This is a genomic window from Streptacidiphilus sp. ASG 303 (genome assembly GCF_020991365.1).
Lineage (GTDB): Bacteria > Actinomycetota > Actinomycetes > Streptomycetales > Streptomycetaceae > Peterkaempfera.
In genome coordinates this window covers 112,700-170,370 of the sequence record NZ_JAJLRA010000006.1, presented here as the reverse complement: position 1 = coordinate 170,370, position 57,671 = coordinate 112,700, and the positions used below count along the sequence as shown (strand labels likewise).

Below are 57,671 nucleotides of genomic sequence, written 5' to 3'. Positions count from 1 at the left end.
ACCGGGTGCGCCGGGCGCGTCGGGGGCGGCGCGGGCCGGCTCCGGGCGGTGCGCGGGCCGGTGGGTGCGGCCGGCGCCGGGGTGCGCCGTGGCGGCGGCCCGGGCCGGGGCCGTGCGGGCCGGCGACGGGTGCGCGGGGGACGGCCGCACGTGCGCGGAGGGCACGTGCGCGGGGGAGGCGTGCGAGGACGCACCGGGCGCCGACGGGGCGGCGGACGCGGGCCGCGGCACGGAGGTCGCCGGGTTGGCGGGCTGCCGCCGCAGCACCTCCGGCGGGATGGGCCGGTCGTCCTTGAGGGCCGCCCAGAGCCTCCCCGCCAGCGGCTCGTCCGCCACCACCCGGTTGGGGTCGGCGGGCGCGCGGCGGACCGGCATGGTGGCGAGGGAGAGGTCGCCGGGACCGAGGTGCCTGAGCGTCTGGGAGAGCCCGACCAGGGCGTTGACGGACGCCAGGTCGGTGTCGGCGGTGACGGACCGGGTGAGGGTGTCGGCGACCCGGTAGAGCCTGACCGGGTCGGTGAGCAGGCCGGCGCTCCTCGCCCGGGCCAGGATCGACCGCACCATCTGCTGCTGGAGCTCCATCCGGCCCAGGTCGCTGCCGTCGCCGACGCCGTGCCGGGTGCGGACGAAGGCCAGGGCCTGGTCGCCGCCCAGGTGGTGGGTGCCGCGGGGCAGGGTGAGGTGGCTCTGCCGGTCGCTGATGTCGACCGTGGTGGTGACGTCGACGCCTCCGATGGCGTCGACGAAGGCCGCGAAACCGGCGAAGTCGATCTCCACGAAGTGGTCCATCCGCAGCCCGGACAGGTCCTCCACCGTCTTCACCGCGCAGGCGGCGCCGCCGACCTCGAAGGCGCTGTTGAACATGGTGCGAGGGGCGGCCGGCACGACGGTGCCGTCGGGCCTGGTGCACGCGGGGCGGTCGACCAGGGCGTCGCGGGGCACGGACACCACGGAGGCGTGCCGGTGGTCGCGCTCGACGTGCACGACCATCGCCGTGTCCGAGCGGGCGGTGCCGTCGTCGGAGCCGCCGGCCTTGGCGTGGTTGGCCCCGGCGCGCGAGTCGGAGCCGAGCAGCAGGATGTTGAAGTCGCCGTTGGTGGACGCGGGCGGCCTGGCCCTGCCGAGGAGGGAGTCGACGTCGACACCGGTGATGTTGCGGTTGAGCTTCCAGTACGCGAAGCCGCCGAATCCGGCGCCGGCCAGGAGCACGGCGGCGAGCGCCAGGCCGGCCGTCCGCAGGCCGCGGCGGCCGGGTCTCCCGGAGGGGGTCGGCGGCTGGTCCTTCCGCTGCTCGGCCATGGTGCTGGGTCCGTCCTCGGTACGCCGCCCGCACGTGCGCGGGAGTGCTCGGGGGTGGGACGTCCTGCGCCTCCTCCGCGGTTCCCTTTTCGCCCGCAATGCACCCGATGGGTGGATATCGAGCATAAGGGGGGCGGCAGCGGAACGGCCGCCGACACGGCTGCCGGAGCAGTCGTGTCGGCAGCCGTCGCGGCCGTGCCGCGGGTCCCGGACCGGCCGGGGCCCGGATCAGCCGAGGAGGGTGTAGGAGCCGAAGCTGCCGGTGCCCATCTGGATCTTGGCGCCGAAGTACCCGTTGCCCTTGCCCGGGTACAGGTACAGGTATCCGCTGGTGAAGCGGATCAGCAGGTCGGCGTGGCCGTCGTTGTTGACGTCGCCCACCGCGGCCAGCGCGTTGGCGGACTTGAAGCCGCTGCTGCTCAGGGTCCTGCGGGCGCCGAACTTGCCGTTGCCGGCACCCGGCCACAGGTAGAGCGCGCCGGCGGAGGTGCGGCCCACCAGGTCGGCCTTCCCGTCGCCGGTGAAGTCGCCGTGGCCCACCAGCTGGCTCAGGCCCTGCAGGCCGGAGCCGACCTGGAAGCGGGAGCCGAAGGAGCCGTTGCCCTTGCCCGGGTACACCCAGACCTTGCCCGCGCTGTCGACGGTGAGCAGGTCCGGCAGGTAGTCGCCGGTCAGGTCGCCGGGCGTGACGATCTGGCGCACCGTGCCCCAGCCGGTGGCGAGCCTGGCCACGGTCCAGTCGCTGCCCGTCCAGTACTCGCGGTACAGGGAGCCGTTGGTGCCGCGCTCGATCAGGTCGTTGACGCCGTCCCGGTCGAGGTCGGTCTGCAGGACCTTGTTGAAGCTGTTCCAGCCGGTGCCCGTGGAGGCCCGGTAGCGCATCGTGGCGCCCTCGTAGACGTAGCCCTGGCCGCTGGAGGTGCGCACCAGCAGGTCGGCCTTGCCGTCGCCCGTGAAGTCGGTGTCGGTGATGCGCTCCAGCGCGGTGGCGGTGTAGGCGCTCAGCTTGGTGAAGACGCTGTACCCGCCCTTCTCCACGCAGTCCGGCGCGCCCCAGGAGACGATGCCGGCGATGCGGCCGTTGACCACCAGCGGACCGCCGGAGTCGCCGTGGCAGCTGCTGAGCGTGCCGGCGGTGGTGCCGCTGGCCGGCTTGCCCGCGCAGAACATCTTGCCCGCCGCGAAGTAGCCCTTGGTGTCCGGCAGGCTGTTCATGGCGGTGGCGCAGGCCGAGTCGGAGACGACCGGCAGGGTCGCCCGGCGCAGCTGCGGCGACAGGTCGGCGTTGGGGTCGTCGGCGCCCGTCGTCAGACCCCAGCCGTAGACGGTGCCCGTGGTGCCGGGCGCGTACGAGGCGGTGTCGCCGGCGGCGACCAGCTTGGTGGTCGGCATCCGGACCGGCTGGTCCAGGGTGAGGACCGCAACGTCGTTGCCGAGGTCGTCCTGGGTGTTGCCGTGGAAGGACGGGTGGCTCCACTGCCGCCACACGCCCACCGGGGTGGCGTTCGGGTCGGCGAGGGTGGAGGTGCCGTAGAACACGAGGCCGTTCGACTTCCAGTCGAGGCCGGCGACGCAGTGGGCGGCGGTGAGCACCTTGTCCGGCGCGACGAGCGTGCCGCCGCAGAACATCGCGGTGCCGTCGTCGAGCAGGTACCACAGCTGCACCATGGAGGGAGCGCTGCCGATGGAGATCGGGGTGCCGCCGATGATGCGGCTGATGCCCCCCGTCGGCAGCTTCGGGGCACCGGGGCGGCCGCTGCCGACGACGCCCTTGCGGGCGGCGGCGCGGAGGCGCGCGGCGAGCGAGGAGCCGTCGGTGCGGCTCTGCCCGGCCTTGGCCGGGGTTCCGAGGGTCCCCGTGGTGGACGCGTCCGCCGGGAGGGTGGTCCCGGCCCACGCGTCGCTGACGGCGGCAACGCCGCCGGTCGCCAGCGTCGTCGCGAGGGCGACGGTGGCGAGTCTGTTCCGGCGGGTCCGGCGCATGCCGGACCCGCGCTGAGCAGGATTCACTGATTCTCCTGTGGGAGAGAGGCGACGCCCTCCCCCTGAGGGCGTCCGCACGGATCAGTCGGCAGGCTGCCGATCGAAGGTTCGATCACGGCACTCACGTCCGACAGGCAGATGCTAGTGGTGCGTGGACGGACCATGGTCAACAGGCGGGCGGACTGTGACAGAATCCGGAAGTTTTCCGGGAACCTTCTCCCCCAAAAGCACACGACCGCGCCCCCGCCCGGTGGTTCCGGGCGGGGGCGCGGTCGCGCGGGGGCGGGGTCAGCCGAGGATGGCGGCGGAGCCGAAGCTGCCAGTGCCCATCTGGACCTTGGCGCCGAAGGTGCCGTTGCCGTTGCCCGGGTACAGGTAGAGGGAGCCGGTGGTGAAGCGGATCAGCAGGTCGGCCTTGCCGTCGCCGTTCACGTCGCCCACCGCGGCCAGCGCGTTGGCCGAGGCGAAGCCGCTGGTGCTCAGGGTCCTGCGGGCACCGAACTTGCCGCCGCCCGCGCCCGGGTACAGGTAGAGCGCGCCGGCGGAGGTGCGGCCCACCAGGTCGGGCCTGCCGTCGCCGGTGAAGTCGCCGTGGCCCACCAGCTGGCTCAGGCCCTGCAGGCCGGAGCCGACCTGGAAGCGGGAGCCGAAGGAGCCCGTCCCCTTGCCCGGGTACACCCAGACCGCGCCCGCGCTGTCCACGCTCAGCAGGTCGGGGTTGCCGTCACCGGTCAGGTCGCCGGGCGCCACGATCTGGCGCACCGTGCCCCAGCCGGAGGCGAGCTTGGTGTTGACCCACGCGTAGCTGTACAGGTCGTAGTGGCGCCAGTAGAGGCTGCCGTCGCTGGACTTGCGCATGACCAGGTCGGTGGCGCCGTCCCGGTCGAGATCGGTCTGGACGACCTTGTTGTAGTACTGCCAGCCGGTGCCGGCGGACCACCGGTACTTCATGGTCGCGCCGAGGTAGGCGTAGGACTGGCCGGTCGTCGAGGAGGTGCGGACCAGCAGGTCGGCCTTGCCGTCGCGGCTCCAGTCGTTCTGCTTCGGGGCGTCGGCGGCGGTGATCTGGGCCTGCGCGTCCGTCGCGTAGGTGGCCACCTTGGTGTACACGTCGTAGCCGCCCGCGGTGATGCAGTCGCCCGAGCCCCAGGAGACGATGCCCGCGATCCGGCCGTTGACCATCAGCGGGCCGCCGGAGTCGCCGTGGCAGCTCGCCACCGTGGTGGTCTCGCTGCCGGTGCCCGGCTTTCCGGCGCAGAACATCTTCCCCGGGACGAGGTAGGACTCCACGGCCGGCGTGGTCGGGTCGTCCGTGATCTTGTCCATCGCGGGCTTGCAGGTGCTGTCGTCGACGAGCGGCAGGTCGGCCTTGCGCAGGTCGGCCGAGATGCCCCCGGACGACGACGAGGTGGTCTGGCCCCAGCCGTAGACGGTGCCGGTGTTGGTCGTGGCGTAGGACGCGGTGTCGCCGGCGTCGACGAGCTTGGCGGTCGTGTACGGCAGCGGGGTGTCCAGGGTGAGGACGGCGATGTCGTTCTGCAGGGTGTCCATGCTGAAGGACGGGTGCTGCCACTGCTTCCAGACGCGCACGGCCTTGCCGTTGGTGCCGTTCCACTGCGCGGCGGTGCCGCCGACGACCACGCCGTTGTCGTGCCAGTCGAGGCCGTCGACGCAGTGGGCGGCGGTGAGGACCTTGGTGGGCGCCACCAGGGTGCCGCCGCAGAACCAGCCGTCGCCGGTGGACGCGTCGTAGTACCAGAGCTGGACCATCCACGGGGCGGTCGTGATGGTCGTGGAGGTGCCGCCGATGATGCGGGGGCTGAAACCGGTCGACCCCGGCGAGGGGGAGCCGGAGGGGCTCGCGGTCGGCGAGGGGAGGCCCTTGACCTTCCCGTGGTGGAGGGCCTTCATGACGCGCTCGCCGAGGTAGGACACGGGGCGCTGGGGGGCCGCGGCCGCATGGGCGACGGGTCGCCCGGTGGCGGCGTCCGAACCGGCCCAGGCCTGGGACGCGGCGAAGGCGCCGCCGCCCGCCAGGACCGTGGCGAGGGCGATGGCGGGGAGCTTGTGCCGGCGTATCCGGTGCTTCCCGGACGCGCGCTGAGCAGGGTTCACTCGGTCTCCCGGTGCAGAAGAGAGGCGCCCGTCGCAGGGGGCGCCAGAAGACGTGTGCCGGTGGGCGGCCCTGCGGGCGGCGCTCACTTCCGACGCGGTGATGCTAGTGGCATCCAAACCTGCCGTGACCGATGGGGTCGGTGTTGTGACAGACCCAAGACGTTCGCCGACCGGTTGCGAACGGTTACGACCGGATCGTCCGGTTGCGGCACGGCCGGCCCGCGGCACGGCCGGCCCGCGGCACGGCCGGCCGGTCCGGCGGCCTGCCGGTCCGACGCCCCCGGTCAGGCACGGCCCGTCCGGCGTCCGGCGCCCCCGTCGGCCGCACCCCGTCCGGGCGCGGCCCGCACACGCCGGAGCCCCCGGACCGCGGGTGCGGTCCGGGGGCTCCGGGGGGCGGCGGCGGGCGTCAGTCGGACGAGCCCGGCGTCGTCTTGGCGATCTGCATCAGGAACTCGCCGTTGCTGCCGGTCTTCTTCATCCGGTCCAGCAGCAGCTCGATGGCCTGCTGCTGGTCCAGCGCGTGGAGCACCCGGCGCAGCTTCCAGACGATGGCCAGCTCCTCGCTGCCCAGCAGGATCTCCTCCTTGCGGGTCGAGGACGCGTCGACGTCCACGGCCGGGAAGATCCGCTTGTCCGAGAGCTTGCGGTCGAGCTTGAGCTCCATGTTGCCGGTGCCCTTGAACTCCTCGAAGACCACCTCGTCGGCCCGGGAGCCGGTCTCCACCAGGGCGGTGGCGAGGATGGTCAGCGAGCCGCCGTTCTCGATGTTGCGCGCGGCGCCGAAGAACTTCTTCGGCGGGTAGAGCGCGGTCGAGTCGACACCGCCGGACAGGATGCGGCCGGAGGCCGGCGCCGCCAGGTTGTAGGCGCGGCCCAGGCGGGTGATGGAGTCCAGCAGGATCACCACGTCGTGGCCCAGCTCCACCAGGCGCTTGGCGCGCTCGATGGCGAGCTCGGCGACGACGGTGTGGTCCTCGGCGGGCCGGTCGAAGGTCGAGGAGATGACCTCGCCCTTCACCGACCGCTGCATGTCGGTGACCTCCTCCGGACGCTCGTCGACCAGGACGACCATCAGGTGGCACTCGGGGTTGTTGCGGGTGATCGCGTTGGCGATCGCCTGCATGATCATCGTCTTGCCGGTCTTCGGCGGGGCGACGATCAGGCCGCGCTGGCCCTTGCCGATGGGGGCGACCAGGTCGATGATCCGGGTGGTCAGCACGCCCGGGTCGGTCTCCAGGCGCAGCCGCTCCTGCGGGTACAGCGGGGTGAGCTTGCCGAACTCGGGGCGGCTGCGGCCGGCCTCCGGGTCCATGCCGTTCACCGAGTCCAGGCGCACCAGCGCGTTGAACTTCTCGCGGCGCTCGCCGTCACGCGGCTGGCGGACCGCACCGGTGATCGCGTCGCCCTTGCGCAGGCCGTTCTTGCGGACCTGGGCCAGGGAGACGTACACGTCGTTCGGGCCGGGCAGGTAGCCGGAGGTCCGCACGAACGCGTAGTTGTCCAGGATGTCCAGGATGCCGGCGACCGGGATCAGGACGTCGTCCTCGCCGATCTGCGGCTCGTTCGCGCCCTCGAAGCCGTCGCGGCGGCCGCCCCGGCGGTTGCGGTCGCGGTAGCGGCCGCGGCGGCCCCGGCGGCCGCCCTCGAAGTCGTCGTCGTCCTGCTGGTCGCGCTGCTGGTCGCGGCGCTGGTCGCGGCCCTGGTCCCGCTGCTGGTCGCGGCCCTGGTCCCGCTGCTGGTCCCGCTGCTGGTCACGGCCCTGGCCGCCCTGCTGGCCGCCGTCCTGGCGGGTCTCCTGGCGGTCCCGGTCGCGGTCCCGGCGGTTGCGCCGGTCGCGGCGGGTCTCGCGGTCGCCCTGGCCGTCGGGGCCGCCCTGGCCGTCGCCCGCCTCCTGGCGCTCGGGGCGGTCGCCCCGGTCGCGGCGGTCGCGGCGCTCGCGGCGGCCCTCGCCGCCCTGGCGGCCGTCCTCGGCGGGACGCTCCCGGGTCTCGGTGGCCACCGCGGCGGCCGGCTCGGCGCGCTCGGCGACGGCCTCCTGCACGGCCTCGGCATCCGCGCCGGGGGCGCCGGCGGCCGAGGTCGCCCGGCGGCGCGGCCGCTCGGCACGGGCCGGGGCCGCGGTCTCGGCCGCGGCGGTCTCGCCCGCGACCTGGCCGGGGATCTCGATCTGCTGCGCGGGCTCCGCCTCGACGGCGCGGGCGCGGGTGCGCCGGGCCGGCTTCTCGGCGGGGGCCTCGGCGGTGGCGGCGGCCTTGGCCTGGGCGGCGGAGCGCTTCGCGGCCGGGGCGGCCGGGGCCTCCCCGCCGGCGAGCAGCGGGTCGCCGCCGTTCTTCTCCTTGATGGCGTCGATGAGCTGGCTCTTGCGCATGCGCCCGGTGCCGCTGATGCCGAGGCCGGAGGCGAGCTGCTGGAGCTCGGCCAGGACCAGGCCGTTCAGGCCGGAGCCCGTGGTCCTGCGACGCTTGGGCGCGGGGGCGGCAGCTGCCGCGTCCGGCGCATCGGCGTCCGGGCGCGCGCCCATCAGATCGGTGGTGTCGCTCACGAAGGGTCCTTCCCTGGAGCGGACGTCGGCCTGTCTGGCTCGGCGACCGGTTGTGCTGTCCGTCCTGCGTGGTGTGCAGGTCCGGGGCGGTGTTCCGCCGGGTGGCGGTTGAAGGTGGTGGTGGCTGCGGTGCGCCAGCGCGGTCCGGCCGGACGCGTCGGCCCCGCGCCGCCGTGCCGCTCTGGATTCCGGGCCCCCGTCGCGCGGCGGTGTCCCCGACACCCCCGGGCGCGGCCTCAGGTGGAGGCCGGCGGCTGCGGGCGTCCCCTAGAGCGTGTGGGGCCGGGCACCGTCACGGCTTCGGGACGCGGCCGTACACGCGCAGGCAGGCTGCGTACGCGGTGAGGCAGGCTCCCGGAGAATCGTGGTCCCGGGCTTCCGGTGTACCCCGTCGTGACGGGGGGCCGGGATCGGGACGCTCGGCACCGGTCCCCGGAGGGGTCCTGGTGCACGCATGAGATTAACACTACTGGACCCAACAAACATTCCCCTACCCCGTGTGCGCCAATCGTGTCCCGCGACATCGCCGCCCCCTCCCCGCGGGCGGCCGTCAGACCTCCAGCGGCAGTACCGCCGCGCCGTCCCGGTCGAGCTCCAGGCGGTGCGCGGCCCACTCCGGGCCGGCGGAGCGGACCAGCTTGTCGGCGGCACCGTCGTCGGTGAGCGCCAGCACGGTCGGCCCCGCGCCGGAGACGACCGCCGCGACGCCCTCCGCCCGCAGGGCGGCGACCAGCGCGGCGCTCTCCGGCATGGCGGAGGAGCGGTAGTCCTGGTGGATGCGGTCCTCGGTGGCCGGCAGCAGCAGTCCGGGACGCCGGGTGAGCGCCTCCACGAGCAGCGCGGCACGGCCGGCGTTGACGGCGGCGTCGGCGTGCGGGACGGTCCGCGGCAGCAGGCCGCGCGCCGTCTCGGTGAGCAGCGGCGTCGCCGGGACGAAGACGACCGGCACCACGTCGGCCGAGGGCTCCAGCCGGACCGCGCGGGCGGCGTCCTCGTCCGTCCAGGCCACGGTGAAGCCGCCGAGGAGGCAGGCGGCGACGTTGTCCGGGTGCCCCTCCAGCTCGGAGGCGAGCGCCAGCAGGCCGGCGTCGTCGAGGACCGACGGGCCGCCGATGGTCACCGCGCGCGCGGCGACGATGCCGGCGCAGATGGCGGCGGAGGAGGAGCCGAGGCCGCGGCCGTGGGGTATGCGGTTGGCGCAGACCACCTCCAGGCCGCGGGGCTGGCCGCCGAGCACGTCGAAGGCCGCGCGCAGCGAGCGCACCACCAGGTGGCGCTCGTCCCGGGCGAGCGTGTCGGCGCCCTCGCCCGCTATGTCCACGTGGAGGCCGGAGTCGGCGACCCGGACCACGACGTCGTCGTACAGCCCCAGGGCGAGTCCGAAGGCGTCGAAGCCGGGGCCGAGGTTGGCGCTGGTCGCGGGGACCCGCACCCGGACGGCTGCGGCTCGGAACGCGGGACCGGCCATGCGGTGGACTCTCCTGGTGCTCGGTGGGTGCTGGACTGCCCGCGGGGGGCCGGCTGCCGCTCGCGCGGGGCGGGCCCGGCGTCCGCGGGCCCGGTCGGGACCCGGCACTGCGCGGGTCCGGACGGTGCCGGGCGCCGGCCCGGACGCCGCGCGCCGTCCGGACGGGGCGGCACGCGCCGGTGCCGGGGCGCGGACGGCATGGACCGGCGGACTGTGCCACCGGCGCTTCCCAGGGTAGCGAAGAGGGCTTCCGGTGCGGTACACCCTGCGGCGCCCCGGTCCGCCGTGTTGCCCGGCCGGTCCGGTGGACCGGCCGGTTGCGCCGGGCCGGCCGGGCCGCCCGCGTCCCGGTGCGGGGCGGGCGGCCCGGCCGGGGGTCAGCCGGCCAGGCCCAGCCGCTGCGCGGCGGCGTCGGCGTCGACGGGCACGACCACGGGCTGCGGCGCGCCCATGACGGCCCAGTCGGGGTCCTTGAGGCCGTTGCCGGTGACGGTGCAGACGATCCGCTGGCCCGGGTCGACCAGGCCGCGCTCGGCGGCCTGCAGCAGGCCGGCCACCGAGGCGGCGGAGGCCGGCTCCACGAAGACGCCCTCACGGGAGGCCAGCAGCCGGTAGGCGGCGAGGATCTGACGGTCGGTCACCTTGTCGATGAGCCCGCCGGACTCGTCCCGGGCGGCCAGGGCGAAGTCCCAGGACGCCGGGTTGCCGATCCGGATCGCGGTGGCGACGGTCTGCGGCCTCAGCACGGGGGCGCCGTCGACGATGGGCGCGGAGCCCGCGGCCTGGAAGCCCCACATCCGCGGCCGGCGGGCGGCCATGCCGTCCGCCGCGTACTCGGTGTAGCCCTTCCAGTAGGCCGTGATGTTGCCCGCGTTGCCGACCGGGAGGACGTGCACGTCCGGGGCGTCGCCGAGCGCGTCGACGATCTCGAAGGCGGCGGTCTTCTGCCCCTCGATGCGGACCGGGTTCACCGAGTTCACCAGGGCGACCGGGTACCTGTCCGACAGGCCGCGGGCGAGGGTGAGGCAGTCGTCGAAGTTGCCGTCCACCTGCAGGATGCGGGCGCCGTGCACCAGCGCCTGGCCCATCTTGCCCAGCGCGATCTTGCCCTGCGGGACGAGCACCGCGCAGACCAGGCCGGCCCGCACCGCGTAGGCGGCGGCGGAGGCGGAGGTGTTGCCGGTGGAGGCGCAGATGACGGCCTGCGCGCCCTCCTCCTTGGCCCGCGAGATCGCCATGGTCATCCCCCGGTCCTTGAAGGAGCCGGTCGGGTTGGCGCCCTCGACCTTGAGGTACACGTCGCAGCCGGTGCGCTCGGAGAGGAGCTGCGCCGGGACGAGGGGGGTGCCGCCCTCCAGGAGGCTGACCACCGGGGTGGCGTCCGTGACCGGCAGGCGGTCGCGGTACTCCTCGATGAGGCCGCGCCACTGGTGGGTGTGGCGCCGGGGGCTGTCGACGACGGCGTTCATGCTGCTCTCCTACTCCCCTTCGACCCGCATGGTGCTGGCCACGTCGCGCACGCTGTCCAGCGCGCGGAGCTTGTCGACCGTCGCCGACAGGGCGGCGTCGGTGGCGCGGTGGGTCACCACCACGAGCGAGGCGTCGCCGTCGCGGCCCTGCTGGCGGACGGTGTCGATGGAGACGCCGTGCTCGGCGAAGACGGTGGCGACCTGGGCGAGCACGCCCGCGCGGTCGGCGACGTCCAGGCTGACGTGGTAGCGGGTGACGACGTCGTCCATCGGGCGGGCCGGCAGCTCCGTGTACGCGGACTCGCCCGGGCCGGTGGCCTCGGCGACCTTGTTGCGGCAGACGGCGACCAGGTCGCCCAGGACGGCGCTGGCGGTCGGGGAGCCGCCGGCGCCCGGGCCGTAGAACATCAGCCGGCCGGCCGCCTCGGCCTCGACGAAGACCGCGTTGTACGCCTCGCGGACCGAGGCCAGCGGGTGGCTGAGCGGGATCATCGCGGGGTGGACGCGGGCCGTGACCGCGCGGCCGTCGCGGGAGCGCTCGCAGATGGCGAGCAGCTTGACGACGCAGCCCATCTGCCGGGCGCTGCGGATGTCGGCGGCGGTGACCTCGGTGATGCCCTCGCGGTAGACGTCGGCGGCGGTGACCCGGGTGTGGAAGGCGATGCCGGCCAGGATGGCGGCCTTGGCGGCGGCGTCGAAGCCCTCCACGTCGGCGGTGGGGTCGGCCTCGGCGTAGCCGAGCGCGGTGGCCTCCTCCAGCGCCTCGGAGTAGCCGGCGCCGGTGGAGTCCATCTTGTCGAGGATGAAGTTGGTGGTGCCGTTGACGATGCCGAGCACCCGGTTGACCTTGTCCCCGGCCAGCGACTCGCGCAGCGGGCGGATCAGCGGGATGGCGCCGGCCACCGCGGCCTCGTAGTAGAGGTCGGCCCCGGCGGCGGAGGCGGCGGCGTGCAGGGCCGCGCCGTCCTGGGCGAGGAGCGCCTTGTTGGCGGAGACGACGGAGGCGCCGTGCTCGAAGGCGGAGAGGATGAGGCCGCGGGCGGGCTCGATGCCGCCGATGACCTCGACCACGACGTCGACGTCGTCGCGTTTGACCAGCTCGGCGGCGTCGGTGGTGACGAGGTGCCCGGGCACGCCGGGGCGCGGGCGGCCGGCCCGGCGCACGGCGACGCCGGCGAGCTCCACCGGCGCGCCGACGCGTGCGGCGAGGTCGGCGGCGTGCGTCGTCATGATGCGGGCGACCTCGGAGCCCACCACTCCACAGCCCAGCAGCGCCACCTTCAGCGGCCGCGTACGCATCATCCGACTCCGCTCTCGTCGTCCGTCGCCGAGTGGCCCCCGCAGGGCCCTCCGCCCCAGTTTCGTGGAGTTCCGGGACGGATCTCCGCCCGTTCCACGATCTGAGACCAGGATTTCGTCAGCCGATATCGAGACGCAGGAGATCCTCCTCCGTCTCGCGGCGCACGACCGCGCGGGCGTGCCCCGCCTGCACCGCCACCACCGGCGGGCGCAGCGCGTGGTTGTAGTTGCTCGCCATGGACCGGCAGTAGGCGCCGGTCGCCGGGACCGCGATCAGGTCGCCCGGGGCCAGGTCGGCGGGGAGGAAGGCGTCGCGGACCACGATGTCGCCGGACTCGCAGTGCTTGCCCACCACGCGGGCCAGCATCGGCTCCGCGTCCGAGGTGCGGGAGACCAGCGCCACGGAGTACTCGGCGTCGTACAGGGCGGTGCGGATGTTGTCCGACATGCCGCCGTCCACGCTGACGTAGGTGCGCAGGCCCTCCAGCGGCTTGACCGTGCCCACCTCGTACAGGGTGAAGGTCGTCGGACCGGCGATCGCGCGGCCCGGCTCCACCGACAGCCGCGGCACCCGCAGCCCGGCCGCCTCGCACTCGCGGCGCACGATCGCGGCGAGCGAGCGGGCGATGTCCGCGGGCTCGGCCGGGTCGTCGTCGCTGGTGTAGGCGATGCCGAGGCCGCCGCCGAGGTCGATCTCCGGCAGCTCCACGCCGTGCTCGTCGCGGATCTCGCTCAGCAGGCCCACCACGCGGCGGGCGGCGACCTCGAAGCCCGCGGTGTCGAAGATCTGCGAGCCGATGTGGGAGTGGATGCCGGCCAGCTCCAGGCTGTCCAGCTTCAGCACCCGCCGCACGGCCTCGGCCGCGGCGCCGCCGGCCAGCGAGAGGCCGAACTTCTGGTCCTCGTGGGCGGTGGCGATGAACTCGTGGGTGTGCGCCTCGACGCCGACGGTGACGCGGACCAGCACCTTCTGCCGGACGCCCTGCTCGTCGGCGACGAAGGCGAGGCGGGCGATCTCCTCGAAGGAGTCCACCACGACGTGGCCGACGCCGGCCGCGACGGCCTGCTCCAGCTCGTGCGCCGACTTGTTGTTGCCGTGGAAGGCGATGCGCGCGGCGGGCATCCCGGCGGAGAGCGCCACGGCCAGCTCGCCGCCGCTGCACACGTCGAGGTTGAGGCCCTCCTCGTGCAGCCAGCGGACCACCGCCCGGCACAGGAACGCCTTGCCCGCGTAGTAGACGTCGGCGTCCTCGCCGAACGCCTCCCGCCAGGCGCGGGCCCGGGCGCGGAAGTCGTCCTCGTCGAGGATGTAGGCGGGCGTGCCGAACTCCTCGGCGAGGGTCCGCACGTCGACGCCGCCGACGGTCGCGGCGCCGGACGGCCCGCGGGAGACGGTGCGCGCCCACACCTTGGGGTCGAGCGCGTTGAGGTCGGCGGGCGGGGCGCTGTAGTGGCCCTCGGGCAGGACGTCGCCGTGGCGCGGGCCCGCGGGGTGCGCGGAGCGGCTCATGGTGCTGATCTCTCCCTCTGTGCGCGGGGGCGGCGGGGTGAGGTCACCGCCGCCGCCCCCCGCACCGTCATCGCGGGCGTTCGGGTACGGCCGTCACATGCGCTCGGGGGCCGAGACGCCGAGCAGGCCGAGGCCGTTGGCGATCACCGTGCGGGTCGCCTCGGCCAGCCACAGGCGGGCGCGGGTGAGGTCGGTGGCCTCCTCGTCGCCCCGCGGCAGGATGCGGCAGTTGTCGTAGAACCGGTGGTAGGTGCCGGCCAGCTGCTCCAGGTAGCGGGCCACCCGGTGCGGCTCGCGCAGCTCGCCCGCGGAGGCGACGACGCGCGGGAACTCGCCGAGCATGCCCAGCAGGTCCGACTCCCACTGGGTGGAGAGCAGCTCCGGCCTGAAGTCGCCGGCGGCGCCCTTGTCGATGCCGAGCTGGGCGGCGTTGCGGGCGACGGAGCTCATCCGGGCGTGCGCGTACTGCACGTAGTAGACCGGGTTCTCGTTCGACTGGCTGGTGAGCACGTCGATGTCGAGGGTGAGCGTGGAGTCGGTCGAGGAGCGGGCCAGGGAGTAGCGGGCCGCGTCCACGCCGATCCAGTCGACCACGTCGTCGATGGTGATGATGTTGCCGGCCCGCTTGGACATGCGGACCTCTTCGCCGTCCTTGAGCATCTTCACGAACTGGCCGATGAGGACCTCGATGTTGTGCTCGGGGTCGTCGCCGGCGCAGGCCGCGATCGCCTTGAGGCGGCCCACGTAGCCGTGGTGGTCCGCGCCCAGCATGTAGACGTTGACCTCGTTGCCGCGGTCCCGCTTGGAGAGGTAGTACGCGGCGTCGGCGGCGAAGTAGGTGGTGTCGCCGTCGGCCTTGATCAGGACGCGGTCCTTGTCGTCGCCGAAGTCGGTGGTGCGCAGCCAGACGGCGCCGTCCCGGTCGAAGACGTGGCCCTGCTCGCGCAGCCGCTCGATGGCCGTCCCGACGGCGCCGGACTCGTGCAGCGACTTCTCGGAGAACCAGACGTCGAAGTGGGCGCCGAACTCCTCCATGGAGCGCCGGATCTCGGCGACCATCAGCTCCAGTCCCTCGGCGCGGAACACCTCCAGCTGCTCGGGCTCGGGGAGCTCCAGCACGCCGGGGTGCGCGTCGACGATCCGCTTGGCGATCTCGCCGATGTACTCGCCGACGTAGCCGTCCGCGGGGACCGGCCGGCCGTTGGCGGCCGCGAGCAGGGAGGCCCCGAACTTGGAGATCTGCACGCCGGCGTCGTTGATGTAGTACTCGGTCGTGACGTCGGCGCCGCAGGCCCGCAGGATGCGGCCGAGGGAGTCGCCGACCGCCGCCCAGCGGACGCCGCCGATGTGGATCGGGCCGGTGGGGTTGGCGGAGACGAACTCCAGGTTGACCTTGAGGCCGCGGAAGGCGTCGTTGCGCCCGTACGCCGCGCCGGCCTCGACGACCGTGCGGGCCAGGCCGCCCTGGGCGGCGGCGTCCAGGGTGATGTTGAGGAAGCCGGGGCCGGCGATGTCCACCTTCGCGACGCCCGGGACCTCGGCCAGGCGGGCGGCGACCAGCTCGGCCACCTGTCGCGGCGGCCTCCCGGCCGGCTTCGCGAGCTGGAGGGCCACGTTGGTGGCGTAGTCGCCGTGGTCCTTGTTCTTGGGCCGCTCGACGGTCACCTCGTCGGGCACGGCGACGGTCAGCCCGCCCGCCTCGACGACGGCGCGGACCGCGGACAGCACTGCCTGGGAAAGCTCTGCGGGTGTCACGGTGCAAGCCTAGGCGAGAGGGGGGTGCGGACCGCCATCGGGTTTGCGGCGTGAGACGTGCGGGGGCGCTCCCGGCGCCGGGCCGAGCGGCCGTCCCCCTGTCCGGCTTCCGGCCTTTTCCGTCGTTTCCCCATGGTCCGGGCGCTTCTGCACCCGCGGCCCCGGGGTGTCCGCCCTAGTCGGTTCGCCGAGAGCGGAACCCGCGCGCGGGGCGTGTCAGGCCGGGATGCGCCGGTCCGGGCCGGAGCGCCCCCGCGCCCCCGCCGCCCTCCCCGCGCGGCGGGAGGGCCATCAGGCCGCGCACGAGGTCCACCAGGTCGGCCGGCTCGAACGGCTTGCCGAGGTAGCCGTCCACCCCCGCCGACTCCCCGCGCTCCAGGTCGGCCGGGGTGCACGCGCTCACGATCGCTATCCGCAGGCCGCTGGTACCGGGGTCGCGGCGCAGGCGGGCCGCCGTCCGCAGGCCGTCGAGGCGGGGCATGACCACGTCGAGGGTGACCACGTCGGGGCGGACCTGCTCCACGACCTCCAGGCACTCGGCACCGTCGGCGGCGGTCACCACCTCGAACCCCTCGAGTTCGAGATTGACCCTGATCAGCTGCCGGATCACCTCGCTGTCGTCGACGACGAGGACCCGGCCGGACAAGCCCGGCACAGCACCGAGGGTAGGCGCGCCGCCCGCGGCCCGCCGGGGTTTTGGCCCACTTCGCCGCCGCCCGCACCGCCGCCCCGGCGCCGGCCCGCCACGCCCGGTGACCGCCGACGCCTCCGCGGGGCGGCCGCCGCCCGTCCCGCCCCGCGGTCCGCGGCTGCCCCCCGGGCCGCGGAACGGTGTGCACGTCCACCCCCTGCGAACTGGTAGTGTTCTTCCCGTCGCAAGAACGGGCCCCCGTAGCTCAGGGGATAGAGCAACGGCCTCCGGAGCCGTGTGCGCAGGTTCGAATCCTGCCGGGGGCACTTCGCAGGAAGTGCCGGAAGACCCCGCAAGCAGCAGAGATGCTGAGTGCGGGGTCTTCGTGCGTCCGCGGCCGGGTCCGGCGGCGACGCGGGTCCACGGGCGCGGACGGGTCCGGCGGCGGGCGGACGCGGGTCGGCCCCGCCCGGGAGGGGCGGGGCCGACCGTGGAGCGGGGCCGCTCAGGACATGCGGTGGAACTCGCCGTCGCGGGCGCCGTCGAGGAAGGCGCGCCACTCGTTGGCCTGGAAGGTCAGGACCGCGCCCTGGGGGTTCCGCGAGTCGCGGATCGAGGCGCCGCCGTCCGGCGTGGGCGCGACCTCGACGCAGGCACCGCTGCCGTTGCTGTGGCTGCTCCGGCGCCACTCCTGGCGGCCGGCGCGCTGCTGGTTGCGGTCCTGCTGGTTGCGGTCGTGCTGGTCCTGGCGGTTGGTGGTCTTCGCAGACATCGTCGTCTCCTTGCACGGGCCGGCGTCCTTCGCCGGGCCCGGCACCAGCCTGCATCCGCCCGCACACGTTCGCGAGTCGAACAGTCACTCGGAGTCATCAAGCGAGGTCCGGCCGTCCGCCCCCGTGCGGAAGGAGGGCGGACGGCCGGACCCGGGTGGCCGACTAGGACGGCCAGCCGTCCATCAGGGAGTGGACGGTGATCCTCGGCGAGGTGGGCGAAGCGAAGAAGCCCGCCCGGGTGGGCGCGGGCCTGGACGGCGTGCGCGCGGCGGCGGACCTGAGGACCGCGACGACCCGGCCCGCCAGGGCGTCGGCCTTCTGCTTGAGCACGGCGGGCGAGTCCGTGGTGCCGCGCAGGGAGGCGAGCTCGTGCTGGATCGCGGTGAGCTTGGCGCGGTCCGAGCTGGTGAGGTGCATCGCCTGCGGGGTGTCCACGATGAACTGGTAGGCGCCGGCCATCGTCTCGCAGCCCGTGCAGTGGTTGTTGACGGCCTTGCTGACGTTGCTGGCGTTCAGGTGGGTGTGGCTGCCGCCCATGGTCACGATCTGGAAGGAGAGCGCGACCGAGCGGCAGTGGTCGGAGCCGTTGCAGCCGACGGAGGAGGCGTAGGCCCGGTTGGCGATGCCGGCCCCGACGGTGTCGCCGTACTCGTGGATGGCGAAGGACGTGCGGAAGTCGCGGGTGTGCAGCCGGTTGGCGTTGCTGAGCGCGGTGTCGGCGTGGACGTGGACCTCGGGCATGGTGAGCCCGGATCCCCCCTGGGGCGCCGCGGTGGTGGCGGCCTGGGCCGGGGCGGCGGTGGCGACCGCGGCGAGCCCGGCGGTGGCGAGCAGCCCCAGGCGCAGGACCTGCTGGGCGCGCTGCTGGCGCGGCTTGCGGTGGTTGCTGTGCTTCACGGTGTGTCTCCGGTGTGCGTGGGTCGGTGGTTCAGCTGGTCGCCGGTCCGGGGGCGGGGGTGGACGGCGGCGGAGTGGAATCAGGGGGAGTCGTGGTGGGGCCGGGCGACGGGGGCGGCGTCGTGGACGGGCCGGGCGTCGTGGGCGTGGGGGCCGGCGTGGACGGCCCCGGCGTCGGGGGCGGCGTGCTCGGGCCCGGGCCCGGGGGCGGGGCGGAGGCGCTGCCGGAGGCCGAGGGCGCTGGCCGGGAGGCCGAGGCGCTCGGTGAGGCCTTCGGGGAGGCGGAGCCCCTCCTCGCCGGGATCGTGGCGCTCGCGGACGGCGACGGCGCGGCGGGCGCGGTGGGCTGCTCGACCGCGGACCGGCCGGGGCGGCGGCTGGGCGCCGGTGTGGACGGGCCGGCGCTCGGGGTGGGCCGCGGCGGCAGGTTGGGCTGCAGGGCGGGGACGATCGGCGGCCGGGGCGGCAGCGGCTTCGGGGTGAGGCCGTGGGTCCAGGCGCCGACGAGGACCGCGCCGACGCAGCCGATCCCGACGAGCAGTCCGATCCGGGCGGCGGGCCGGCCGGCGGTGCCCTTGCGGGCCGCGCCGATCAGCCGGTGGCCGACGCGGATGACGAGGTACGCGATACCGCACGTCGGGAGGATCAGCAGGACCGAGCCGACGACGCCGAGGACGGACTCGGCGACCTGGCCCTCCCGGAAGGCCGCGGCGGTGCCGGCGACCTGGTCCACGAGGGAGCGCTCCGCGGTGGAGAGGATGCGGGGCAGGTTCCACAGGGCGTACGACAGCTCGCCGACGACCAGGGGGACCATCATCAGCACCCAGGCGGTGACGATGACCCGCGAGGACTTCTTGAGGTCGGCGACGTCCCGCGGGACCGGCCTGCCCGGCACCATGCCGACGAGGATGGGCTTGATCTTGCCGAACAGGTCGGGGACGCCGGCCAGGTCGCCGAGGATGTAGTAGCCGTCCAGCCGGAGGGCCGGCATCAGCTGTTCCAGCACCTCGAAGTGGGCGAGGTAGGCGGCGGCGAGGAAGACCTGCTGGCCCGTCAGGAAGTAGCAACCGAAGAGGCCGAGGATGAAGACGACGTTGAAGTAGATGCCGCCCAGGTCGGTGCGGATGCGGCCGCCCCGGCCGAGCCGGTAGACGTCGGTGACGTCGGTGTACATGGCGGGCCAGATCAGGTACAGCCCGCAGCCGATGCAGCCGGGATGGGCCCCCCCGTAGCGGCACGCGGAGGCGTGGCCGAACTCGTGGAAGACCATCGAGGCGATGGTGAGGCCCAGCACCACCAGCAGCAGCACGGGCTGCTCCAGAGTGTGCAGCACCGGCGTCATGGCGCCGAACCAGCCGAAGAACCAGACGTCCAGGCCGACCGCGGTCAGCAGCACGGCGGCGACGGAGACCGGGCGGTGGAGCCAGGAGAGGGACCGGGAGATGCGGGCGACCCGGCGCTCGTTGAAGAGCACCTTGTGGCCCTTGAGGCTGAGCAGCAGGTCGCTGCGCGGGGCGTCGACCTCGTCGTCGTCCTGGCCGGGCGGGACGGTGATGCCGAGCGGCTGGAGCTTGTTCTCCAGCAGGTAGGCGATGTTGTCCGCGCTGACCTCGCGGCCGAACTCGGCGCTCACCCGGTGGGCGATGCGCTCGCGGTCCCGCTCGCCGTCGACGGCGCACGCGACCAGGTAGAGCAGCCGGGTGAGCTGCACGACCTGGCCGTCGCCGCGCCGGGCGATGTAGCGGGGCTCGGCGAAGCCGGAGCCGCGGTACTCGCCGTGGAGCTTCAGGCCGGCGCTGAGCCGGGGCGGCAGGGCGTCGTCGTCCTCGTCCGCGGGGCCGTCGGCCTCCGGCCCGGCCGCGTCCGGGCCGGCGGCGTACGGGTCCGCGGCGTGGTGGCCGGCGGCGTACGGGTCGAGCTGCTGCACGACGGTGGGCGCCTGGACCGTCGCGTCGTCGTAGGGGCCGGCCCCGCCCCCGGCCGCCCAGGTGCCGTACGGGTCGTACGGCACCTGGGCGGCCTGGTGGGGCCCTCCGTCGCCGGAGCGCTGCTCCTGCAGGTACTGGGCGTAGTAGACGTCCCAGTCGTAGTGCGGCGGCCCGGCGCCCTGGCTCTGCCCGTACGGCCCCGGGTCCCCGCCCGGCTCTCCGAGCGCGGTCATGCTGTCCTCCCCCTGGGCGGCCCGCTCCCCCGCGGGCCGATGTGCGCCGCGGCGGCGGGGGCGACTCGTGCCTCGCCCCCACCGCCGCGGGTGGTGCCTGTTACTGGCTGATGGAGATGGACTGGTTCGCCGCGGACTGGGCGACCGCACCCACCGAGTGGTCGTTCAGCGCCAGCGACTCGTTGGAGGCGCTCACGTGGGCGACGTGCTTGGTGACGTTCAGCGTCTTGGTGAAGCTGAAGCCGCTGAACTTGGTGAGGGCCTCGCGGCCGGGCAGCAGGTCGGCGGACTCGGCGGCCAGCTCGTCCATGTTCATGCTCATGATGGTGCTCTTCTCCTTGCGTGCCCCGCCGGCGGGCGTGCCGCCGCCGGCGGGTGGTTCCGTACGGGTCGCGGTGAGCGGTCAGGCGGCGGCCTGACCCGGCGTCACTGCTTGATGCTGATCGACTGGCCGGCGGAGGCCTGCGCCACCGCGCCCGGCGAGCACTGGTTCACGGCCTGCGAGCTGTTGGCCGCCTCCACGTGGGCGACGTGCTTGGTGACGTTGATCGCCTTGGTGAAGTTCAGGCTGAACTTGGTGAGGGCCTCGCGGCCGGGCAGCAGGTCGGCGGACTCGGCGTCGAGCTCACGCGGGTCGAGCATGGTCTTCTCCCCCTCAGGGATAGGCAGGTTTCGTTCGGAAGTGCTCAGGAACCCCCCCGAGCCTGTCCGATCCGTTCGGACGTCCTGTCCGACGAGATTGGACAGTAGTCGGGCCGGCGGCGGTGCCGCAAGCCGAATCCGTGCAGCTCTCTGCAACAGGCCTGTAACAGCGGGCGACGGCCCGGTCGTCGCGGGCGGCCCGCGGCCGGCGGCCCGGGGCGGCGCGCACGGGAGCGCGGCGGGCGGCCGTGCCGGGCCGAGCCCTAGACTGGGGCCGCCCCGAGCCCGAGCAGGAAGCGACCACCAGTGGCCAACGCGTTGCAGGAGCTGATCCGGGAACGACTGGACCGGCAGGGCTGGTCGTACGGCGAGGTGGCCCGGCGGGGCGGCATCCCCCGCTCCACGGTCCACCACCTCGCCTCCGTCGAGGAGATCCGCCGCATGCCGCAGCCGGCGACCCTGGAGGGCCTGGCGCGCGGCCTGGAGCTGCCGCTGGAGGCGGTGCGGGGGGCGGCGGCCGAGGCCTGCGGGATCCACCTGTACGCCGACGAGGTGCGCGACCCCGAGGTGGACGTGCTGATCGCCAGCCTGAAGCAGCTCTCGGCGCAGGACCGCCAGCACGTGGCGGCCCTGGTGGAGTCGCTGCTGCGCCGCGGCGGGTGACGCCGGCGGGCCGCGCCCCCGGCGGCGGCCCCTCCCGGCCCGGCCCCTCCGTGCGGGGGCCGAGTCCTCAGAATTGAGGAAGTCCGGGGCGTCGTTGGGGGAAAGCACCACGAGCCCGGGACCTGGCCGCTCCGGGCTGCCTATCGTCGCGTTGCGCCCCGGGGTCGGCGAGAGCCGCGGACCCGCCGGGCGGTGGGGGACGCATGAAGACGGAGAGGCCTCCGGCCCGGCCCCGGCTGACCGTGGTGCGCGGCGTGCGCGGCTGCCACGCCGCGGCGGTGGCCCGCCGGCCCGGCACGGACTCCGTGGTGGTGCTGCTGCCGGACGAGCCGGCCGCCGACCGGGTCGAGGTCATGGACCTCGCCGCGGCCCTGCTGACGCGCCAGGAGATGCGCCGGCTCAGGGAGTGCCTGGCGGCCATGCGCCGGGGCGAGGGCCGCCGCGAGCTGGTCGACGGCGCGCCGGTGCTGGTCTGCGGAGACGGCGCGGCCGGATAGCGGCGGCCCCCGCCGGCCCGGGGGCGGTGCGCCGCCGGCTACCGGGGGGACGCGGCCGAGGCCCGGGCGACGCCGGACGCCAGCGCGTCGGCGCCGACGAAGTCGGTGTGAGTGCCCGCGGTGGTGCAGGCCTCGGCGCCGGAGACCGCCCCGGCCAGCATGCACTCCTCCACCGGCCGGCCCGCGAGCCAGAAGTCCAGGAAGCCGGTGACGAAGGCGTCCCCGGCCCCGTTGGTGTCCACCACCGGCCGCTCGGGGACGACCACCGGGAAGTGCCGCACCTCCGCGTCGCCCCGGCCCAGCAGGAAGCTGCCCTCCGCGCCGGACATGGCGACGACGACCTGCGCCCGGCCGTCCTCCAGGATCGCGCGCATCACCTGCTCGTGGCGGCCGCGGACGCCCGCGGTCGAGAGGAAGACGAGGTCGGACTCGAGCGCGTAGTGGCGGTGGTGGGGGTTGGTCCCGTCCCAGTCGTGCAGGTCGGTGGAGCTGGTGACGCCGAGGCGGTGCACGTCCGGGTAGAGGTCCCGGTTGACGCCGGTGATGGAGAGGTGCACGTGGCCCGCCTGCTCCAGGAAGGGCAGCCAGAAGTCGCGGGGCAGCCGCAGGTCCGCCGGGTGGCGGCCGTCGTAGAAGGAGAAGCGGCGCCCGGCGGCGTCCACGAGGTTGACCGCGCGGGGTGTGCCGGTCGCGGAGACCACGTGGCTGAAGTCGAGGCCGCGCCGGGCGTACTCGGCCAGGACGAGGGCCGCCTGCGGGTCGTCGCCGAGGAAGTCGAGGAACTTCACCGACCGGCCGAGGGCGTGCAGGCCGAGGGCGACACCGTTGCCCGTGTGGGCGACGTAGTCGCGGACGGGCGGGACGAAGAGCGAGTCCGCCGCGGGGATCTCCAGCCGGTCGACGCGGACGATGGTGTCGACACCCGCACCTCCGACGACCAGGACGTCGTACCGGGACATGGTCCGCCCTCCTCTCCTTTGAGGACGCCGAGTCAAGCAGGGTCCGGCCGCTCCGGCAATCCCTTGCAGAATCTTTCCGCAAGGGATTGCCGGAGCACGGCCACCGCCGCCGACCGCAGACCGGAGGGGCCGGCCGCCGGAGCGGCGGTCAGAGCGCGGACAGCTCCGCCACCAGGTCGTCCAGCCCCAGCGAGCCCTGGGAGAGCGCGGCCATGTGCCAGGCCTTGAGGTCGAACGCCTCGCCGTGCGCCGCCCTGGCGGCGGCCCGGCCCTGCAGCCAGGCCCGCTCCCCCAGCTTGTAGCCGATCGCCTGGCCGGGCATCCCCAGGTAGCGGACCAGCTCGCTGTCCAGGAAGTCGGGGGCCAGTCCGCAGTACAGCCCGAAGAACTCACGGGCGGCCTCGGGGGTCATCCGCTCGCCCGGCCGGTACGGGGAGTCGGCGGGGAAGTCCAGGCCGACGTGCATGCCGATGTCGACGATCACCCGCAGCGCCCGCATCATCTGCGCGTTGAGGTAGCCCATGCGGGCCGCAGGGTCGGTCAGGTAGCCCAGCTCGTCCATGAGCCGCTCGGCGTAGAGCGCCCAGCCCTCGGCGTTGGCGCTGACCTGGCCGAGGCTCACCTGGTAGGTGGAGAGGCTGTCCGCCACGTGGTTCCACTGCGCGAGCTGGAGGTGGTGGCCCGGGACGCCCTCGTGGTACCAGGTGGACACCAGGTCCCAGACCGGGAAGCGGTCCTGCCCCCGGGTGGGCAGCCAGGTGCGGCCGGGGCGGGAGAAGTCCAGCGACGGCGCGGTGTAGTAGGGGGCGGCGGCGCTGCCGGGCGGGGCGATCATCGACTCCACCCGGCGCACCCGCTCGGCGAGGTCGAAGTGGGTGCCCTGCAGGTCGCGGATCGCCTGGTCCATGAGCCCCTGGAGCCACTCCCGGGCCGCCTCGGCGCCCTCCACGGCCGGACCCTCCTGCTCCAGGTACCGCATGGCCTCCAGCGGGGTGGCGTCCGGCAGCACCTTGGCCGCCTCGGCACGCATCTCCGCCTCCAGCTGGTGGAACTCCCCCCACGCCCAGCGGTACGCCTCGTCGAGGTCGGGGTCGGAGCCGTTCCAGTAGCGGACGAGGCGGCCGTACCGCTCGCGGCCGACGGTGTCCGGCTCGGAGGCGGCGGCCGGGGCGTACTCGTCCCGCAGCCAGTCGCGCAGCCCCGCGAGCGCGGCACCGGCCGCGGCGGCGGCCGCGTCCAGCTCGCCGCGCAGGGACTCGGGGCCGCCGGCGGCGAAGTCGGCGAACCAGCCGCCGCCCGGCCCGTCGCCCAGCCACTCGGCGAGCTGCCCGACGACGGTCTCCACCTGCCGCGGTCCGGAGAGCAGGCCGCGCCGCACGCCCTCGGCGAGGGTGGCGCGGTACCCCTCCAGGGCCTGCGGGACGCGCGCCATGCGGCGGGCGACCACCGCCCAGTCATCGTCGGTCGCGGTCGGCATCAGGGTGAAGATGTCGCGGACGCCGTGCAGCGGGGAGCCGAGGTTGCGGACGGCGCGCAGCTCCTCCCCCGCGTCGTGGACGGCGAGCTCGGCGGTCAGCCGCTCGCGCAGCAGCCGGGCGCAGCGGCGCTCGGCCGGGTCCTCGGCGGCGCCGTCCCGCTCCGCGTCGTCGAGGGCCGCGAGGGTGCGGCGGGCCTGGTCGGCGACGGCCTCCAGGCCGTTCGGGGAGAGGTCGGGGAGCCGGTCGTCGCCGGGGGCGAGTCCCAGGTAGGTCGCGGTCAGCGGGTCGAGGTCGGCGACGGCGCGGACGTGGGCGTCGGCGATGCGGCGCGGGGTGGCCGGCGCGGTCGCCTGCTCGGTGGTGGTGATCGGTTCGTCGGACATCCCGCCATCCTGGCGCAGCGGGGAACGCCTGTGCTGCCTTTTGCCGCCGCGGGGCGGCCGGTCCGCGCGGACCGGCCGGGACCGGTACCGGCGCCCGGCACCGGCGGCGGGGACCGGCCCGGACCGGTCCGGACCAGTCCGCGGGCGCTGCGGCGACGAAGAAGGGGGAGGAGGGCGGGGAGCGGAGGAGGCCCGGCGCCGGCGGCGGCCGGGCGCCCGCCGGTCGCGGCGGTGCCGTGCCGGCGGCGCGCGGGGCCGGTGCCGCTCGGGGCTGCGACGGGCGCGAGGCGGGAGAGACGGATGGCGGAGACGACGGCGGCGCACCGGCCGCTGCGGACGAGGCTGCGGCCGGAGGAGGCGCGCGGCGCGGTCCTGGTGCTGCACGGGGGCCGGGACTCCTCGCTCGACCCGGTCGAGCCCTGGAACGCGGCCGCACTGCGCATGCGGCCGTTCGTGCGCGGCATCCGCCGGGCGGTGGCGGGTGCCGGGATCGCGGTCGGCGAGGTCCGGTACCGGTACCGGGGGTGGAACGGCGACCGGGCCGACCCGCTGCGGGACACCCTGGACGCGCTGGAGGAGCTGGAGGAGCTGCTGGGCCCGGTCCCGGTGGTCCTGGTGGGGCACTCGATGGGCGGCCGGGCCGCGCTGCGGGCCGGGGGCCACCCCCGGGTGGCGGCCGTGGTCGGACTGGCCCCCTGGTGCCCGCCGGGCGAGCCGGCGGAGCAGCTCGCCGGACGGGACGTGGTGCTGCTGCACTCGGACCGCGACCGGATCACCGACCCGGCGGGCTCGCGGGCGTTCGCCGAGCGCGCCCGCCGGGCCGGCGCCCGTGCCTGCCGGCTGGTGGTGGCCGGGAGCGACCACGCGATGCTGCGCCGCGCCGGCGACTGGCACGCGGTGACGGCGGCGACGGCGGCGGGGCTGGCGGGGGCCGGTCCGCTGCCGCCCCCGGTGGCGGCGGCGCTGCGGGCGGCGGCCCTGGACGAGCCGCTGGCACCGGTGCGCTGAGGCCGCGGCGGGGCGGCGGGCCCCGGCGGCAGCGGCGGTCCCGGCGCCGGGACCGCCCGTCCGGGTGACGGGCCGGGCGGCGACCCGGGGTCACCCGTCCGGGTCGTCCGCACGGGCCGTCCGTCCGGGCCGTCCGCCGGGGTCACCCGCCGGGACCACCCGCCGGGGTCACCCGCCGGGACCACCCGCCGGGATCACCCGCCGGGATCACCCGCCGGGGTCACTCGCCGGGGTAGTGGACCCCGATCCGGTCGCGGACGTTGTCCAGGGTGGCCATCAGCGACAGCGTGCCGTCGAGCGGGACCAGCTCCGACTCGGTGGCGCCGGCCCGCAGGCACCGCACGACCTCGCGGGCCTCGTGGGTGTAGCCGTTGCCCGGGTCGGCCGGCAACCGGACCTCCTCCGGGTCGTGGCCGTCCCGGTGGAGCACGAAGCCGTCCGGGTGGAAGAAGTCCCGGGCGACGACGATCCGGCCCCGGGTGCCGTTGACGGCCGCGTACTGGGAGGTGGCGGTGGTCAGCGAGCAGGAGAGGTTCGCCACCGCCCCGCTGTCGTAGCCGAGCAGGATGCCGGTGTTCTCGTCGACGCCCTGCGGGTTCAGGTGGGCCCGGGCGGAGACGTCGTCGGGGGCGCCCAGGAGGAGCTGGGCGAAGGCCACCGGGTAGACGCCGAGGTCGAGGAGGGCCCCGCCGCCCTGGGCGGGGTCGTGCAGCCGGTGGGCCGCCGCGTAGGGGACGGCGATGCCGAAGTCGGCGTGGACCGAGCGCACCTCGCCGACCGCCCCGTCGGCGACGAGGTCGCGGATGCGGCGCACGGTGGGGTTCACGTACATCCACATGGCCTCCATGAGGAAGAGCTCGCGTCGCCGGGCGAGCGTCACCAGGTCCTGGGCCTGGGCGAGGTTGAGGGTGAAGGGCTTCTCGCAGAGGACGGCCCGGCCCGCCTCCAGGCAGAGGGAGGCGGCGGCGTGGTGGGCGGAGTGCGGGGTGGCGACGTAGACGACGTCGACGTCGGGGTCGTCGGCGAGGTCCTGCCAGGTGCCGTGGGCACGGGGGATCCCGTGGCGGTCGGCGAAGCGGCGGGCGGACTCTGCGGTGCGGGAGCCGACGGCGACGAGTTCGGCCTCGTCGCCGAGCAGCCGCAGGTCCTGGGCGAAGGCGTCGGCGATGCCGCCGGTGGCGAGGATGCCCCAGCGGACGGGTCGGTGGGCAGCGGTGGTCACGCGCGGCAGCGTACGGGGTGCGGCGCCGCGCCGGTACGGCCGGATCCGGGGGCGGCCCGGTTCCCGGGGTCTTGACTCCTCTACTGACAGGGAGTCTCATAAGGCGGGAGAGCCGCCGCACCGGCGGCGGTGGCACAGGTGAGGGGATCGGACCATGGGCATGAGGGCCCTGGAGAGCCCGGACGCGGACCGGGCGGTGGAGGCGGCGACCGCGATGCGCGACGCGCTGGGGACGCTGACGGACCGCGAGCAGGTGGCGGAGCGGCTGCTGGCCGCGTCCGGGCGCCACTCCTTCGACCCGGACTCCGACCTCGACTGGGACGCCCCGCTGGAGGAGGGGAAGTGGTTCCTGCCCCAGCACCTGGTCTCCCTCCACGGGACGCCGCTGTGGGAGCGGATGGACGAGCGGCAGCGCATCGACCTCTCCCGCCACGAGGCCGCCAGCATGGCCGGCGCCGGCATCTGGTTCGAGGTCATCCTGATGCAGCTGCTCACCCGGCACATCTACGACCTCGACCCCACCAGCCGGCACGTGCGCTACGCGCTGACCGAGATGGCCGACGAGTGCCGGCACTCCATGATGTTCGCCCGGATGATCCGGAAGCTCGGCACGCCCGTCTACCGGCCCTCCGGCCTCGCCCACTTCCTGGGGCGGGTCATGAAGACGGTGTCCACCACCCCCGGCGCGTTCACCGCGACGCTGCTGGTCGAGGAGATCCTGGACCAGATGCAGCGGGTGACCTTCCCCGACGAGTCGGTGCAGCCGCTGGTCCGCGGGGTGACCCGGATCCACGTGGTGGAGGAGGCGCGGCACGTCCGCTACGCCCGCGAGGAGCTGCGCCGCCAGATGGCGGACTGCCCCGCCTGGGAGCGGCACTGGACCAGGCTCGCCTCCGGCGAGGCGGCCGTGGTCGTCGCCCGGTCGCTGATCAGCCCCCGGGTCTACGCCGAGGTCGGGCTCGACCCGAAGGAGGCGCTGCGGCAGGTGCGGGAGAGCGCGCACCGGCGGGCCACGATGCAGTGGGCCGCCCAGCGGCTCACCTCCTTCCTGGACGAGATCGGCGTCCTGGCCGGCCCCGGGGTGCGCGCCTGGCGGCGCTCGGGACTGCTCGCCTGAGCCCCGGGCGGGACCGCCGCCGGGCGGTCCCGCCCGGGTCCCCCGAGTTGCCCGGCCCGGGGGCGGCAGGCCGTTAGGCTGGCCGCCATGCACGCCGACGCCGGACCAGCAGCCGGCCCCGGGCACGCCGGGGCGGCCGGGCACGACACCGGGCAGGGCGCCGGGCGGCCCCGCCGGGGCGGCTACCGCCGGCTCCCGGTGGAGCAGCGGCGCGAGCAGCTCATCGCGGTCGCCCTGGAGCTGTTCAGCACCCGCCCTCCGGAGGAGGTCTCGCTGGACGAGGTGGCGGAGGCCGCCGGCGCCTCCCGGCCGCTCGTCTACCGGTACTTCGCGGGCGGCAAGCAGCAGCTGTACGAGGCGGCGCTGCGCAGCGCGGCGCAGGAGCTCGTCCGGCGGTTCGTCGAGCCCGTCGACGGCACGCCGACGGAGCGGCTGGCGCAGGGGCTGGACCGCTACTTCGGGTTCGTGGCGGGGCACGCCGCCGGCTACGGGGCGCTGCTGCGGGGCGGTTCGGTCGTGGAGACCGAGCGGACCTCGGCGATCGTCGACGACGTGCGGCGGGCGGCCTTCCGGCACGTCATGGGGAACCTGGAGGTGGACGGCCCGGGGCCGCGGCTCGCCCTGCTGGTGCGGTCGTGGATCTCGGTGGTGGAGGCGTCCGCGCTCACCTGGCTCGACGAGGGCCGGCTGATCCCGCAGGGGGAGCTGCGGGACTGGCTGGTCGACCAGTTCGCGGCGATGCTCGCGGTGACCGCGCTGCACGACGCCGAGGCGGCGCGGACGCTGGCGGCGGTGCTGGAGCGGGAGTCCGCGGGCGGCCCGGCCGACCGGTTGGCGGGGGTGCTGGGGGCGGGCGGCCTGCCCCTCCGGGGCGCGGCCCGCAGCGCGCTGCCGGACGGGTCGCCGGACCCGGCGGCGGCCGCGGTCCGACGGCCGCCCGCGGGCGCGTCCGGCCGCGGCGGTCGCACCCGTCCGCCGCCGGACGCGGACCGGCGCTGCTCCCGGTCCGCGGAATCCGTCCGCAGCCGGGCGCATGCCGGTGCGGTCACCGGGCAGGCGGAGCCGTGCAGGGATCCCGGCGAAACGGGATCCACCGCCCGACATCCGGAGGAGTCCCCCATGGGTATCGCCGACAAGGCCGAGAACGCCGCCGAGAAGGTCAAGGGCAAGGCCAAGGAGCAGACCGGCCGCGCGACGGACGATCCGGGCCTGGAGGCCGAGGGCCGCGCCGAGCAGGGCAAGAGCGACCTGAAGCAGGCCGGGGAGCACGTGAAGGACGCCTTCAAGCGCTGACCGGACGGAGGAGCGGCGGGGCCGCGGGACCTGGTCCCGCGGCCCCGCTCCCGTGTCCGGCCCGCGTCCCCGGCCCCCGTCCGGCCGCCCGTGTCCGGCCCGTGCCGCCGGCCCCCGTCCGGCGGCCGCCGGGGCGTGCACCCGCGCGGCGGTGCGGGCGGCCGGGGGTGGAAGGATGGCCCGGCCGGGTGCGGCGCCGCGGACCGCACCGGCGGTCGAGCGGAGGTGGCGAGGATGGCCAGGCGAGCTCCCGGGAGTGATCCGGCGCAGGACGCGCCACGGGTGGGTGCGCCGCAGCACGCGGCGGCGGGGGTCCCGGCGGTCGTCCACACCCTGCGGGCCGCGGGTGCCCAGATGGGCGCGGGGCGGACGCTCTCCCTCCTGCGCCGGGTCAACCAGCACGGCGGCTTCGACTGCCCCGGCTGCGCCTGGCCCGAGCCGGACCGGCCGCACCTGGCGGAGTTCTGCGAGAACGGCGCGAAGGCGGTGGCCGAGGAGGCGACCGAGCGCCGGATCGGGCGGGAGTTCTTCGCCGCGCACCCGGTGGCGGACCTCGCCGGCCGCTCGGGCTACTGGCTGGGCCAGCAGGGGCGCCTCACGGAGCCGATGCTGCTGGAGGAGGGCGCGGACCGGTACGCCCCGGTGAGCTGGGAGCGGGCCTTCGACGTGGTGGCGGAGGAGCTCGCCGCCCTGGACTCCCCCGACGGCGCGGCCTTCTACACCTCGGGCCGGACCGCCAACGAGACCGCCTTCCTGTACCAGCTGTTCGTCCGCCGGTTCGGCACGAACAACCTGCCCGACTGCTCCAACCTGTGCCACGAGTCGTCCGGCTCGGCCCTGGTGGAGACGCTGGGCGTGGGCAAGGGCAGCGTCCGCCTGAAGGACCTCCACCAGGCGGACCTGGTCGTCGTCGCGGGGCAGAACCCGGGCACCAACCATCCGCGGATGCTCTCCGCCCTGGAGCGGGCCAAGCGGGCCGGGGCCCGCATCGTCAGCGTCAACCCGCTGCCGGAGGCCGGGCTGGAGCGGTTCCGGAACCCGCAGACGGCGCGCGGCCTGGCCGGCGGCGGCACCCGGCTGACCGACCTGTTCCTGCAGATCCGCCTCGGCGGCGACCTGGCGCTCTTCCGGGCGCTGAACCTGCTGCTGCTGGAGGCGGAGGACGCGGCGCCGGGCACCGTCCTGGACCACGCCTTCATCCGGGAGCACTGCCACGGCTTCGAGGAGTGGGCCGCCGACGCCCGCACCACCTCCTGGGACGCGGTGCTGGCCGCCACGGGCCTGCCCGAGGAGCAGATCCGGGAGCTGGCGGCGATGGTGCTGGGGTCCCGCCGGATCGTCGTCTGCTGGGCGATGGGCCTCACCCAGCACAAGCACGCAGTGCCCACCATCCGCGAGGTGGTGGACTTCCTGCTGCTGCGCGGCAACGTGGGACGCCCCGGCGCCGGGGTGTGCCCGGTGCGCGGGCACAGCAACGTCCAGGGCGACCGCACGATGGGCATCGTGGAGAAGCCCGCCCCGGCCTTCCTGGACGCGCTGGGCCGGGAGTTCGGCTTCGAGCCGCCGCGGCACCACGGCCTCGACACGGTGGACGCCGTCCGGGCGATGCGGGACGGCCGGGTGCGGGTCCTCTTCGCGATGGGCGGCAACTTCGTCGGGGCCGCGCCGGACACCCTCGCCACCGAGGCGGCGGTCCGCCGCTGCCGGCTGACGGTGCACGTCTCCACCAAGCTCAACCGCTCGCACGCCGTCACCGGGGCGCGGGCGCTGATCCTGCCCGTGCTGGGCCGCACCGACCTGGACGCCACCGCGGCGGGGCGGCAGTTCGTCACCGTCGAGGACTCCATGGGCATGGTGCACGCGTCGCGCGGCGCGCTGCGCCCGCCGTCCCCGGAGCTGCTCTCCGAGCCCGCCCTGGTGTGCCGGCTGGCCCGGCGCGTCCTGGGCCCGCAGGACGAGGTGCCGTGGGAGGAGTTCGCCGTCTCCTACGACCTGGTCCGCGACCGGATATCCCGGGTGGTGCCCGGGTTCGACGACTTCAACGCACGGGTGCGCGCCCCCGGCGGGTTCGCCCTGCCGCACGCCCCGCGCGACAGCCGCACCTTCCCCACCGCGACGGGGCGGGCGAACTTCACGGTCAACCCGCTCACCGCGCCCGAGGTGCCGCCGGGCCGGCTGCTGCTGCAGACGCTGCGCTCCCACGACCAGTACAACACCACCGTCTACGGCCTGGACGACCGCTACCGCGGCATCGAGGGCGGCCGCCGGGTGGTGCTGGTCAACCCCGGGGACGCCCGGGAGCTGGGCCTGGCCGACGGGGCGTACACGGACCTGGTCGGCGAGTGGGCGGACGGGGTGGAACGGCGCGCGCCGCACTTCCGGGTGGTGCACTACCCCACGGCGCGCGGCTGCGCGGCGGCGTACTTCCCGGAGGCGAACGTGCTGGTCCCGCTGGACTCCACCGCGGACATCAGCAACACGCCCACGTCCAAGTCGGTCGTCGTCCGCTTCGAGCCGGACAGCGGCGCCTGACGGGGCGGGGGACGGCGGGGCCGCGCCCCGCCGGGCCGCCCGGGTCCTCCCGGGCGGCCCGACGGGGCGTCAGCCGGACAGCGGGCCGAGGTCGAGGCCGAGGACGGCCGACAGCGAGGAGCCGGACGGCCCGGGCGAGGCGGCCGCCGGGTCCGAGGAGGCGGGGGCGGAGGAGGCCGGGGCCGGGGAGCCGGGCGCCGAGGGGGAGCCCGGGGCCGCCGTGGCGGAGGGCGAGGGCGAACCGGAGCCGGTGCCGCCGGACGGCGTCGCGGTGGGCTTGGGGGACGACGTCCCGCTGGGCCTCGGGGACGACGGCGCACTGGGCTTCGGCGGCGGCGAGGACGGCGAGGACGGCCGGTGCGGGACCGGGGGGAGGACGGGCGGCCGCGGCTCGGACGGCGCCGGGGCGGGCCGGTGCGGCTTCGGCTTGCCGCCGTCGTGGATGTCCGACCCCAGGATCGGGGTGGTCGTGTCGGTGCCGCCCGGGACGTGCGGGACCTTCCAGCCGTCGCCGTCGTCCGCGGCGGAGGGGTCCGGCCGCACGGCGCCGAGGATCGGCATGGCGGCCATCGGGGAGACCTTGACGAACGCCCCCGGCCGCGGGGCCTGGATGATCAGGCCGGCGCCTATGTACATCGCGACGTGGGTGGCCCCGGGGAAGTAGACGACCAGGTCGCCCGGGCGCAGCTGGTCCAGCGGGACGTGCCGCAGCTGCGCCCACTGCTGCTGGCTGGTGCGCGGGATGGGCAGGCCGGCGTGGAGCCACGCCTGCGAGGTGAGGCCGGAGCAGTCGAAGACGTCCGGCCCGGAGCCGCCCCACACGTAGGGCTTGCCGAGCTGCTCGAAGGCGTACCGGACCGCCCTGCGCCCGTCCTCGGAGGGGGACCGGCGGCTCTTGCCGAGCGTGCCGGAGGCGAGGAGGGACAGCTGCGCCTCGTCGGCCTCGCGCTTCTCCAGCCGCTCCAGGTCGGCCCGCTGGGCGCCGGTGAGGGAGGTGACGGTCCGTTCGACCTCGTCGAGTCGGCGGCGCACGTCGTCGCGGGCGTGCCGCTGCCGGTCCGCGAGCTGCTGGACCAGGCGCAGCGAGGCGTCGGCCCGGGTGCGCAGGGCCGCGAGGGCGGCCTGGTCGGCCCGGAGGGCGTCGAGGAGCGCGGTCTGGGCGTCGCCGGCCTGCTGGAGGGCGTGGCCGCGGTCCAGGGCCTCGTAGGGGCTGTCGGCGAGCAGCATCTCGGCGTAGGCGGAGAGGGAGCCGTTGCGGTACTGGGCGCGGGCGAGCTCGGCGGCGATGTCGGTGCCGGCGTCGAGCTGGGCCTGCTTCTCCCCGATCCGCCGGTCGAGGTCGGCGACCTCGGCCCGGTGCCTCTCGAGCTGCTCGGAGGCGTCGTTGTACTTCTCGGTCGCCTCCTCGGCGGTCCGGTACAGCTCGTGCAGCTGGTCGAGGAGGGGGCCGAGCGTGGCCCGCGCCTGCGCGAGCGGGTCGGCGGGGGCCGGGCCGGACGGGCCGGGGGCGGCCCAGGCGGCGGAGGCCGCGGCCGGTACCGCCAGGGCCGCGGCGGCGAGCACCGCGCCGCACCGGAGCGCCGCCCTCACCCAGGGCCGCACGGACCCCGTCGTGCCGCCGTCGGCCGTCTGCTGAGCCACCGCCATGGAACTGGTCCCTCCCGGACACGATCGGTCGACCGCCGCTCCCGTACGGATCCCCGCCGGTCGCGGACGATCCTGCCACGGGGCACCCCGCCTGCGGCAGGGGGCGTCCCCCGGGGGCCGTGTGAAACCCCGTCGGCGTCCCGCCGCCGGAAGGGAGGACGCACACCCCCGGCCCGGGGTTGTACCCGGACCGGGGGTGAGGTGCCGTCAGGCCTGCGGGGCGACCGAGGCGAGGTAGGCGGAGGCCTTCTCCGGCTCGAAGAACCAGTGCTCGAAGTCGGCCGGGTCGTCGAAGCCGTTGGCGAAGCGGTCGGCGACGGGCTGGAGCTGCCCGGCGGCGCCGATCAGGTTCAGCACGTGCTCCGGCGGCGGCGCCAGCATGGCGTTGGTCCACTTCGTCACGTGCTGCGCGCCGTCCCAGTAGCGGTCGAAGGCCGCCTGCATGAAGTCGCGGTCGAAGGGCTTGCCGCCGTGGCCGACGATCGCGTCCAGGTACGCGGCGGCGCACTTGGCGGCGTTGTTGGAGCCCTGGCCGGTGATGGGGTCGTTGGCCACGACCACGTCGGCGACGCCCAGCACCAGTCCGCCGCCGGGCAGTTCGGCGACGGGGCGGCGCACCACGGGGGCGTACCGGCCGGCGAGGGTGGCGCCGGCGTCGGTCAGCTCGACGCCGCCGGCCGCGCGCTCGTACTCCCAGGGCGTGAAGGCCCGCATGAGCTCCAGGGTGAGCCGCAGGTGCTCGCCCGGGTCCTTGACGCCGTCGAAGACGTCGAGCGGCCCGCCGGGGACGCCCTCCCAGAAGAGGATGTCGCAGCGGCCGGAGACGGTCAGGCACGGCATGACGAACAGCTCGCCGACGCCGGGGACCAGGTTGCACCGCACGGCCTCGAAGTCGTGCTCGGGGCGCGGGCCGAGGCCGTGGACGTAGGAGACGGCCAGGGCGCGCTGCGGCGCGTCGTACGGGGAGCGGGAGGCGTCGCGGCCGAACATCGACACCAGCTCGCCCTTGCCGGCGGCGACCAGCACCAGGTCGAAGGTGCGGGAGAAGTAGTCGAGGTCGGAGACGGTGACGCCGTGCACCACGACCTTGCCGCCGCGGGCGGCGAAGGCCTCCAGCCAGCCGGCCATCTTCACGCGCTGGTCGACGGACTGGGCGTACCCGTCGAGGCGGCCCACCCAGTCGACGACGCGGGCGCCGTCGGGACCCGCCACGGAGACGCCGAGGCCCTCGATGCGGGGGGCCCGGTCCTCCCAGAGGTTCAGGCCGAGGTCGCGCTCGTGCTGCAGGGCGGTGTCGAACATGCACTGGGTGGACATCACCCGGCCGTCGCGTATCTCGTCGGCGGTGCGGTTGGTCATGACGGTGACGTCGTAGCCGTGCGCCTGCAGCCCCAGGGCGAGCTGCAGGCCGGACTGCCCGGCGCCGACGATCAGGATCTTGCGCATGCGGTGGTGTGCTCCTCGGCTCGTTCGGGAACCCGCGCTGACGCGGTTTCAACTTCTTCCGGGTCAGGCACGGTTGCTCATCCTTGCACCGCCAGTGCGTGCACGACCAGTGAGGTCAGCACGTCCGCCACCGAGCCGCGCTCCCGGGCGTCGCAGAGCAGCACGGGGATCTCCGGCGGCACGGCCAGGGAGTCCCGGACGTCGTCGGGCGAGTAGCGCGGGGCGCCGTCGAACTGGTTGACCGCCACGACGAAGGGCAGCCCGCAGCCCTCGAAGTAGTCGATCGCCGGGAAGCTGTCCGCCAGCCTCCGGGTGTCCGCCAGCACGACGGCGCCGATCGCGCCGCGCACCAGGTCGTCCCACATGAACCAGAACCGCTGCTGGCCCGGGGTGCCGAAGAGGTACAGGACGAGGTCGTGCTCCAGGCTGATCCGCCCGAAGTCCATGGCGACCGTGGTGGTGGTCTTGTCCGGCGTGCCGGAGGCGTCGTCGACGCCCTCGCTCGCCTGCGTCATCACCGCCTCGGTGGTCAGCGGGACGATCTCGGAGACCGAGGCCACGAAGGTGGTCTTGCCGACACCGAAGCCGCCCGCCACCACGATCTTGGTCGAGGTGGCGCTGCCGGTGGGGCCGAGCGGGACGCCCGGCGTCGGGCCGGGGGCAGGAGCCGGGGCGGCCGAGGGGCCTCCCGCCGGATCCGCCACCACGGCCTCAGAGCTTGCGAAGTCCACCCAGCACCCTCTCCAGCAGCTCCCGGTTCGCCGTCGAACCGGGGGTCCCGTCCCCGTCGCCGTCCTCGCCGGGCGTGCCGTGCACCCGGATCCGCCCCTGGTCGGCCAGGTCGCCGAGCAGGACGCGGACCACGCCCAGCGGGATGCGCAGCAGCGCGGCGATCTCCGCCACGGAGCGCATGTGGCCGCGGCACAGCTCGCAGATCGCGTCCATCTCCGGCAGGCCGCCGCCCGCGGGCGCGGGCCGGTTCAGTGCGGAGACCAGCGTCTCCACCAGCAGCACGTGCCCGAACCGGGTCCGTCCGCCGGTGATCGCGTACGGGCGGACGCGGGACGCACGCCCCGCGCCGGAGCGCCGCACCCCTCCCGTGCTGTGGTCGCTGCCGGGCACGGACCCACCTTTCGCCGAGGTCACCGGGCGGCCATCGCCCGGTGCAGTTCGCCGCGGACCTCCGGGGTGAGCGCGTGCCCGGCCCGCTCCACGAGCAGGGCCATCTGGTACGCGACCACGCCGAGGTCACAGTCGAGCGAGGCGTGCACACCGAGGCACGAGCCGTCGCTGATCGCCATGAGGAACAGGTGGCCGCCCTCCATGGTCACGATGGTCTGCTTCACCGCTCCGTTGCCGAGCACCCGGGAGGCGCCGGCGCCCAGGCTGACCAGCCCGGAGACCACCGCCGCCAGGTCCTCCGCCCGGCGCGCCCCGTCGGACGCCGCGAGCAGCAGCCCGTCCGAGGAGACGACCACCACGTCCGTGAGGCCGCGCACCCCCGACGCGAAGTCGGAGAGGAGCCACCTCACCTTGTGGGCCCCCTGGCTGACCCCGCTTCCGCCGGGGCCGCCAGGTGCCACCGCGGGCGCTCCGGCCGCGCCGCCTACCGTCATCTGCCTGCCTCCTCACTAGAGGAACCGCCGACCCCCCGAGATCCGCCCCCCGCCTGCGCCTCCCCCGCGGCGCCCGCCTCCCCCGCGGGCCGGCCCTCCGCCGGGGCGGCGGCCTCGCGTGCCGCCTGGCGGAGCCCGCTCTGGAAGCCCCCGAGGCGCCGCCGCAGCTCCGCCGCCGAGGTCGACCCGGTGCGCTCGCCGGAGGCGGCGGGCTGCCCCGCCTCCCGGCGCAGTCCGGACCCCGGGCCCTCGCCGGTGCCCGGCAGGCCGCCGCCCCGCGGCACCCTGCGGGGCAGGCCGAGCCTGGTGACCGGCGCGCCGGCGCCGTCCGTGCCGCCGGCCTCCGGGGCGCCCTCCGGGCCGGCGCCGCCCCCGCCGGGGGCGGCCGGCCGGGGGGACCCGGTCCGGGACTCCGACGGCGGCGCGGACCGCGGCTCGGGCGCGGACCGCGACTCGGACTCGGACCGCGGCTCGGGCCCGGGCTCCGCCTGTGCATCCGGCTCCGGCTCCGTCACGGTCCGGGGTCCGGCCGCGGCCTCCGGCGGAACCGGGGCGGGCGACGCGGCGGCGGTCCCGCCGCGCGGGCGGCTCTCCGCCTCCGGGTCGGCCGCGCCCTCGCCGGTCCGGCCGTGCTGGTCGTCCTCGGCCGAGGCGCGGGCCGCCGGCAGGACCGGGGTGCGGCGCGGCAGCGGCGGCGGCCCGCCCTGCCCGTCGTCGGACCGCGGGGCGTCCGGCTGCGGGGCGGCGGGCTGCGGGGCGGCGGTCCGGCCGGCCGCGGGGGCCGGGGCGGCCGGCTGCGCCTCCGCCGGGTCCGCCCCGGCGACGGCGGCCTGCGCCGTGCGCTCCGCCTCGCGCTGCTCGTCGACGTCCGCCGCCGTGAGGTCGGCGTCCACCACGGCCTCGCGGGGCACCACCACGATGGCGGTGACGCCGCCGCCCGCCGCGGTCTCCCGCAGCTGGACCCGCACGCCGTGCCGGCGCGCCAGCCGGGAGACGACGAAGAGGCCCATGCTGCGGGCGGAGGCGGTCTGCTCGCGCCACGGCGCCCTGCCGGAGAGCTGCTCGGCCCGGCCGGCGTCCGGGTTCTCCAGCTGCTCGTTGAGCTCCCGCAGCCGGTCGGCGGGGATGCCGATGCCGTGGTCGGTCACGGAGATCATCAGCTCGCCGTTGTCGAGCAGCCAGCCGCCGACCTCGACCAGGTCCTGCGGCGGGGAGAAGGCGGTGGCGTTCTCCAGCAGCTCGGCGACCAGGTGGCTGGTGTCGTCGGCGGTGCCGCCGACGAGCCGCACCGGCGGCAGGAACCGGATGCGGACCCGCTCGTAGCGCTCGATCTCGGAGACGGCCGCGCGCAGCACGTCCAGCAGGGGGACGTTGCGGCCGGCGCGGCGGCTGTTCTCCAGGCCCGCGAGCAGCAGCATGTTCTCGCTGTTGCGCCGCATCCGGGTGGCGAGGTGGTCCAGCCGGTAGAGGTTGTCCAGCTGGTCCGGGTCGGCCTCGCGCCCCTCCAGGGTCTCGATGAGGACGAGCTGCCGCTCGACCAGCCGGAGGGTCCGCATCGCCAGGTTGACGAAGGTGGCGTCGACGCTGCCCTGGAGCTCGTCCCGCTCGGCCTCGAGCTCGTCGCGCTCGGCGGCGAGCGCCCCCCGCTCGGCGGTGAGGCTCTGCAGCTGCGCGGTGTGGGACTGGAGCTGGGCCAGGCGGGCCTCGCGGTCCTGCACCAGCTGCTCGCGCTCGGCGAGGAGGGCGTCGCGCTGGACCGTCAGCCGGTCGCGCTCGGCGGAGAGCCGGGCGCGGTCGCGGACCAGGGGCCGGACCATCGTGCGGCGGACGGCGGCGACCAGGCCCCAGGCGGCGGCGACCGCCGCGGCGGCGGTGGCGGTGCCGACGACCGCCGTGGAGCCGCCCGCGGGCATCGCCCCGCACCCCGTGGCGAGGAGGGCGGCCGGTACGCCGGTCGCGGTCCAGGCCGCCGGGCGGGCCGGGCGCCGCAGGGGAGCCCGCTCCTCACCACCGTGGCCGGGCAGCTCCCCGGACGTGTCCCCGGGCGTGCCCCGGGACCCGTCGGCAGCGGTCGGCCCGGCGTCGGGACGCCGCGGCCCCACTCGTCTCGTCCGCACGAGATCTCGCAATCCTGTTCGGTGAACTCGGGTGTCCTGCGGCATCAGCCATCCCATCCGGCACCGGGGCCCACTACCACCTGATACCGACACAGACACCCGAATGAGTGAATCGCACAACAGCCTGCCGTAACAAGATCAAAACGGCGCACATGGTGTGCAGATCATGTAAGCGGCCCGCGCCACCGGGGACGATGCCATTCCATCCTGAGCATGTCAAAGTGCGGCGCGCAACACACCACCCCGAAGTCGTTGCCCGTTAACCTGCCGTTCACCATGTGTCCGTACGGTCGCCGCCGGACGACAACGACTAAGACGATTGTTTGGGTATGGAACACATCACGTTCCTGGTGGCCGTCGTGATCATCACGGCTCTCGCCTTCGACTTCACCAACGGCTTCCACGACACGGCCAACGCCATGTCGACCTCGATTGCCACCGGCGCCCTGCGACCCAGGGTCGCGGTCGCCATCTCGGCCGTCCTCAACCTCGCCGGCGCCTTCCTCTCGGTGGAGGTCGCCAAGACGATCTCCGGCGGGATCATCGACGAGAGCGCCGGGGTCCACCCCGAGGTCATCTTCGCGGCGCTGACCGGCGCGATCCTCTGGAACCTGGCGACCTGGCTCCTCGGCCTGCCCTCCAGTTCCTCGCACGCCCTGTACGGCGGCCTCATCGGCGCCACCCTGGTCGGCGTGGGGACCCACGGGGTGCACTTCGACACGGTCGTCACCAAGATCCTCATCCCCGCGGTGGCGGCCCCCTTCGTCGCGGGCCTGGCCTCCTGGGGGGCGACGAGGCTCGCCTACCTGATCACCCGCGGCTCCTCCGAGCAGTCCGCCGGCCGGAGCTTCCGCCTGGGACAGATCGCCTCCTCGTCGCTGATCTCGCTCGCGCACGGCACCAACGACGCGCAGAAGACCATGGGCGTGATCACCCTCACCCTGATCTCCGCCGGCTCCCTGGGCGCCGGTGCCAGCCCGCCGCTGTGGGTCATCCTCAGCGCCGGCCTGGCCATCGCCCTGGGCACCTACATGGGCGGCTGGCGGATCATCCGCACCATGGGCAAGGGCCTCACCGACATCGAGCCCCGGCAGGGCTTCTCCTCGGAGAGCGCCGCCACCTCGGTGATCCTGGCCTCCTCCCACATGGGCTTCGGCCTCTCCACCACGCACGTCTGCACCGGCGGCGTGATGGGCGCCGGCCTCGGCGCCCCCGGCGGCCAGGTCCGCTGGAGCGTCGCCCGCCGCATGGTCTACGCGTGGCTCATGACCCTCCCCGCGGCCGGCGCCGTGGGCGGCGCGGCCGCCTGGATCGCCGGGCTCGGCAACGCCGGCGTCGCCGTGGTGGGCGTGCTGCTGGTGGCGGGTTCCGCCGCCGTCTGGTTCGCCTCCCGCCGCCGCCCGGTCCACTCCGGCAACGTCGTCGACGAGGAGCCCGAGCCCCTGCCCGCCGCCGCCGCGACGCCGCCGCCCGCCGGCATCGCCGCCTGACACCGGTCCGCAGGACAGAAGGAGGAGTCCCCATGGAGATCAAGTGGGGTGCGCTCGCCGGCACGGCCGGCGTCAGCTTCGGCATCACGGTCGCGGTGGTCGCGGTCTTCGCCCTGGGCAGTCTCGCCCTCGCCCGCCGTGACGCGGCCCGCGAGGCGGCCGCGGCCGGCGGCCCGGGCCAGGGGGCCGGGGGCGGCGTCCTGGCCGCGGCGGCGGCGGTCTGCTTCGCCGCCTGCGCGGCGGCGGTCGGCTACGGGATCTACCTGATCGCCGCGCGCTGACACGGCACGGCCGCGGTACGACGACGGCGGAGGGCCGGTGGGATTCCCACCGGCCCTCCGCCGTCGTCGTACCGGGCCGGGCGTACCGGCCGCACCCGCCGGGCGTCCCGCCGGACCGGCCGGGGCGGCCTCCTCAGCCGCTCTCCATCAGCTCGTTGAAGCGGTGCAGCAGCCCGGCGAAGGCGGAGACGTCCGCGGGCTCCCAGGCGCCGAGCAGGCTGCGGATGGACCCCATCCGCGCCTCCCGGGCGCGGGTGTAGCGGCGGTCGCCCTCCTCGGTGAGCGAGACCAGGTAGACCCTGCCGTCCAGCGGGTCGGACTCCCGGCTGACCAGCCCCAGCGACTCCAGCGTCTTGATCTGCCGGCTCACGGTGCCCTTGCCGACGCCGAAGTGCAGGCCGATGTCGGTGAGCCGGACCCGGCCCGAGCCCCCGATGTAGGCGAGCAGCGGGTAGGCGCTGCCCTCCAGCTCCGGGTGCACCTCCCGGGCCATCTCCGTCGCCCGGGCCCTGGCGCGCCGGAACAGCAGGGCGAGCTCCTGCTCGACCGAGCGGTAGGCGTCCTCCGGTGCCGCGTCCCGCACGTCCACGCTGCCCTGTCCTCCGGTTTTCCTGGGCGGTTCCGTCGGCCCAAGTATCCACCGCCGGGGCCGCCGGGCCGCACCACGGGGGCGGCCGGCCCGGGGCGACGGGCGGGAGGGGCGGGCGGGACGGACGGGGGCGAGCGGGCGGGACGGACGGGGGCGAGCGGGCGGGGGCGACCGGGCGGGGGCGACCGGGCGGGACGGGGCCGGGCGGCGACGGGCCGGCTCAGCCGGTGAACCGCCCCGGGTCCTCCACGATCGCCCGGACGACGCCGACGGCGGCGCCCAGCAGCGGGCCGCGGCGGCCGAGGGAGGAGGCCGCCAGCCAGTCGTCCGACCAGGGGCGGACGGTGACCCGTGCCGCGAGCTCGCGGCGCATCGCCGGCAGCAGCCACTCCCCCAGCTCGGCGTAGCCGCCGCCGAGGATCACCGCGGCCGGGTCGATGAGGTTGACCGCCCCGGCGACGGCGGTGCCCAGCGCGGTGCCGGCCCGGTCCAGGGCGGCGCGCACCGCAGGGTCGCCGTCGGCGGCCCGGTCGGCGAGCAGGGCGATCCAGTCCCCCCGCCCGCCCGTCCCCGCACCCGCTCCCCCGGACAGGCCCCCCTCCCCGCGCCGGGCGCCGGCGCCGGCCGCCGCCAGGACCGCCCGCTCCCCGGCGTACTGCTCCAGGCAGCCCCGCGCCCCGCAGGCGCACGGCGGGCCGTCCGGCTCCACCGGCACGTGCCCCAGCTCCCCGGCGAAGCCGCGGGCGCCGCGGAAGAGCCGCCCGGAGACGATGAGGGCGGCGCCGACACCGGACTCCGCCGAGATGTGCACGAAGTCGCCCGCGCCGCCGTGCCCGCCCAGCCACAGCTCGGCGAGGCCGCCCAGGTTGGCCTCGTTGTCCGCCTCGGCCGGCAGCGCCGCCAGCTCCGGGGCCCCCGCCCGGCGCAGCGCCGAGCGCAGTCCGGCCACGACCGGCACGTCGGACCAGCCGAGGTTGGCGGCCCGGCGGACCAGTCCGGACTCGGCCCCGACCAGGCCGGGCACCGCGACGCCGAGGCCGGCGGGGCGCAGTCCGGGCGCCTCGGCGGCGATGGCGCGCAGCAGGGCGGCGAGGTCGGCGAGGACCGCGCCGGGGGGCCGGCCGCGGTTGTCGGCGGGGACCCGCCGCCACACCCGGGCCTCGCCGCGCAGGTCGACCAGGCAGGCGGCCAGGTGCTCGACCCCGATCTCGGCGCCGAGCCCGGCCGGCCCCCGGGGGTCGAGGGTGAGGGCGGTGCCGGGCCGTCCGACGCGGCCGCTGGGGGCGGGGGGCAGTTCGGCGAGCAGTCCGGCGCCGATCAGCTCCTCCACCAGGGAGGAGACGGCGGCGCGGGTGAGTCCGCTGGCGGCGGCGACCTCGGCGCGGGAGGGCGGCGCGCCGTCCGCGGCGCCCGCCGCGACCTGCTGCAGCACCAGGCCGAGGTTCTGCCGGCGCATGGTCTGCTGCGACGCGGGGGCGGGCCGGGCCGCCGGCCTGCCGCTCGCGGTCGGCTCGCGCACGTGTCCTCCACTCGTCCGGTCGGCGGACCGGCTCCCAGAACAGCCGTCCGGCCCCGTGCAGGGTACCGGCGATGCGGGCGGGGACCGCGGCGTACCGGGACGGCGGGCCGGCAGCGGTCCGGCAGCGGTCCGCCGACGCCGCCCGGGAGCCGGGCCGGCCCGCCGTGCACCGCCCGCCGGGCCCGCGGCGACGGCGCCGTCCGGCCCGCCGTCCGTCCGGCCCGCCGTCCGTCCGGTCCGTCCGCCCCGTCCGTCCGCCCGGTCCACAGGGCATGAATCCGCCCGGACCGGTCACGCTCCCCTGCATGGACTCCACGGACGACTCCGCACACACCGCGACCGACTCCTCCTCCGACGCCCGCGCCGCCGCCCGGCTGGTCCCGCTCTGGCTGGAGGAGGCCGCCGGGGAGGACCCGCAGGCCGCCGAGGTGGCCCGCCGGGCCTGGGAGGACGGCGGCCGGTTCCTGCCCGAGACCGCGCAGGAGCTGGCGGACTGGGCCACCGCCCGGGTCACCGACACCGGCTTCACCGGGGACGAGGGGCCGGAGCGGCCGGGCCCCCGCGTCACCGTCGGCGAGAAGGAGGCGCTGCACCGCTGGCTGCGGGGCCAGGGGCACCGCGTCTGACGGCAGCGGCGTTCCCGGCGGACGGCCGTCCCGCCAGGCCCGACCGCCCGCCCCCGGTCCCCGCCTTGCCCGGCCGCCGTCCGCGGCGCACGCTGGGACGGGGGCGGCCGGGGCCTGCCCCGGGGGGCGAGGAGCATCGCGGGTCCCGGGGAGACCGAGGGAAGGGGACGCCATGCGCCACGAGTGGGACGTCCGGCTGTTCTTCGACGAGGACGGCCGGAGCACCGAGTGCGAGGCCCGGCTGGTGGGCGAGCGGGCGCCGGGCGTGGTGGCGCACGGCGCCGCCCGCTGCAGCGACGCCGACCGCCCGGAGACGCGGATCGGCGAGGAGCTGGCGGCGGCCAGGGCGCTGAACGCCCTGGCCCGCAGGATGCTCGCCCAGGCGTCCGGCGACATCGAGGACGCCCTGCGGCACCCCGTGCAGCTGCTGCACTGACACCGGGCAGGGGACGCCGGGCAGGGCGCGCCGGGCCGCACCCCCCGGGGTGGCCCCGACGGTCCGTCAGGGCCGTTTCGGGGCGGCCCCGGGGACGGTCCCGGACGGCCGGGGCACCGTGCGCCGCTGACTCGGAGGCGGCTCGGAAGGAGCCGTGCCGACGAGGCGGGGGCACCGCCGTGGCGTGGGCGGCGCGCCCCCGGATCCGCGCGTGCAGGACCGCCGCCGCAGCCCTCACCGCCCCCGGAAGGGGCCGCCCCGGCACCGGCGGCGGCCGGCCCGGCGGCTCCCGGCCGCCCCGCGTCCGGGGCCGGCCTCAGTGCGGGTGCGCCAGGGCGCGGGCGCGGGCCGCCGCCACGATCCGGGCGGCGGCGGCCCGGATGCCCGGCAGCGCCGCGTAGAGGGAGTCGCCGGGGCACTCGGTCCACACCGCGTCGCGGTGGCCGGAGATGGCCGCCAGCCGGACGGCGGTGCCCTTGGCGTAGCGGGTGGCGCTGTCCTGGGAGACCATCGTCGCCCGGCCGGCGGGGTCCACCCCGGCCAGGGAGAGCTTCCAGGCGGCGAGCCGGGCGATGGAGTCGGCCATCGGCTTCGGCACGGGGTGCCCCGCGCGGAAGTCGCCGATCGCGGCGATGCCCATGGAGCCGATGTTGAACCCCATGGTGTGGCCGCCGACCACCGGCCGGTCCACCCCGCCGGCCCGGCCCTCGTAGATCGTGCCGCAGCGGTCCACCAGGAAGTTGTAGCCGATGTCGTCCCAGGCCAGCTCGGCGACGTGGTACTGGTACATGGCCCGGATCATGTCGGGCACCTGGGAGCAGGAGTACCCGTTGGGGTTGTCGGTGTGGTGGATGAAGACCATGTGCACCGCGCCCGCGTAGACGAGCGACGTCCGGTGCCGCAGCGACTCGTCGGCCCTCCAGCCGGCCCGGGTGACGATCGCGGGCCGGGGGGCGGTGAAGGTCCGACGGGGGTGAGGGGCGGCCGCCGTGGGCAGCAGCAGCCAGCCGGGCGGGCCGCCGGCCACGGGCGGCTGGCGCGCCGGGTCGCCGGGACCGCCCGGGTCGACCAGGGCCAGGTGCAGGCCGGCGGGCAGGACACCGCCGACGGGGCGCCCGACGGCGACCTGCACGCCGTCGGAGGGGCCGACCCAGAGGGGGCTGGTGTAGCCGCGGGCCTGCTTCCGGCCGGGGTCGGGGTCCACCCGGTCCTCGGCCTGCAGCACCGTCCAGGGGCTCCACCGCCCGTCGGCGCTGCGGCGGGTGCGGATCCGGACCGTGGCGTCCAGCGGCGCGCGGGCGTCGTTCCAGACCGCGCCGACCATCGAGAAGGGCCGGGTGCGGCGCGGCGCGGCGCTCGGGCCGGCGGTGGGGGCGGAGGTCAGCGGCACCGCGTACGAGGCGCCGGACACGCCCGCGGCCGGGGTGGTGGCCGGGTGCCGCAGGGCGGCGTCCGGGGCCGCGCAGCCCGCGAGGGCGGTCAGGCCCAGGGCCGCCGCACACGTCACTGCACAGGCCGCGGCGAACCGTGCCGTCCGGAGTAGGCGCATGCACCGAGCCTAGGGTCCGATATGCCCGTTCCGCCTGACCTGTGGGCCGTGCGGGGAGCGGTCTCACCCGCGCGCTGCGATCCGCCCGGCCCCGCGCCGGGGCCGCCGGGGCGGCCGGTCCGGGGGATCCCCCGCCACGGCTCGGCCCCGGCCCGGCCCCGGACCGGCCTCAGAACCGCGGCGGGCGGCGCTCCAGGAAGGCGGCCAGCCCCTCGCGGACGTCGGGCGCGCTGCGGGACCGGCGCTCCCACGGCTCGGCGGCGGCCTGCGGGTCGCGGCCCTCGACGGCGGCCGCCACCACGTCCTTGGCCGCGCCCAGGGTCTGCGGGGAGCGCCCGGCCACCGTGCGGGCGTACTCCAGCGCGCGGGCCTCCAGGTCCGGCCCCGGCAGCGCCTCGTCGACCAGGCCGAGCAGTTCGGCGCGGGCACCGGTGACCAGGTCGGCGGAGTACAGCAGGTACTTGGCGCGGGCCGGGCCGACCAGGCGGGCCAGCCGGGCGGTGGGGACCGCCGGGTAGACCACGCCGAGCTTGGCGGGGGTGATGCCGAGGCGGGCGTCCGCGGCGGCGAACCGCAGGTCGCAGGCGACGGCGAGCTGGCACCCGCCGCCGACCGCCGCACCCCGGACCACGGCGAGGGTGGGGCGGGGGAAGGCCGCGAGCGCCTCCTCGGCGGCGACGTTGTCGCGGTGGTAGGCGTCGGCGCGCCTCGGGTCGGCGTACACCTCCAGCAGCTCCGCGATGTCGGCCCCGGCGCTGAAGGTGCCCCCGGCGCCGGCCAGCAGCAGCACCCGCACGGCGGGGTCGGCGGCGAGGCGGTCCAGGACGCCGGGCAGCGCGCGCCACATGGCGAGGGTGAGGGCGTTGCGGCGCTCCGGTCGGTCGACCAGCAGGACGGCGACGCCGTCCGGCCCGGTCCAGGCCCGCAGGGACTCCGCCCCGGCCGGCTGCTCGGTGCGGCCCTCCAGCAGCAGCTGCTCCACCCTTGCTCCTCTCGCGTGCGGCGCCGTGCGGCGGCCGGGCCGGTGCGCCGACCGGTGCCGCGGGCAGGGGCCGGACCGGCGCCTGCAAGGGGCAGGCAACCGGTCCGGACCGCGCCCTGTCAGCCACCGGCGGCGGTGATCCCGCACACACCGGCCCCGGCGCGCGGCCGCCGGCCCGCTCAGGCCGCCGCGGGCACGGCGGGCACGGCGGGCTCCGCGGCCGCCGCGGGCTCCAGCGCCAGCTCCAGCACCTCCCGCACGTCGGAGACCCGGTGCACGGTGAGCCGCCGCAGCACCTCCTCGGGCACGTCGTCCAGGTCGGGCCCGTTGCGCTGCGGGACGACCACCGTGGTGAGGCCGGCCCGGTCGGCGGCGAGGACCTTCTGCTTGATCCCGCCGACCGGCAGCACCCGGCCGGTGAGCGACACCTCGCCGGTCATCGCCACGTCGGCGCGGACCCGGCGGCCCGAGAGCAGCGAGGCCAGGGCGGTGGTCATGGTGACGCCCGCGCTGGGCCCGTCCTTGGGCACGGCCCCGGCCGGCACGTGCAGGTGGACGCCGCGGTCCCGCAGGTCGGTGACCGGCAGCTCCAGCTCGGCCCCGTGGGAGCGCAGGAAGGAGAGGGCGATGTGCGCGGACTCCTTCATGACGTCGCCCAGCTGGCCGGTGAGGGAGAGGCCGGTGGCCCCGGTCTCCGGGTCGGCGAGCGAGGCCTCCACGTGGAGGACGTCGCCGCCGGCGCCGGTGACGGCCAGGCCGGTCGCCACGCCGGGGACGGCGGTGCGCCGCCCGGCGGGCTCGATCGCCGACTCGGGGGTGTGGTGCGGCCGCCCGAGGAGGTCCCGCAGGCCGTCGGCGGTCACCTCGGCCGGCAGCGCGAGCCCGCCGAGCTCGTGCCGGGCCGCGACCTTGCGCAGGACGCGGGCGAGGGCGCGCTCCAGGTTCCGCACCCCGGCCTCGCGGGTGTACTCGCCGGCGAGGCGGCGCAGCGCGGCCTCCTCGACCCGGACCTCGTCGGCGCCCAGGCCGGCCTTCTCCAGCTGGCGGGGCAGCAGGTGGTCGCGGGCGATGGCGACCTTCTCGTCCTCGGTGTAGCCGTCGAGCCGGACGAGCTCCATCCGGTCGAGCAGCGGCTCGGGGACGGCCTCCAGCACGTTGGCGGTGGCGAGGAAGACCACGTCGGAGAGGTCGAGCTCGACCTCCAGGTAGTGGTCGCGGAAGGTGTGGTTCTGCGCCGGGTCGAGGACCTCCAGCAGGGCGGCGGCGGGGTCGCCGCGGTAGTCGGCGCCGACCTTGTCGACCTCGTCGAGCAGGACGACGGGGTTCATCGACCCGGCCTCCCGGATCGCCCGGACGATCCGGCCGGGCAGGGCGCCGACGTAGGTGCGGCGGTGGCCGCGGATCTCGGCCTCGTCGCGGACGCCGCCGAGGGCGACCCGGACGAAGCGGCGGCCCATGGCGCGGGCGACGGACTCGCCGAGCGAGGTCTTGCCGACGCCGGGCGGCCCGACCAGGGCGAGCACGGCGCCGCCGGTCCGCCGCCCGGCGGCTCCGCCGGAGGGGCCGGCCGGGGCCGGGCCGCGGGCGGCGCGGCGCCTGCGCACGGCCAGGTACTCGACGATGCGGTCCTTGACGTCGTCGAGCCCGGCGTGGTCGGCGTCGAGCACGGCGCGGGCGCCGGGGATGTCGTAGGCGTCCTCGGTCCGCTCGTTCCAGGGCAGCTCCAGGACGGTGTCCAGCCAGGTGCGGATCCAGCCGCCCTCGGGCGAGGCGTCGGAGGACCGCTCCAGGCGGCCGACCTCCTTGAGCGCCGCCTCGCGGACCTTCTCCGGCAGGTCGGCGGCCTCCACGCGGGCGCGGTAGTCGTCCTCCTCCGGGGCGGTGCCGCCGTCGAGCTCGGCGAGCTCCTTGCGGACGGCCTCCAGCTGGCGGCGGAGCAGGAACTCCTTCTGCTGCCGCTCCACGCCCTCCTGGACGTCCTTGCGGATGGTGTCGTTGACCTCCTCCTCCGCCAGGTGCGCCTCCAGCAGCTCCAGGGCGTACGCGAGGCGCTCGACCGGGTCGCCGGTCTCCAGCAGCCGCAGCTTCTGGGCGGCGGTGGGGAAGGAGGCGTACCCGATGCTGTCGGCCAGCTCGGAGGGGTCCTCGGTCCGCTCGATGCGGTCCACGGCCTGCCAGGCGCCGCGCTTGCCGAGCCAGCGGGCGGAGGCCGCCCGGTAGGCGCGCACCAGCTCGGCGGTGCGGCCGGGGGCCCCGTCCGCGGCGGGGGACCCGCCGCCGGGCGGCTCGCCGGCCGGGGACTCGTCGACCGGGACGGCCTCCACCCACAGGGCGGCGCCGGGACCGGTGGTGCCGGCGCCGATGCGCATCCGGCGGACGCCGCGGACGAGGGCGGCGGGGTCGCCGCCGGCGAGCCGGCCGACCTGCTCCACGGTCGCGAGGGTGCCGGTGGCGGCGTACACGCCGTCGATCCGCGGGACGAGCAGCACCTGGGGTTTGCGGGAGCCGGGGGTGCGGATGCCGGGGGCGTGCGCGCGCTCCTCGGCGCCGCGGGCGGCGGCCCGGGCGGCGTCGACGGCGGCGCGGACCTCGGGGCCGGACAGGTCCAGCGGTACGGCCGTGCCGGGCAGCACGACCTCGTCGTCGAGGGGCAGCACGGGAAGGGTGAGCGGCGAGGGCGTCGAAGCCATGATCTCTCCCCAGTCAGTCAACTTGAGTCGGACTGACTTAAGGCGCGGGAGGCGCAGGGTGTTCCTCCGTTCACCGTGGGCGAACGCGAGCCCCCGGCCCGCCCCCGGCCGCTCGGCCCACCGGCCCCTCGCCCCCTACGAGCCCCCGCCCTGCGGCAGCGCGCCCCCCTCCCGCGGCGCGGCTCCGGTCCGACCGGCCCACCGCCGCACCAGCGGCCAGCAGAGCAGGCCGACCAGCAGGGCGGAGGGGTGGCCCACGCCGGTCACCGGGTCGTCCCCGTCGAACGCGCGCTGGAGCAGCAGCGCCGCCGCCCCCGCCGGCACCCCGTAGCGCACGGGCCGCGGCAGCAGGCCGGAGAGCGCCCCCAGGCAGGCCATCACGCCGTAGCTGACGCCCACGTCGATCCGGTGCAGCGCCGCCGGCCCGAGCCCGCCGGTGAGCACCAGCAGCGCTATCGGCAGCTCGGAGACGAGGGTGGCGAGGACGTGCCCGGCGGCGAAGACCAGCGCGGCGCGGAGCGCGCCGACCCGGCGCTCCAGCGGCGCCAGGACGAGGGTGAAGGCCAGCAGGTAGGGCGACCAGAGCGGCCCGGCCGCCCAGACCCCGCTGAGGAGCATGGCGCGGACGGGGGTGTGCAGCAGGTGCCACCCGTCGCTGCTGGAGGCGTCCACGGCCGCGCGCACGGCCGCGGGGTCGCCGAACCGGGCGTACAGGGTGGTGGCCAGCAGCACGACCAGGTACCAGAAGGTGAAGGGGGTGCGCCGGGGCCCCGGCAGGAGCAGGGCCGGTCGGGACAGGTACGGCCGTACGGGGGACAGCGCGTCCGCGAGGGCCCCGGCGAGGGGCGGCCGGGCCGGGCGGCCCCGGACCGGGACCAGCCGGGTCCGGCCGGCTCCGGCCCCGGCGGGCCGCACCTCCCGGACGTGCACCCCCCGGGGCCGCGCCCCGCCGTCCCGCACCCCTCCGGCCGCGTCCTCGGCGGCCGTGCCGCCGGGCCGGGAGCGCTCCGTCCGTGTCCGCGTGGGCTGCATCCGCATGGGCGGCGCCTGCCCGCGCGACGCCCGTTCGCACCATCGGCGCACCGCACGGTGCGCGCGCCGCAGGGGCCCGGCGGTGCCGAGCGGCCGGAGGCGGGGGGCCCGGCAGGCGTCGTCCGCCATGGCGCCTCCTCGGCTCCGCCGTCCGGCGGGGCGCTCGGCGCACCCGCCGGGGCGCCCGGGACGATCCCGCGCTCCCGAGTCCACGGTAGGTCGTCCGGACGCGGACGAAAGGGGTGGACCGGCGCCTCGCCGACCCCCCAGGATGGGCGTGTCGCGACCCGCCAGTGCGCCCACGAAGGGTTCCCCCTGTGACTTCCGCCACCCCGCCGACCGCCGCAGCGCTCGCCGTCCGGACGGCACACCCCACCGCCGAAGTGCTCGACCGCCGGGACGGCCCGTACGGGGAGGTGGTGCTGCGGCGGCGCGGCGAGGGGGCCGACGAGGTCTTCGAGATCATCGCCAACGGCTGCTTCCTCATGGACACCTCCGACGGCAGGTCGGAGCGGCTGCTGGTGCGCGCCGCGCTGGACGCGGCGGCCGTCCCGCACCCCTCGGTCCTGGTCGGCGGCCTGGGCGCGGGCTTCTCGCTCGCGGAGGCCGCGGCGGACCCGGCGGTGTCCCGGATCACCGTGCTGGAACGCGAGAAGGCCGTGGTGGAGTGGCATGCGGGGCCGCTGGGCCGCTTCTCGGCCGGGTCGCTGGACGACCCCCGCACCGAGGTCGTCACCGCCGACCTGCTCGACCACCTGCGGGCGACCGCGGACCGCTGGGACGTCCTCTGCCTGGACATCGACAACGGCCCGGACTGGACCGTCACCGACGCCAACGGCGGCCTCTACGGCTTCGCCGGGCTCACGGTGCTGCAGCGCGTGCTGGCACCCCTCGGCGTGCTCGCCGTGTGGAGCGCGGCGCCCGCCCCGGTCTTCGAGGAGCGGCTGCGGGCGCGCTTCGCCAGGGTGCGCCGCCTCGACGTGGAGGTGCGCCGGGGTGCACCCGATGTCGTGTACCTGGCATCACAAGTGGAATGATCGCTGGGTAAGGTGTCGGGCTGTGCCGTCCCGGCGGGGCACGCGGCCCGGATGCCGCCGCCCCCTCCGGGAGAGATGCCCGGTACACACGCTGCGCACGGTGGCCCGCGATGCACTCGCGGTCACCGCGGGGCCCGGAGCACCACACTCCGGACCGTGCGGGCCGCGCGCGGCGGCGGGCGCGGCACCGTGGCTTGGAGCTGACGGAACGAGACGACGAGCGGCAGCGGCGCCCTCCCCGCGAGGGGGTGCCGGTCCGCAGGCCCTGGGGGCGGTGGCGTGACCGTGACAGACATGCAGCAGCAGGAGAGCGGCAACCCGAGCGCACAGCGACGGGTGCTGGTCGTGGAGGACGAGCCCACGATCGCCGAGTCCATCGCGGCCCGGCTGGGCGCGGAGGGCTTCAAGGTCGCCGTCGCCCACGACGGCCCGGCGGCCGTGGACTCCTTCCAGTCCTGGCAGCCGGACCTGGTGGTCCTCGACGTGATGCTGCCGGGCTTCGACGGGCTGGAGGTGTGCCGCCGCATCCAGGCGCAGCGGCCCGTCCCCGTGCTCATGCTCACCGCGCGCGACGACGAGACCGACATGCTCGTCGGCCTCGGCGTGGGCGCGGACGACTACATGACCAAGCCGTTCTCCATGCGGGAGCTCGCGGCCCGGGTCAACGTGCTGCTGCGCCGCGTCGAGCGCGCCCAGCTGGCCGCCCGCACCCCGGTCGGCGGCTCGATCCGGCTCGGCGAGCTGGAGATCGACAACGTGCAGCGCCGGGTCCGGGTCGCCGGCTCCGACGTGCACCTGACGCCGACCGAGTTCGACCTGCTGGCCTGCCTGGCGCAGCAGCCGCGGGCGGTGCTCACCCGCGAGCAGCTGCTGGCGGAGGTGTGGGACTGGACGGACGCCTCCGGCACCCGCACCGTCGACAGCCACGTGAAGGCGCTGCGCCGGAAGATCGGCGCGAACTGGATCCGCACGGTGCACGGCGTCGGCTACGCCCTGGAGGCCCCGACCCCCTGAGCGGGGCCGGGGGCCGCCCGCGGCGCGGGCGGCCGGGCACGCCGGGCTGCCGGACGTGCACGGCTGCCGGGCGCGGCGGAGGGCCGGTGCAGCAGAGGGCCGGTGCAGCAGAGGGCCGGGCACCGCAGCCGGCCGAGGGCGGCCGCGGACGGCCGGGGACCGCGAGGGGCGAGGGGGACGCGATGACCTACACCGAGGAGCTGCGCCGGGGCGGCGGCCGCGCCGACCGGGAGCCGGGCCTGGCCGCCCGGGCCGCCCGGCGCGTGTGGAGCGACGTCCGCCCCCTGGACCCGATGCGCTCCATCAAGGCCAAGCTGGCGGTGCTGGTGATGGTCTCGGTGGTGGTCGCCAGCGGCATGGTCGTGATAGCGGTCCAGTCCGACACCCGCATCCGGGTGATCATGATCTTCTCCATGATCGCCTCGCTGCTCTTCATGCAGCTGATGGCGCACGGCCTGACGGCGCCGCTGCGCGACATGACGGCCGCCGCCCGGGCGATGGCCGCGGGCGACTACAGCCGCCGGGTGCGGGCCACCTCGCGCGACGAGGTGGGCGAGCTGGCGGCCACCTTCAACCGGATGGCGGCCGACCTGGAGGCCGCCGACCGCCACCGGCGCGAGCTGGTCGCCAACGTCTCGCACGAGCTGCGCACGCCGATCGCGGCGCTGCGCGCGGTGCTGGAGAACGTGGTGGACGGCGTCGTACGGCCGGATCCGGCCACCATGTCGGCCGCCCTGGAGCAGACCGAGCGGCTGGGGCGGCTGGTCGCCCACCTGCTGGACCTGTCGAAGATCGACGACGGGGTCGTCCCGCTGGACGCCCGCGAGTTCGCCGTCCGGCCGTACCTCGCCGGGGTGCTGCGCGGGATCACCGTCGACGGCTCCACCTCCGGCGGGGCCACCAAGCGCCGGGGCGACCTGACGCTCGACCTGCAGGTCGGGCCGGAGGACCTGACCGCGGTCGCGGACCCGGAGCGGCTGCACCAGGTGGTGGCCAACCTGGTGGACAACGCCAGCAAGCACAGCCCGCCCGGCGGCACCGTGACCGTGCGGGCGGGGGCCGGACGGGCGCCGACGAGCCTGGTGCTGGAGGTGCTGGACGAGGGGCCGGGCATCCCGGAGGAGGACCGGGCGCGGGTCTTCGAGCGGTTCGGCCGGGGAACCTCCTCGACCGCCGCCGGACCGGGCAGCGACGGCGGGACCGGCCTGGGCCTGGCCATCGCCCGGTGGGCCGTGGACCTGCACGGCGGGGAGATCAGGGTGGCGGAGGCCGAGCGGGGTTGCCGGATCGTGGTCACCCTTCCGGGCGGCGTGCCCGCGCAGGATTGACACAGAACAGGGACAATCGGACCACCGGACCGGGCGGACCGCCTCCGGAGCATCGCCCCGACCGGCGCATTTGTCCGCTTTGGTGAGATTTTCGAGCCCCCGAGGCATCATGCGCTTCCCCCGGGCTGACGCGTTCTAACGCATCTTTCACGCCATTCCGGCCCCGCAGGCTGTGATCTGGGCGACGACCACCCCCCGGGAACTGCGCGATCACATGTCAGGGGCGTAGCCTTGTTCTCCGCTGTCCACCATCCCAAAAGGAAGCGGAAGAGGGCGGTTAGCGCCGTGTCGCCACAGTCCCCGAATACCTCCAACAGCTCGACCAGCAGCTCAGCGGGCTTCGGCCCCAACGAATGGCTTGTCGACGAGATCTACCAGCAGTACCTCCAGGACCCGGGTTCCGTCGACCGCGCCTGGTGGGACTTCTTCGCCGACTACAAGCCCGGTACCGAGGTGACTTCAGTGACCCAGGCCGCGACCCCGGCCCCCGCTCCCGCACCCGCGCAGCAGGCCCCTGCCGCAGCCCCCGCGCCCGCCCCGGCCGCCCAGGCCCCGGCGCGGCCGGCTCCGGCCGCCGCCCAGGCGCCCGCGCAGCCGGCCGCTCCCGCGCAGCCCGCGGCGGCGCCCCAGGCGGCCCCGGCCGCCGCGAGGCCGGCCGCCGCGGCGCAGGCCGCGCCGGCGGAGAAGGCCGCCGGCCCGGAGCTGGTGCCGCTGCGCGGCCCCGCGAAGGCCGTGGCGACCAACATGGACGCCTCGCTGGAGATCCCCACCGCGACCTCGGTGCGCGCCGTCCCGGCCAAGCTGCTGATCGACAACCGCATCGTCATCAACAACCACCTCAAGCGGGCGCGCGGCGGCAAGGTCTCCTTCACGCACATCATCGGTTACGCCATGGTGCAGGCGCTGAAGGCCATGCCGGGCATGAACCACAGCTACACCGTGAAGGACGGCAAGTCCTTCCTGGTCAAGCCCGAGCACGTGAACCTGGGCCTGGCCATCGACCTGGTGAAGCCCAACGGCGACCGGCAGCTCGTGGTGGCGGCGATCAAGAAGGCCGAGACCCTCGACTTCTTCGGCTTCTGGCAGGCCTACGAGGACATCGTCCGCCGGGCCCGCGCCAACAAGCTGACCATGGAGGACTTCACCGGCGTCACGGTCTCCCTGACCAACCCCGGCGGCATCGGCACCGTGCACTCCGTGCCGCGCCTGATGCCCGGCCAGGGCACCATCCTCGGCGTCGGCGCCATGGAGTACCCGGCCGAGTTCCAGGGCTCCTCTCCCGAGACCCTCTCCCGCCTCGGCGTCTCCAAGGTGATGACGCTGACCTCGACCTACGACCACCGGGTCATCCAGGGCGCGGCGTCCGGCGAGTTCCTGCGCCAGATCCACCAGCTCCTGCTGGGCGGCAGCGACTTCTACGACGAGATCTTCGAGTCGCTGCGCATCCCCTACGAGCCGGTGCGCTGGGCGACCGACGTGGCCGCCACCCACGACGACGAGGTCAACAAGACCGCCCGCGTCATGGAGCTCATCCACTCCTACCGGGTCCGCGGCCACCTCATGGCCGACACCGACCCGCTGGAGTACAAGCAGCGCAAGCACCCCGACCTGGACGTCGTGGAGCACGGCCTCACCCTGTGGGACCTGGAGCGCGAGTTCGCCGTCGGCGGCTTCGCCGGCAAGCGGATGATGAAGCTGCGCGACATCCTGGGCGTGCTGCGCGACTCGTACTGCCGCACCGTCGGCATCGAGTACATGCACATCCAGGACCCGAAGCAGCGCCGCTGGATCCAGGAGCGGGTGGAGAACCACTACGCCAAGCCGGAGCGCGAGGAGCAGCTGCGCATCCTGCGCCGCCTGAACTCCGCCGAGGCGTTCGAGACGTTCCTGCAGACCAAGTACGTCGGCCAGAAGCGGTTCTCGCTGGAGGGCGGCGAGTCGCTGATCCCGCTGCTCGACGCCGTCCTGGACGCCGCCGCCGAGCACCGCCTGGACGAGGCCGTCATCGGCATGGCCCACCGCGGCCGCCTCAACGTGCTGACCAACATCGTCGGCAAGCCGTACGCCAAGGTCTTCGGCGAGTTCGAGGGCAACCTCGACCCGAAGTCGATGCACGGCTCCGGCGACGTGAAGTACCACCTGGGCGCCGAGGGCACCTTCACCGGCCTGGACGGGGAGACCATCAAGGTCTCGCTGGCCGCCAACCCCTCCCACCTGGAGGCCGTGGACCCGGTCGTCGAGGGCATCGCCCGCGCCAAGCAGGACATCCTGGACAAGGCCGGCACCGCCTTCGACGTGCTGCCGATCCAGATCCACGGCGACGCGGCCTTCGCCGGCCAGGGCGTCGTCGCGGAGACGCTCAACATGTCCCAGCTGCGCGGCTACCGCACCGGCGGCACCGTGCACGTGGTGGTCAACAACCAGGTCGGATTCACCGCCGCCCCGGCCGCCTCCCGCTCGTCGATGTACTCCACCGACGTGGCCCGCATGATCGAGGCGCCGATCTTCCACGTGAACGGCGACGACCCGGAGGCCGTGGTCCGCGTCGCGCGGCTCGCCTTCGAGTTCCGCCAGGCGTTCAACAAGGACGTCGTGATCGACCTCATCTGCTACCGCCGCCGCGGTCACAACGAGGCCGACAACCCGTCGTTCACCCAGCCGCTGATGTACGACCTGATCGACAAGAAGCGCTCGGTGCGCAAGCTCTACACCGAGGGCCTGATCGGGCGCGGCGACATCACCCTGGAGGAGGCGGAGCAGGCGCTCCAGGACTTCCAGGGCCAGCTGGAGAAGGTCTTCGCCGAGGTCCGCGACGCGGTGCCGCAGGCCGCCCCGGCCGCCGCCCCGCTGCCGGACTTCCCGGTGTCGGTCACGACCGCCATCTCCGAGGAGACCGTCAAGCGGATCGCCTCCTCGCAGGTCAACCTGCCTGACTGGCTGACCGTCCACCCGCGCCTGCTGCCGCAGCTGCAGCGCCGCGCCGCGATGGTCGAGGAGAACAGCATCGACTGGGCGATGGGCGAGACCCTCGCCATCGGCTCGCTGCTGATGGAGGGCCACCCGGTCCGCCTGGCCGGCCAGGACAGCCGCCGCGGCACCTTCGGCCAGCGCCACGCGGTGCTGGTGGACAGGAAGACCGGCGAGGACTACACCCCGCTGCTCTACCTGACGGAGGATCAGGCCCGCTACACCGTCTACGACTCGCTGCTCAGCGAGTACGCGGCGATGGGCTTCGAGTACGGCTACTCCCTCGCCCGGCCGAACGCGCTGGTGATGTGGGAGGCCCAGTTCGGCGACTTCGTCAACGGCGCCTCCACGGTGGTGGACGAGTTCATCTCCTCCGCCGAGCAGAAGTGGGGCCAGACCTCCGGCGTCACCCTGCTGCTGCCGCACGGCTACGAGGGCCAGGGCCCGGACCACTCCTCGGCCCGCCCCGAGCGGTTCCTGCAGCTCTGCGCGCAGAACAACATGACGGTCGCCATGCCGACGCTCCCGTCGAACTACTTCCACCTGCTGCGCTGGCAGGTCCACAACCCGCACCACAAGCCGCTGGTCGTCTTCACCCCGAAGTCGATGCTCCGGCTCAAGGCCGCGGCGTCGCGGACGGAGGAGTTCCTCGGCGGCGGCTTCCGCCCGGTGATCGGCGACGACAGCGTGGCCCCGGCCGACGTGCGCAAGGTCGTGATCACCTCCGGCAAGTTCTACTACGACCTGGCGGCGGCCCGCGCCGAGCGCGGCGTCACCGACACCGCCATCGTCCGCGTCGAGCGGCTCTACCCGCTGCCGGTGGCCGAGCTCCAGGAGGAGCTGGGCCGGTACGGCGAGAACGTCCAGTTCGTCTGGGCGCAGGAGGAGCCGGCCAACCAGGGCGCCTGGCCGTTCATCGCGCTCAACCTGGTCGACCACCTCGACGTGGTGGTCGGCCGCAACGCGGGCGGCGCCCGCCTGCGCCGCGTCGCCCGCCCGGCCTCCTCCGCCCCGGCGGTGGGCTCGGCCAAGCGGCACCAGCAGGAGCAGCAGCAGCTCGTGGAGGAGGTCTTCTCCCTCTGACCCCGCACGCCGGGCCCCCGCCCGCCGCCGGCCGGAAGGCCGCGGCACCGCGGGGCCCGGCGCCACGGGACCCCGGCCGCACGGCGGACAGCAGCCCCGGGCCCGGCCAACGCAGCGGTGCGGCGGCCGGGCCCGGGGCTTCTCCGCGGCCGGACTATCCTGGCCGGAGTCCAGAGCGCACAACGACCGTCCGTCCGGAGCAGAGCGTGTACTTCACCGACCGCGGGATCGAGGAGCTGGAGAGCCGGCGCGGCGACGAGGAGGTCACCTTCGAGTGGCTCTCCGAGCGCCTGCGCGAGTTCGTCGACCTCAACCCGGAGTTCGAGGTCCCCGTCGAGCGGCTGGCCACCTGGCTGGCCCGGCTGGACGACGAGGACGAGGACTGACACCGGCGCGGCCGCCCGCGGACCGGCCCCGAGGGGCCCGGGCCGCGGGCGGCCGGCGTTCCGGCGGCGCCCCCGGCGGGGGCCGGCGGGTCAGCGGTGGCCGCCGCCCAGGAGGCCGCCCAGCAGTCCGCCGATGA

46 protein-coding genes and 1 tRNA gene (2 of these 47 running past the window's edge) are annotated in these 57,671 nt (G+C 75.7%); 16 read left to right on the top strand and 31 right to left on the bottom strand.

Going from position 1 to position 57,671, the window contains the following annotated elements; translation table 11 throughout:
• From LO771_RS11175 to LO771_RS11130, 10 genes are all read right to left on the bottom strand, one after another.
• Positions 1-1,299 carry the 5' portion of an LCP family protein gene (locus tag LO771_RS11175; protein ID WP_230650634.1) on the bottom strand. It extends 162 nt beyond the left edge of the window, so the window shows 1,299 of its 1,461 coding nt (coding positions 1-1,299); the start codon lies at positions 1,297-1,299; the stop codon falls past the left edge of the window.
• 228 nt (positions 1,300-1,527) lie between these two features.
• The gene (locus LO771_RS11170; RefSeq protein ID WP_230650632.1) at positions 1,528-3,309 is read right to left on the bottom strand and encodes a trypsin-like serine protease; all 1,782 of its coding nucleotides are present in this window, start codon (positions 3,307-3,309) and stop codon (positions 1,528-1,530) included.
• A 261-nt stretch (positions 3,310-3,570) separates the two neighbouring features.
• Positions 3,571-5,397 (bottom strand): trypsin-like serine protease, encoded by a 1,827-nt coding sequence (locus LO771_RS11165; protein ID WP_230650629.1) that lies wholly within the window; start codon positions 5,395-5,397, stop codon positions 3,571-3,573.
• A 409-nt stretch (positions 5,398-5,806) separates the two neighbouring features.
• Positions 5,807-7,942 carry a transcription termination factor Rho gene (gene rho, locus LO771_RS11160; RefSeq protein WP_230650626.1) on the bottom strand — a complete coding sequence of 712 codons (2,136 nt, stop codon included), beginning with the start codon at positions 7,940-7,942 and terminating at the stop codon, positions 5,807-5,809.
• A gap of 550 nt (positions 7,943-8,492) precedes the next feature.
• Complete coding sequence (gene thrB, locus LO771_RS11155; protein ID WP_230650624.1) at positions 8,493-9,410, bottom strand: homoserine kinase; 918 nt, start codon at positions 9,408-9,410, stop codon at positions 8,493-8,495.
• Between the two features lie 377 nt (positions 9,411-9,787).
• The gene (thrC, locus tag LO771_RS11150; protein WP_230650621.1) at positions 9,788-10,879 is read right to left on the bottom strand and encodes a threonine synthase; all 1,092 of its coding nucleotides are present in this window, start codon (positions 10,877-10,879) and stop codon (positions 9,788-9,790) included.
• Between the two features lie 9 nt (positions 10,880-10,888).
• Positions 10,889-12,181, bottom strand: coding sequence for a homoserine dehydrogenase (locus LO771_RS11145; RefSeq protein WP_230650619.1), 1,293 nt, complete (start codon positions 12,179-12,181; stop codon positions 10,889-10,891).
• Positions 12,182-12,296: 115 nt separating this feature from the next.
• A complete protein-coding gene (gene lysA, locus LO771_RS11140; RefSeq protein WP_230650616.1) occupies positions 12,297-13,688 on the bottom strand; it encodes a diaminopimelate decarboxylase in 1,392 nt (463 codons plus the stop codon).
• A gap of 93 nt (positions 13,689-13,781) precedes the next feature.
• Positions 13,782-15,443, bottom strand: a complete 1,662-nt coding sequence (argS, locus tag LO771_RS11135; RefSeq protein ID WP_230650613.1) for an arginine--tRNA ligase — start codon at positions 15,441-15,443, stop codon at positions 13,782-13,784.
• Between the two features lie 175 nt (positions 15,444-15,618).
• Complete coding sequence (locus tag LO771_RS11130) at positions 15,619-16,098, bottom strand: response regulator (protein WP_230650611.1); 480 nt, start codon at positions 16,096-16,098, stop codon at positions 15,619-15,621.
• Positions 16,099-16,328: 230 nt separating this feature from the next.
• Here LO771_RS11130 and LO771_RS11125 point away from each other — a divergent pair.
• Positions 16,329-16,400, top strand: a tRNA-Arg gene (locus LO771_RS11125).
• Positions 16,401-16,579: 179 nt separating this feature from the next.
• On the opposite strand, the gene LO771_RS11120 is transcribed toward LO771_RS11125, so the two are convergent.
• The 5 genes from LO771_RS11120 to LO771_RS11100 form a co-directional block, all read right to left on the bottom strand.
• Complete coding sequence (locus tag LO771_RS11120; protein ID WP_230650608.1) at positions 16,580-16,846, bottom strand: DUF397 domain-containing protein; 267 nt, start codon at positions 16,844-16,846, stop codon at positions 16,580-16,582.
• Between the two features lie 163 nt (positions 16,847-17,009).
• The gene (locus tag LO771_RS11115; protein WP_230650605.1) at positions 17,010-17,744 is read right to left on the bottom strand and encodes a hypothetical protein; all 735 of its coding nucleotides are present in this window, start codon (positions 17,742-17,744) and stop codon (positions 17,010-17,012) included.
• A gap of 31 nt (positions 17,745-17,775) precedes the next feature.
• A complete protein-coding gene (locus tag LO771_RS11110; RefSeq protein ID WP_230650602.1) occupies positions 17,776-19,905 on the bottom strand; it encodes a hypothetical protein in 2,130 nt (709 codons plus the stop codon).
• Positions 19,906-20,005: 100 nt separating this feature from the next.
• Complete coding sequence (locus LO771_RS11105) at positions 20,006-20,227, bottom strand: hypothetical protein (RefSeq protein WP_230650599.1); 222 nt, start codon at positions 20,225-20,227, stop codon at positions 20,006-20,008.
• A 104-nt stretch (positions 20,228-20,331) separates the two neighbouring features.
• Complete coding sequence (locus tag LO771_RS11100) at positions 20,332-20,547, bottom strand: hypothetical protein (protein WP_230650598.1); 216 nt, start codon at positions 20,545-20,547, stop codon at positions 20,332-20,334.
• 306 nt (positions 20,548-20,853) lie between these two features.
• Between LO771_RS11100 and LO771_RS11095 the strand changes: the two genes are divergently transcribed.
• Together LO771_RS11095 and LO771_RS11090 are read left to right on the top strand one after the other, a co-directional pair.
• Positions 20,854-21,210, top strand: a complete 357-nt coding sequence (locus LO771_RS11095; protein ID WP_230650595.1) for a helix-turn-helix transcriptional regulator — start codon at positions 20,854-20,856, stop codon at positions 21,208-21,210.
• Between the two features lie 203 nt (positions 21,211-21,413).
• Positions 21,414-21,707: a hypothetical protein gene (locus LO771_RS11090; RefSeq protein ID WP_230650591.1), complete on the top strand. Its 294-nt coding sequence runs from the start codon at positions 21,414-21,416 to the stop codon at positions 21,705-21,707.
• Positions 21,708-21,745: 38 nt separating this feature from the next.
• On the opposite strand, the gene LO771_RS11085 is transcribed toward LO771_RS11090, so the two are convergent.
• Both LO771_RS11085 and LO771_RS11080 read right to left on the bottom strand, forming a co-directional pair.
• Positions 21,746-22,666 carry a carbohydrate kinase family protein gene (locus LO771_RS11085; RefSeq protein WP_230650588.1) on the bottom strand — a complete coding sequence of 307 codons (921 nt, stop codon included), beginning with the start codon at positions 22,664-22,666 and terminating at the stop codon, positions 21,746-21,748.
• 148 nt (positions 22,667-22,814) lie between these two features.
• Positions 22,815-24,527 (bottom strand): DUF885 domain-containing protein, encoded by a 1,713-nt coding sequence (locus LO771_RS11080; protein WP_230650585.1) that lies wholly within the window; start codon positions 24,525-24,527, stop codon positions 22,815-22,817.
• A 300-nt stretch (positions 24,528-24,827) separates the two neighbouring features.
• Between LO771_RS11080 and LO771_RS11075 the strand changes: the two genes are divergently transcribed.
• Positions 24,828-25,535, top strand: coding sequence for an alpha/beta hydrolase (locus LO771_RS11075; protein WP_230650582.1), 708 nt, complete (start codon positions 24,828-24,830; stop codon positions 25,533-25,535).
• 220 nt (positions 25,536-25,755) lie between these two features.
• Here LO771_RS11075 and LO771_RS11070 read toward each other — a convergent pair whose 3' ends face one another.
• Positions 25,756-26,757 (bottom strand): Gfo/Idh/MocA family protein, encoded by a 1,002-nt coding sequence (locus LO771_RS11070; RefSeq protein WP_230650580.1) that lies wholly within the window; start codon positions 26,755-26,757, stop codon positions 25,756-25,758.
• Between the two features lie 160 nt (positions 26,758-26,917).
• Here LO771_RS11070 and LO771_RS11065 point away from each other — a divergent pair, with 160 nt between their 5' ends.
• The 3 genes from LO771_RS11065 (at position 26,918) to LO771_RS11050 (ending at position 31,699) form a co-directional block, all read left to right on the top strand.
• On the top strand, positions 26,918-27,874 hold the full coding sequence (locus tag LO771_RS11065; RefSeq protein WP_230651024.1) for a diiron oxygenase: 957 nt from the start codon (positions 26,918-26,920) through the stop codon (positions 27,872-27,874).
• 87 nt (positions 27,875-27,961) lie between these two features.
• Complete coding sequence (locus LO771_RS31630; RefSeq protein WP_374228145.1) at positions 27,962-29,167, top strand: CsbD family protein; 1,206 nt, start codon at positions 27,962-27,964, stop codon at positions 29,165-29,167.
• Positions 29,168-29,401: 234 nt separating this feature from the next.
• On the top strand, positions 29,402-31,699 hold the full coding sequence (locus LO771_RS11050) for an FdhF/YdeP family oxidoreductase (protein WP_230650578.1): 2,298 nt from the start codon (positions 29,402-29,404) through the stop codon (positions 31,697-31,699).
• 69 nt (positions 31,700-31,768) lie between these two features.
• On the opposite strand, the gene LO771_RS11045 is transcribed toward LO771_RS11050, so the two are convergent.
• The 6 genes from LO771_RS11045 to LO771_RS11020 form a co-directional block, all read right to left on the bottom strand.
• Positions 31,769-33,346: an NlpC/P60 family protein gene (locus LO771_RS11045; protein WP_230650573.1), complete on the bottom strand. Its 1,578-nt coding sequence runs from the start codon at positions 33,344-33,346 to the stop codon at positions 31,769-31,771.
• A 207-nt stretch (positions 33,347-33,553) separates the two neighbouring features.
• Complete coding sequence (locus tag LO771_RS11040) at positions 33,554-34,792, bottom strand: styrene monooxygenase/indole monooxygenase family protein (protein WP_230650570.1); 1,239 nt, start codon at positions 34,790-34,792, stop codon at positions 33,554-33,556.
• A 77-nt stretch (positions 34,793-34,869) separates the two neighbouring features.
• Positions 34,870-35,523, bottom strand: a complete 654-nt coding sequence (locus LO771_RS11035; protein ID WP_374228144.1) for an ATP/GTP-binding protein — start codon at positions 35,521-35,523, stop codon at positions 34,870-34,872.
• Positions 35,504-35,914: a DUF742 domain-containing protein gene (locus LO771_RS11030; protein WP_230650567.1), complete on the bottom strand. Its 411-nt coding sequence runs from the start codon at positions 35,912-35,914 to the stop codon at positions 35,504-35,506. Before LO771_RS11030 ends, LO771_RS11035 begins: the two co-directional genes overlap by 20 nt.
• Before the next feature lie 20 nt (positions 35,915-35,934).
• Entirely contained in the window at positions 35,935-36,408 is a 474-nt protein-coding gene (locus tag LO771_RS11025) for a roadblock/LC7 domain-containing protein (protein WP_230650564.1), read from the bottom strand.
• On the bottom strand, positions 36,405-38,321 hold the full coding sequence (locus tag LO771_RS11020; RefSeq protein ID WP_230650561.1) for an ATP-binding protein: 1,917 nt from the start codon (positions 38,319-38,321) through the stop codon (positions 36,405-36,407). Before LO771_RS11020 ends, LO771_RS11025 begins: the two co-directional genes overlap by 4 nt.
• Before the next feature lie 533 nt (positions 38,322-38,854).
• On the opposite strand from LO771_RS11020, the gene LO771_RS11015 reads away from it, so the two are divergent.
• Together LO771_RS11015 and LO771_RS11010 are read left to right on the top strand one after the other, a co-directional pair.
• Complete coding sequence (locus LO771_RS11015; RefSeq protein WP_230650558.1) at positions 38,855-40,015, top strand: inorganic phosphate transporter; 1,161 nt, start codon at positions 38,855-38,857, stop codon at positions 40,013-40,015.
• A 32-nt stretch (positions 40,016-40,047) separates the two neighbouring features.
• On the top strand, positions 40,048-40,296 hold the full coding sequence (locus tag LO771_RS11010; protein WP_230650555.1) for a hypothetical protein: 249 nt from the start codon (positions 40,048-40,050) through the stop codon (positions 40,294-40,296).
• A gap of 133 nt (positions 40,297-40,429) precedes the next feature.
• On the opposite strand, the gene LO771_RS11005 is transcribed toward LO771_RS11010, so the two are convergent.
• Together LO771_RS11005 and LO771_RS11000 are read right to left on the bottom strand one after the other, a co-directional pair.
• Positions 40,430-40,885 carry a MarR family winged helix-turn-helix transcriptional regulator gene (locus LO771_RS11005; RefSeq protein WP_230650552.1) on the bottom strand — a complete coding sequence of 152 codons (456 nt, stop codon included), beginning with the start codon at positions 40,883-40,885 and terminating at the stop codon, positions 40,430-40,432.
• Positions 40,886-41,105: 220 nt separating this feature from the next.
• Positions 41,106-42,404, bottom strand: coding sequence for an ROK family protein (locus tag LO771_RS11000; protein ID WP_374228143.1), 1,299 nt, complete (start codon positions 42,402-42,404; stop codon positions 41,106-41,108).
• A gap of 305 nt (positions 42,405-42,709) precedes the next feature.
• Between LO771_RS11000 and LO771_RS10995 the strand changes: the two genes are divergently transcribed.
• Both LO771_RS10995 and LO771_RS10990 read left to right on the top strand, forming a co-directional pair.
• Positions 42,710-43,030: a hypothetical protein gene (locus tag LO771_RS10995; RefSeq protein ID WP_230650550.1), complete on the top strand. Its 321-nt coding sequence runs from the start codon at positions 42,710-42,712 to the stop codon at positions 43,028-43,030.
• A 172-nt stretch (positions 43,031-43,202) separates the two neighbouring features.
• The gene (locus LO771_RS10990; protein ID WP_230650547.1) at positions 43,203-43,466 is read left to right on the top strand and encodes a dsRBD fold-containing protein; all 264 of its coding nucleotides are present in this window, start codon (positions 43,203-43,205) and stop codon (positions 43,464-43,466) included.
• 316 nt (positions 43,467-43,782) lie between these two features.
• On the opposite strand, the gene LO771_RS10985 is transcribed toward LO771_RS10990, so the two are convergent.
• From LO771_RS10985 to LO771_RS10970, 4 genes are all read right to left on the bottom strand, one after another.
• The gene (locus LO771_RS10985; RefSeq protein ID WP_230650543.1) at positions 43,783-45,015 is read right to left on the bottom strand and encodes an N-acetylmuramoyl-L-alanine amidase; all 1,233 of its coding nucleotides are present in this window, start codon (positions 45,013-45,015) and stop codon (positions 43,783-43,785) included.
• A 169-nt stretch (positions 45,016-45,184) separates the two neighbouring features.
• Positions 45,185-45,943 carry an enoyl-CoA hydratase/isomerase family protein gene (locus tag LO771_RS10980; protein WP_230651012.1) on the bottom strand — a complete coding sequence of 253 codons (759 nt, stop codon included), beginning with the start codon at positions 45,941-45,943 and terminating at the stop codon, positions 45,185-45,187.
• A 233-nt stretch (positions 45,944-46,176) separates the two neighbouring features.
• Complete coding sequence (gene lon / locus LO771_RS10975; protein WP_230650539.1) at positions 46,177-48,687, bottom strand: endopeptidase La; 2,511 nt, start codon at positions 48,685-48,687, stop codon at positions 46,177-46,179.
• 135 nt (positions 48,688-48,822) lie between these two features.
• The gene (locus LO771_RS10970; RefSeq protein ID WP_230650535.1) at positions 48,823-49,725 is read right to left on the bottom strand and encodes a rhomboid-like protein; all 903 of its coding nucleotides are present in this window, start codon (positions 49,723-49,725) and stop codon (positions 48,823-48,825) included.
• A 311-nt stretch (positions 49,726-50,036) separates the two neighbouring features.
• Here LO771_RS10970 and LO771_RS10965 point away from each other — a divergent pair, with 311 nt between their 5' ends.
• The 5 genes from LO771_RS10965 to LO771_RS10945 all read left to right on the top strand — a co-directional run bounded on the left by LO771_RS10965 (position 50,037) and on the right by LO771_RS10945 (position 57,534).
• Positions 50,037-50,756 (top strand): spermidine synthase, encoded by a 720-nt coding sequence (locus tag LO771_RS10965; RefSeq protein ID WP_374228142.1) that lies wholly within the window; start codon positions 50,037-50,039, stop codon positions 50,754-50,756.
• A gap of 294 nt (positions 50,757-51,050) precedes the next feature.
• Positions 51,051-51,770: a response regulator transcription factor gene (locus LO771_RS10960; RefSeq protein ID WP_230650532.1), complete on the top strand. Its 720-nt coding sequence runs from the start codon at positions 51,051-51,053 to the stop codon at positions 51,768-51,770.
• A 182-nt stretch (positions 51,771-51,952) separates the two neighbouring features.
• Positions 51,953-53,098, top strand: coding sequence for a cell wall metabolism sensor histidine kinase WalK (locus tag LO771_RS10955; RefSeq protein WP_230650529.1), 1,146 nt, complete (start codon positions 51,953-51,955; stop codon positions 53,096-53,098).
• Positions 53,099-53,383: 285 nt separating this feature from the next.
• Entirely contained in the window at positions 53,384-57,148 is a 3,765-nt protein-coding gene (locus tag LO771_RS10950) for a multifunctional oxoglutarate decarboxylase/oxoglutarate dehydrogenase thiamine pyrophosphate-binding subunit/dihydrolipoyllysine-residue succinyltransferase subunit (protein WP_230650526.1), read from the top strand.
• Positions 57,149-57,354: 206 nt separating this feature from the next.
• On the top strand, positions 57,355-57,534 hold the full coding sequence (locus LO771_RS10945; RefSeq protein ID WP_230650521.1) for a DUF6104 family protein: 180 nt from the start codon (positions 57,355-57,357) through the stop codon (positions 57,532-57,534).
• A 90-nt stretch (positions 57,535-57,624) separates the two neighbouring features.
• On the opposite strand, the gene LO771_RS10935 is transcribed toward LO771_RS10945, so the two are convergent.
• Positions 57,625-57,671 carry the 3' portion of a S1 family peptidase gene (locus LO771_RS10935; protein WP_304944791.1) on the bottom strand. 1,390 nt of this gene lie beyond the right edge of the window, so the window shows 47 of its 1,437 coding nt (coding positions 1,391-1,437); the start codon falls outside the window, past its right edge; its stop codon occupies positions 57,625-57,627.

Coding starts and splice junctions, on each gene's coding strand:
- thrB (WP_230650624.1), bottom strand. CDS start 9,410: ATGGCCGGTCCCGCGTTCCGAGCCGCAGCCGTCCGGGTGCGGGTCCCC.
- thrC (WP_230650621.1), bottom strand. CDS start 10,879: ATGAACGCCGTCGTCGACAGCCCCCGGCGCCACACCCACCAGTGGCGC.
- LO771_RS11145 (WP_230650619.1), bottom strand. CDS start 12,181: ATGATGCGTACGCGGCCGCTGAAGGTGGCGCTGCTGGGCTGTGGAGTG.
- lysA (WP_230650616.1), bottom strand. CDS start 13,688: ATGAGCCGCTCCGCGCACCCCGCGGGCCCGCGCCACGGCGACGTCCTG.
- LO771_RS11120 (WP_230650608.1), bottom strand. CDS start 16,846: ATGTCTGCGAAGACCACCAACCGCCAGGACCAGCACGACCGCAACCAG.
- LO771_RS11110 (WP_230650602.1), bottom strand. CDS start 19,905: ATGACCGCGCTCGGAGAGCCGGGCGGGGACCCGGGGCCGTACGGGCAG.
- LO771_RS11105 (WP_230650599.1), bottom strand. CDS start 20,227: ATGAGCATGAACATGGACGAGCTGGCCGCCGAGTCCGCCGACCTGCTG.
- LO771_RS11100 (WP_230650598.1), bottom strand. CDS start 20,547: ATGCTCGACCCGCGTGAGCTCGACGCCGAGTCCGCCGACCTGCTGCCC.
- LO771_RS11090 (WP_230650591.1), top strand. CDS start 21,414: ATGAAGACGGAGAGGCCTCCGGCCCGGCCCCGGCTGACCGTGGTGCGC.
- LO771_RS11085 (WP_230650588.1), bottom strand. CDS start 22,666: ATGTCCCGGTACGACGTCCTGGTCGTCGGAGGTGCGGGTGTCGACACC.
- LO771_RS11080 (WP_230650585.1), bottom strand. CDS start 24,527: ATGTCCGACGAACCGATCACCACCACCGAGCAGGCGACCGCGCCGGCC.
- LO771_RS11075 (WP_230650582.1), top strand. CDS start 24,828: ATGGCGGAGACGACGGCGGCGCACCGGCCGCTGCGGACGAGGCTGCGG.
- LO771_RS11065 (WP_230651024.1), top strand. CDS start 26,918: ATGAGGGCCCTGGAGAGCCCGGACGCGGACCGGGCGGTGGAGGCGGCG.
- LO771_RS31630 (WP_374228145.1), top strand. CDS start 27,962: ATGCACGCCGACGCCGGACCAGCAGCCGGCCCCGGGCACGCCGGGGCG.
- LO771_RS11050 (WP_230650578.1), top strand. CDS start 29,402: ATGGCCAGGCGAGCTCCCGGGAGTGATCCGGCGCAGGACGCGCCACGG.
- LO771_RS11045 (WP_230650573.1), bottom strand. CDS start 33,346: ATGGCGGTGGCTCAGCAGACGGCCGACGGCGGCACGACGGGGTCCGTG.
- LO771_RS11040 (WP_230650570.1), bottom strand. CDS start 34,792: ATGCGCAAGATCCTGATCGTCGGCGCCGGGCAGTCCGGCCTGCAGCTC.
- LO771_RS11025 (WP_230650564.1), bottom strand. CDS start 36,408: ATGACGGTAGGCGGCGCGGCCGGAGCGCCCGCGGTGGCACCTGGCGGC.
- LO771_RS11020 (WP_230650561.1), bottom strand. CDS start 38,321: ATGCCCGCGGGCGGCTCCACGGCGGTCGTCGGCACCGCCACCGCCGCC.
- LO771_RS11015 (WP_230650558.1), top strand. CDS start 38,855: ATGGAACACATCACGTTCCTGGTGGCCGTCGTGATCATCACGGCTCTC.
- LO771_RS11010 (WP_230650555.1), top strand. CDS start 40,048: ATGGAGATCAAGTGGGGTGCGCTCGCCGGCACGGCCGGCGTCAGCTTC.
- LO771_RS10995 (WP_230650550.1), top strand. CDS start 42,710: ATGGACTCCACGGACGACTCCGCACACACCGCGACCGACTCCTCCTCC.
- LO771_RS10990 (WP_230650547.1), top strand. CDS start 43,203: ATGCGCCACGAGTGGGACGTCCGGCTGTTCTTCGACGAGGACGGCCGG.
- LO771_RS10985 (WP_230650543.1), bottom strand. CDS start 45,015: ATGCGCCTACTCCGGACGGCACGGTTCGCCGCGGCCTGTGCAGTGACG.
- lon (WP_230650539.1), bottom strand. CDS start 48,687: ATGGCTTCGACGCCCTCGCCGCTCACCCTTCCCGTGCTGCCCCTCGAC.
- LO771_RS10970 (WP_230650535.1), bottom strand. CDS start 49,725: ATGCGGATGCAGCCCACGCGGACACGGACGGAGCGCTCCCGGCCCGGC.
- LO771_RS10960 (WP_230650532.1), top strand. CDS start 51,051: ATGCAGCAGCAGGAGAGCGGCAACCCGAGCGCACAGCGACGGGTGCTG.
- LO771_RS10955 (WP_230650529.1), top strand. CDS start 51,953: ATGACCTACACCGAGGAGCTGCGCCGGGGCGGCGGCCGCGCCGACCGG.